This is a genomic window from Arthrobacter sp. LAPM80, assembly GCF_046736435.1.
Taxonomy (GTDB): Bacteria; Actinomycetota; Actinomycetes; order Actinomycetales; family Micrococcaceae; genus Specibacter.
This window is the reverse complement of sequence record NZ_JBCHVD010000001.1, coordinates 172,612-228,835: the sequence shown is the minus strand read 5'-3', so window position 1 is coordinate 228,835 and position 56,224 is coordinate 172,612. Positions and strand designations below refer to the sequence as shown.

Here is a 56,224-nt window from a genome sequence, read left to right as displayed (position 1 = left end):
GCCTGCGCCGAGAAGTATCCACTCCATTTACAGCACCTCCCCCATCAGCGCCCGTTGCGGAAACGCGCGGTTCGGGACAGTACGTTGGGGTGCCCTGCGCGAGTGCGGGTTGGCCGGCGGGGGGTGGTCGGCGCCGGGGCTGGCCTCTGAAGTGGTGGCGGAACTGTGGGCACGGGTGCGGGGTTTGCCGGCATTGTCAACGCGGTTGGAGGAGGTCGTTGATGAACTCCGCAAGCCGTTGCGCCGGCCCCTAGATTTACTTTCCATAGGATTTTCAGTCTACCTTAGGCCGTCCGCGGCACATCGGAACGCGCGGGCGCGGAGGCTGGAGCGAGCTATCCGGGCAGGATGCTGTGGTCCCCCAGCGCATGGAAGGCCCGGCGATGGTACACCATCGGGTCTTCCGCTGCTGCGGGAACAACAATCTCCTCCACCTCGGCGGCCAGCAGCAGTGAGCCGCCGGCGGGGGTGCGGCTGAGGATCCGGCAACGCAGGGCGTGGCCGCCGTGCAGGAGCAGGGGTTCGCCCGTTTCCATGCGTGTCCAGGCCATGGAAACGGTAAACCGGTCCGACGTCGAATCGGCAAAGGTCCGTGCCAGCTCAAGGTCCGCGGCGGTCAGAAGGTGGACCACAACGGTGTCGGCGACGGCGATGGCCGCCGCGGATCCGCGGCTGGCGGAAAGGGAGAAGGCCAGCAAGGGCGGTTCGGCCGAGACAGAGGCGACGGAGGAGGCGGTGATGCCCACCGGGCCCGTGGGTGATTGGGCCGTGATGATAGCAACGCCGGCCGGGTGGCCACCAAAGGCTGCCTTGAAATCGCCTGTCAGCTGGGAAGCCTGCGCCTGGATAGTCATAACCACAAAATCCTTTCACCACACCCGGCCCGAACGGCCCGTCTATTGGCGACTCTAGAACCTCAACAATAGTTGAGGTCAAATCCGGCGGCCATGACCGTGCTTACACGCCGACGTTTGCCGGTCCCTCCCTGCGGATCAACCCTCGGCGCCGAACGGGCCGAGGCTGTCAAAGGCCCGGGCTCCGGGCCCCTTCCCGGCAACCTGGTCATCCGGATTCACAAAGCCACATTCGGCCAGGGAAAGACAACCGCAGCCGATGCAGCCGCCCAGGCTCCCCCGTAGTTTTTCAAGTGCCGCAATGCGGGCGTCGAGCTCGACCTGCCACTGCTCCGACAACCGCTGCCAGTCGGTCTGCGTGGGCACGCCGTGGTCGGGAAGCTCCTCAAACACTCGTGCCACGAGCGACAGCGGAATGCCTGCCTGCTGGGCGGCACGGATCACCGCGACCCGGCGCAGCACCGAACGGGCGAAGCGCCGCTGGTTCCCTGAGGTCCGGGTGCTGAAAATCAGGCCCTGGCGTTCATAGAAGTGCAGCGCCGAGACACTCACTCCGCCGCGCTGGGCGACCTGGCCCACGCTTAGCTGTTCCTGCCCGCGCCGGCCGGGGTCGCCGTCGGGCATTGCCTGCCCATCCGAGGCTGCGGGTTCGCCGGATGCGCCGGCTGAGCCGAAGGGGGTGGACACGTCAGTCACCGGCGATGGCGCGGATCCCCGCCACTGCGCTGTCAAGAATGGCGGTCGTGCTTCGAGCAACATCGACTACGACAGCCGATTCGTCCGTCTCAAGGGGCTCAAGTGCCTCGAGCTGCGATGCGAGCAGCTTCGGCGGCATGAAGTGGCCCGAACGGCCCTCGAGCCTGGAGCTGAGCACGTCGAGGGAGCCGTCGAGGTGCAGGAAGATGGTGCCCGGCGCCTGGGCCCGGATGGCGTCGCGGTAGCTGCGCTTGAGCGCCGAACATGCCACGACGATGCCCTTCGCGCGGGTGGTTGCCAACTCGTGGCCCACCAGGGCCAGCCACGGCCAGCGGTCCTCGTCGGTCAGCGGCGTGCCGTCGGCCATTTTGCGGATGTTGTCCATGGGATGGAGGGAATCGGCGTCAACGAACGGAAAGTTCAGGGCGTCGGCCACCAGCGTGCCGATGGTGCTCTTGCCAGATCCCGAAACGCCCATGACCACAACACGGACGGCGCCGGACGGCCCGGTGGTTCCGGAGATTGACCCAGGGACAGGGGTGTGGGTTTCAGGGGTAGTCATAGCTTCTTGTATACCAAACGTTAAGGCGGAACACCCCACAGGGCGGTCCCCGCGGACAATCTTCCCGTCATGCGTTGACTTTTCAGGCACCATCCCCGACTGGCAATCTCTGGCGGTACAAAAGGAGGACGTCTGCCTTGTGCCTGAAAGCTACATGTTAGAGCCGGGTGTCGAAGGAATCGCAGAACACGTTCTCGTTGAATGTGCCGTGGAATTCGGACAGCCCCTGGATCTTGGCCACCGTGGCACGGATGGCCTCGCGCGTCCCTGCATGTGCGTGGATGGCTGTGCGCACCATGGGCACGTCGATCAGGTGGTTGGGCTGGTTCAGGGAAACGAACACTGTGGGGACCTCTGTGACATACCACGGTATCTCGGCGCCCATGGGGGTCGAGAACTTGATGCGGATGGCGGCTTCCTGGGCAAATCCCTTGACATTGGCGAACACAAAGGCGGCGTCGTACTTTTGCGCATACTCGTTGGTGGCTTCCTCGTTGAAGGTGACGCCCAGGCCGGTTTCGGCCGGCGCTCTGAAGCGCAAAGGGCTCCAACTATCGGGATATTGCCCCTGTCGATCCCCGCAGAACCAGCTCGGTGCGCAGTAGTGGAACCTTCTGGTGGCTTTCTCCGTTGTCCAGCAGCTCAAGAATTAAATTCAACGCCGCAGCACCGGATTCATACAGTGGGGATTTGATTGTGGATAGAGGGGGCGTGGTGAAGTCGGAGCCAAAAATATTGTCAAACCCAATGATGCTGATCTCGCCCGGGACTTTGACACCCGCCGCCAGCAATTCGCGCAACAGTCCTATGGCCATGAGGTCGTTGTAGCAGAATACGGCTGTGGCCGATCCGGCCTTAACGGCAGCGGCAGCTTTACGGCCGCCGTCGACCGTGGGTTCCCCCGAACCCAACAGGGTGGCCAAGATGCCCGACCACTCACAGCGGGCGCTGATGCTCTCCCAGCGGCTTTGTGACATCCAGGACCTTTGCGGGCCCGCAACGTAGGCGATCTCGGCATGGCCAAGCGTTGCCAAGTACTGGACGGCATCTGTCACGCCGACATTCATTTCAGCAACGACGGATGGCACTCCTTCCACTCTGCGGTTGATGACCGCCACGGGCTTCTTGGCAGCAAGCCGCTGGAGTTCCTCATCCGACAGTCGCGGACTCACCAGGACAAGCCCGTCGACGCTGGTAAGCATGCGGTGGGCCGCAGTCAGTTCAAGCTCGGCTGATTCTCGGGAGTCCGCAAGCATCAACGTGTGGTTTCTGGCGGCGGAAGTGGTTTCGGCCCCCCTGATGACGTCGAAATGGGCGGGGTTCGTGATACCGGAGACGATCAATCCAATGGTTTGGGTCCGTCCGGTGGGAAGGGCCCTTGCGAAAATATTGACCTGGTAATTGAGTTCAGCAGCTGCATCCTCAATGATCTTCTGCGTCTTGGCGCTCACCCTGCCGGGTTGACTGAGGGCACGCGACACGGTTGAGGGGTTAAAGCCCGCCAATTCGGCAATGTCGTAAATGGTTGGTGCATGTTTCCTCCCGGGGTCGCGTCGTTTGGAACGTGCCTGTGCGGGCCCGGGGGATGCTGTTCCCTGGGGGCCGGTGGTCTCGCTCATGGAATCCTTCGCCATAGTCTCAATAATTCCCACCGTAACCCAATCGTTCATGGGCCGCGCCACGTGCCTTGTCCGCTGCAAGACCCACCGGCTGCCCAGAATCCCAACGTGGGTCATGCAGGTCCTCGTCTTTCCGTTGCGAGAATTGTGCCAGAGTGTCCAAATCCGGATTGACACCCCGCGAAAATGGTTGGCAACACCGTTCATCGGCATCGACAACTTTGTTGAGGCGATCACGCAGATGGATCTGCTGCGCTCAATCTGGATCAGCGTTTCCTTCGACGTGATCGCCACCGTCGTCACCGTGCCGCTGGCCGTGCCATCGTCCTGCGATATTTCTGATCTCGCACATGCTGCCGTCATTGGTGGAAGCGACCGTTTGGCGCACGATGCTTCAGCCCGACGGAATCGTCAACAGCATCTTTGGCAGTGTGGGCCTGGATCCTGCACTGTGGCCAAGGGACCTGTCGCACTGGCTTTCCTGCTTGCAACCCCGAACCACATCAACAACTTCACCATGCCGTTCGTTCTCTTTGGCGCACCGGCACCCGCCGACGTAAATGTTCTGTCCATCCTTGTCTACGGGAGCAGTTTCAAGAGCTTCAGGTTTGGTCTCAGCGCCGCCATGGCGGTCGTGTCACTGATCCTGATCGCCATCCCGCTGTTCACTTACCTGGGGGCAGTAATGTTTGACGTCGCCGATGAAGGGGGCAAGAAATGAGCGCTTTGCCCCATTCCCGCACCACGATCAAGGCGCCCCGGAAGGGCAGGAACTCTGAGATCGCGCGGCTGATGCCCACATGGCTAATAGACGTTTTGACCACCGCCCTGTGCCTCATGGTCCTCGTACCCATCAGCTGCATCTTCGTGGCCTCGCTCAACTCCGACGCCGGTGGCGCCCAAGACGAAGTCTGGCCCAGCTAGGTCTCATTCAAAAGCTACTCCAAGATTTGGGAAAGCGTTGGTTTGGTCAAGGGCTTGGTGAACTCCCTCGTGGTCTCGGCCATTATCGCTATCGGCACGGCCTACGTGTTGGCCAGGTTCACGTTCATGGGCCCGCTGACCATGCTCCGTGGACTGCTGGGGCTGCAAAGCATCCCGAGCAACCTGATGCTGCTTCCCGTCTGCGTGCTTTTCGCCTCGATCGGTTCGTGGGTGGGCATCACCATCATCGGAACCCTCTGGGTTGTTCATCTCGCAGATGCCTTTTGCCCTGCCTTTCTCCACCTGGGTCATGGTCACCTACTCGCGGATACTGCCGCGTGAATTGGAGGAGGCTGCACGCATTGACGGCGCTTCAAACCTCGGCATCCTCTTTCGAATCATCGTGCCCCCGAGCTGGCGGGGCATTGTCGTCTCCGGAATCTTTGCGCTCCTGCTCGGCTGGAATGATGTTCTTTTTACCTCCATTATCACCAAGCCCAACACTGCGACGGCAGCCATCGTGTTGCAGACCTTCAGCGCCAGTCAGGAAGGCGGAGCCATTCCCGTGTACAGCCAGATGATGGCTGCCAACACGTATGTGCGCTGCCCGTCGTCCGGCTGTACTTCATCTTCTAGCGCTACCTTGTTGGCGGGCTGACAGCGGGTGGCGGGAAGTAGTGCACCCCTGCAATTCATCGTCCCCGCAAAGAAAAAGTGCTGCGTCAGCGCGGCCGTGTTTGTGGCGCATAGATAAATTTCTCAGCGAGCCACTTCTAACATGCGCCACGGTGGGTGCCACCGATGCGCAAGAAGCCGAGCTGCGCATCCTCGGCACCCGGCTTTGCCCAGGCTGAATGTGGACGGGGCCAAACCTTGCTCATGCGCACCGCCGGACTCCAGCCCGGCGTAGAAGTAACGTCCGTAAGCACTGTAAATAGCCTCAGTACGCGCCTGTCACACCGGCCCCACCACCTCACCAGCCCTGCGGCAGCGGGCGGCCCTCCTCGTACCCGGCGGCCGACTGCACACCGACAATGGCCCGCTCGCGGAACTCCGCCAGCGACGCCGCTCCCGCATAGCTGAAGGAGCTGCGCAGGCCGGCGGTAATCATGTCGAGCAGGTCCTCAACGCCGGGACGTGCCGGGTCAAGGTACATCTTTGACGTTGAGATTCCTTCCTCAAATAATCCCTTGCGGGCCCGCTCAAAGGCCTTGTCCCCGGAGGTCCTGTTCTGCACCGCCCGGGCCGAGGCCATGCCAAAGCTCTCCTTATAGTGGCGCCCCGTGGCGTCGACCTGCAGGTCCCCGGGGCTTTCATAGGTGCCGGCAAACCACGAGCCGATCATGACCTGGCTGGCACCCGCAGCCAGGGCCAGGGCGACGTCGCGCGGATACCGCACTCCCCCGTCAGCCCAAACGTGGGCACCCAACTCGGCGGCCGCCGTCGAACACTCCAGAACAGCGGAGAACTGGGGCCTGCCAACAGCCGTCATCATGCGTGTGGTGCACATGGCGCCGGGGCCCACGCCAACCTTGAGGATGTCGGCGCCTGCCTCGACCAGGTCCCGCACACCGTCGGCGCTGACGACGTTGCCGGCGGCCACCGGAATGGTCGGTGAGAGCGAGCGCACCGCACGCAGGGCCTCGAGCATCTTCTCCTGGTGGCCGTGCGCCGTGTCAACCACCAGGGCATCCACGCCGGACTCCAGCAGGGCCGCCGCCTTGGCCGCCACGTCGCCGTTAATGCCAACAGCCACGCCCAGACGCAGACGGCCGTTAGCGTCAAGGGCTGGCTGGTAGATCGTTGAACGCAGGGCACCTGTCCGGGTCAACACGCCGACCACCTCGCCGGCGCGCAGCACCGGTGCGTAGTCGGTGCCAGATCCGTCAATGACGGCAAAGGCGTTGCGCATGGCCTCATCAGTGAGCGCCTTGGCCTGCGCGGGGTCAATCACGCCGGAATCGGCCTGCGCCCTGATCTCATCAAACGGGAGGGCGTCAAGGGTCAGCACATTGGATCGCATCACGGACGCCAGGGAGGAGAACCTGTCCACGCCCTCGCAGTCCGCGCCGCGCACAACACCGAGGAACGTTCCGCCGTCGACAACCACCACGGCATTGTGCGACCGCTTGCCCATCAGGTGGACCGCGTCAATGACAATGTCCCCGGCCCCCATCAACAGCGGCGTCTCATACAGGGAATCACGGTGCTTGACCCACTCCGAGACCGATCGCAGCACGTCGAGGGGAATGTCCTGGGGCAGGATGGCCATGCCGCCGCGCCGGGCAACCGTCTCGGCCATCCGTTTTCCGGAGACGGCCGTCATGTTGGCAACGATCAGCGGGATCGTGGTGCCGGTGCCGTCACCGCTTGACAGGTCGACATCAAGGCGCGAGGTGACCTTGGATCGTGAGGGAACAAGGAAGACATCTGAATAGGTCAGGTCGGTGGCCGGTTGGTTAAGAAAACGCATTGCTCCCCCTTGGTTCACGGCGGCCGTCACCGGCCGGGGGTGCCTGCTGCATGGCACCCGGCTAAGAGTCTAGCCACCATGTGACGCCGTTCACCGCATAATCTGGCGCTTTTTCTCCAAACCCCGGGGCGCGCCGCGGACTAGATTGGCCTACAGGCCGTGATGCTTACTAGACTTACGGGCGGAAGGGGTTTGTTGGACCCCAACCAAATTTCGATTAGGCTACGCAAGTTTGCGCCGACAGCATCCGCTTCACATTCGGGTGCCGCCGTCCTTCGCAGACTTTGCAACAGCGGGCAACCAGAACTCATGGAAGAGGCGTAACACACGTGCCAGAGCAATCCATCCACCGTCTACCCGAAGAATTTGGCGGCAACGAGTGGCTCGTCGATGAACTGTATGAGCGCTATAAATGCGACAAGAATTCAGTGGACACGAAGTGGTGGTCCCTCTTTGAAGGCTTCGCTGCGGACGACGCAGCGGGCAACGGCCGCCACACCGCGAACAACACCGCCACCGTCACAGCCCAGATTCCTGTAGTCCCGGCCCCCGTAGCACCGGCCTCTGCGCCGAGTACGACGCCGGCACCCGCCGCCGCTGTTCCGGCAGCTCCCGCCGCAGCCCCCAAGGCACCGGCAGCACCGCGCCCGCCCGCACCGGCCAAGGATGCTGCCCGCACTGGCACAACGCCGATTCCGGCGCAGCTGCCCAAGACCGCCAAGGACAAGTCTGCCCCGGAAGAGGCAGTGAAGACTGTTCTGCGCGGACCGGCCAAGGCCATTGCAGCCAACATGGTCATGAGCCTGGAAGTGCCCACGGCCACCAGCGTGCGTGCCATTCCCGCCAAGCTCCTGATCGACAACCGCCTTGTCATCAACTCAAACCTCGCCCGTGCCCGCGGCGGCAAGGTTTCCTTCACACACCTGATCGGCTACGCCGTCATCCGCGCACTGGCCGCGTTCCCCTCCATGAACGTCGTCTACGACGAGATCGACGGCAAACCCTTTGCCGTCCAGCCTCCGCATGTGAACTTCGGCATTGCCATTGACATGCCCAAGCCCGACGGATCACGCCTGCTCATGGTGCCGAACATCAAGAAGGCCGAAACCATGAACTTTGCGGAGTTCTGGCACACGTATGAAGACCTGATCAAGCGCGCCCGCAACAACAAGCTCACTGCCGATGACCACTCAGGCACCACCGTGTCACTGACCAACCCCGGCGGCATCGGCACGGTTCACTCAGTGCCGCGCCTGTCCAAGGGCCAGGCGGCCATCATCGGCGTCGGTTCGCTGGATTACCCGGCCGAGTACCAGGGCGCCAGCCCGAAGATCATCGCCCAGAACGCCGTGTCGAAGATCCTGACCTTGACTTCCACCTATGACCACCGCGTCATCCAGGGTGCAGGTTCCGGCGAGTTCCTCAAGAAGATCCACCAGCTGCTGCTCGGTGCCGAGAACTTCTACGATGAGATCTTTGAATCCCTGCGCATCCCGTACGAGCCCGTGCGCTGGAGCCTTGACCTGCAGGTCGACCCGGCGGATCAGATCAACAAGGTTGCCCGCATCCAGCAGCTGATCCATTCCTACCGCGTGCGCGGCCACCTCATGGCAGACACCGATCCACTGGAATACGTCCAGCGCAAGCACCCCGACCTTGACGTCCTCACCTACGGGCTGACTCTGTGGGACCTTGACCGCGAATGGCCCACCGGCGGCTTCGGCGGCAAGGCAAAGCTGATGCTGCGCGACATCCTCGGCGTGCTGCGTGACGCCTACTGCCGCACCACCGGCGTGGAATACATGCACATCCAGGAACCCGAGCAGCGCGAGTGGTTCCAGAACGAGCTGGAGCATCCCTACTCCAAGCCAAGCCGCGAAGAGCAGCTGCGCATCGTGTCCAAGCTGAACTCCGCAGAGGCGTTTGAGACGTTCCTGCAGACCAAGTTCGTTGGCCAGAAGCGCTTCTCCCTCGAGGGTGGCGAGTCGCTGATTCCGTTGCTCGACTCCATCATCTCCGACGCTGCCGACGACGGCCTGGACGAGGTCGCTATTGGCATGGCCCACCGCGGCCGCCTGAACGTGCTCACCAACATTGCCGGCAAGACCTACGCTCAGGTCTTCCGCGAATTTGAGGGCACCCAGGACTCACGCTCCGTCCAGGGCTCCGGTGACGTCAAGTACCACCTGGGCACCGAAGGCACCTTCACCTCCGACGCCGGCAACGAAACCAAGGTCTACCTTGCCGCCAACCCCTCACACCTGGAAGCCGTCGACGGCGTCCTGGAGGGAATCGTCCGCGCCAAGCAGGACCGTCTGGACCAGGGCGAGAACTTCCCCGTTCTGCCCATCATGGTCCACGGTGACGCCGCATTTGCCGGCCAGGGCGTGGTTGCTGAAACCCTGAACCTGTCCCAGCTGCGTGGCTACCGCACGGGCGGAACCATCCACGTTGTTGTCAACAACCAGGTTGGCTTCACCACGGCGCCGTCGTCCTCACGCTCCTCGGTGTACTCCACCGATGTTGCCAAGATGATCCAGGCTCCCGTGTTCCACGTCAACGGCGATGACCCCGAGGCAGTGGTTCGCACGGCTCAGCTGGCCTACCAGTTCCAGCAGCGCTTCCGCAAGGACGTCGTCATCGACATGGTCTGCTACCGCCGCCGCGGCCACAACGAGGGTGATGATCCCTCGATGACCCAGCCGCTGATGTACAACCTGATCGAGGCCAAGCGCTCGGTGCGCCGCCTGTACACCGAGGCCCTGATCGGCCGCGGCGACATCACCGAAGAGGAAGCCACGCAGCTGCTGCGCGACTACCAGGAACGCCTCGAGCGCGTCTTCGCCGAAACGCATGCGGCCCAGACCTCACCGATCCCGATCATCACCAAGGACGCGGCAGCCGTTTCCGACCTGGAGCGCCCCATGGCGCAGCAGGCCGATTCCGGCGTGAACGATCCCCAGGTCACGGCCATCAGCGCCGCAACCCTGGCCCGGATCGGCGCAACCCACCTGGCCTCTCCCGACGATTTCGAGATCCACCAGAAGCTCCGGCCCCTGCTGGAAAAGCGCGAGGCCATGTCCCGTGAAGGCGGCATTGACTGGGGCTTTGGCGAGCTCGCGGCCTTCGGCTCGCTGCTCATGGAAGGTGTCCCCGTCCGTGTTGCGGGCCAGGACTCGCGCCGCGGCACCTTCGTGCAGCGCCACGCGGTGTTCCACGACCGGGCCAACGGCAACATCTGGACGCCGCTGCGTGACCTCAGCGAGGATCAGGCAAAGCTGTGGATCTATGATTCACCATTGAGCGAATATGCGGCCATGGGCTTTGAATACGGCTACTCCGTTGAGCGCCCGGATGCCCTGGTTGTATGGGAAGCGCAGTTCGGTGACTTCGTCAACGGCGCGCAGACAGTCATCGACGAGTTCATTTCCTCGGCCGAGCAGAAGTGGGGCCAGCGTTCCTCGCTGGTGCTGATGCTCCCGCACGGCTACGAAGGCCAGGGCCCTGACCACTCATCGGCCCGCATTGAGCGCTTCATGCAGATGTGTGCCGAGGAGAACATGATTGTTGCCAACCCAACCACGCCGGCGTCGCACTTCCACCTGTTGCGCCGCCAGGCCTACCTGCGCCCGCGCAAGCCGCTGATCATCTTCACTCCGAAGCAGCTGTTGCGCCTGAAGGCTGCAGCTTCCTCGGTTGAGGACTTCACCCAGGGCGGTTTCCGCACTGTCATTGGTGAGCACGCAACCCAGGACAACAATGCCGTCGACCGGGTCGTCCTGGTTTCGGGCCGCCTGTACTACGACCTTCTCGCAGCACGCGACAAGGCCGGGGACACCAAGGCAGCGATAGTCCGCGTGGAGCAGCTGTACCCGCTTCCGTTGGCGGAGATCAAGGCCGAGCTGGCCAAGTACCCCAACGCGGACGTCGTGTGGGCGCAGGACGAGCCCGCCAACCAGGGTCCGTGGCCGTTCATGGGCCTGAACCTGGCTCCCGAGCTGGAGAAGAAGCTGGTCCGCGTTTCACGCCCGGCCTCGGCAGCCACGTCAACGGGTTCCGCCAAGAACCACGCCGTCGAACAGACCCTGCTGGTCAAGCAGGCTTTCGAGCGTAACTAGAACAATACTGATGCCCGGTCTGCACCATCAGGCCGGGCATCTTTTATTTCTATTTCAATTTCGTGCACAAGGAAGAGGGGCACCGTGGAGAAGCGGGAACTGCGAATAGTCGCTGTGGGGGATGAATTGGTGGCCGGTGTGGGCGACCCCCGCGCTTTGGGCTGGTTGGGCCGGGTGCTGGCGAGGACTCCTTCGGATTCGGTTTCGGTGGAGACCTTTGTGCTGGCCTCCCCCAAGGAGGGCACCGAGGCGCTGGCGGGGCGCTGGCTCCATGAGGCCGGCCGCCGCTTTGACGACTTCCATGAGAACCGCCTCGTCATCGGCCTCTCGGGGCGCGACATCGAGTACGGGCTGTCCACGGCGCGGAGCCGGCTGAACCTTGCCAACATCCTCGACGGCGCGACCCAGCTGAACATCCCGGTGTTTGTGGTTGGCCCCCCGCCGTCGCTGGACCCGGCGCTGAACCGCAAGCTGGCGGAGCTCAATGCTGCCTTCGCCGACGTGACAACGCGCCGCAAGCACCACTACGTCGACACCTTTGCGCCACTGCAAAACCACGAGCAGTGGCGCAACGACGTCGCGGCCAACGCGGGCTCCCCCGGCCAGGCCGGTTACGGGCTCATGGCGTGGCTTGTGCTGCACCGCGGCTGGTACCAGTGGCTTGAGATCCCCGAAGCCGCTTAACCTCCGCCCTCTCCAATTGACCCGCAGCAAACGACGAAAAATCCCGGTTTTGGGCTGTTTTTTCCGTTTCCTGCGGGTCAGCTGTTTAAGCAGCACGACGGCGGAGCTCCGGCGGTTTCGCGATATAACGCGAACAAGGAGAGGTCATGAACGAGCAAACATGGTCCACCGGTGAACCGTAGGAACTGGAAATAACAGGAGTCTGTGAGATCGACGGGCAGCCATTGGCCCTCAGATGCAGCAGCGCCTGGTCAACTTGCAGGAGGCGGCGTTCGCGCTGCAGCATTTCAGCGACAATGTGCGCGTTGACCTGCGGATCCACCCCTCGCGCAACGGCCTGGATGACCTGGCGCTTGCGACCATCCAGGCAGTCCTGGACCCGGCCGCGGCACCGGCCCCGAGGCGTGCACAGTGCCCGGCAACCAGCGTTGGCACCCGTTCAGTTAGGTGCACGTGAGCCACTTATGCGAAACTAGATGCGGATCGGTTTTGAAGATCTTTAAGATGATTGGAGGCAGCTATGTCGAAGCGTTCACGTAAGCGTCGGGATCGTAAGCGTGGCGGCGCTAACCACGGTAAGCGTCCCAACACGTAAGTCTTGACTTATACAACAAAAGCCCGCATCACCACCCGGTGACGCGGGCTTTTGCTTTGCCCGGCGCAGGCCCGGAAAGAAACCGGACATGGTCCTGTGACGAAGCAGGCAACCCAGTGGCCCGCATCAGTGCCATCCACGGATAAGCTGGAATAGTTCCCGCCCGAGGAGGAAGCCAGGAAATGACCGCCGTTGTACTGCTCGCCATGCTGCCGTTCACCTGGTTTGGCATGATCGTGGCCATCTCCTTCATTGAAACACCCCTGAAGTTCCGTGCCCCCGGTATGACCCACGCGCTGGGTGTGGGCATTGGCCGGCTGGTTTTCAAGGTGCTGAATCTGGTGGAGGCGGCCATGGCGGTTGCCATTCTGGGCGCCTGGACCCAACGGCAGGACCTCGTTGGCGTCCCCGCAGGTATCTGCCTGGCCCTGGCCATCGTGGCGCTGGCGCTGCAGGCAGTGGTGCTGCGCCCGGTTATGGGGCGGCGCACCAGGGCGCTGTCGGAAACGGCGCTGACAGAGAGCGGGTCCACTGCCGTGAAGGCCAAGGTCGCCACCCTCACGCACATTGCCTACATCAGCGCCGAAGTGGTCAAGGCCGTTGCCCTGCCGGTGGCGGGCATTCTGGTAGTGATGGCAGTGGCGGCGTAGCACCATGACGGACGCGGCGCGGAAATTCGGACGAACGGCGTCGGACCTTGACGCCTATGAGGCACGGGCGGCGCTAACGCCGGACCCGGGGAAGCAGCGAAGGGACATCGCCGACAGGGCCGACCTCGTGCTCCTCGTGGAGAGGTTTTACACGAGCGCGTTTGCCGACGATTTGATCGGGCACATCTTCACAGATGTCGTGCATATGGACCTGGCCGGGCACATGCCCATTATGGCCGATTTTTGGCAAACGGTGCTTTTCAAGGCCGGGCTCTACAACCGGAATGCGCTCAAGGTCCACTTCGACATCAATGCCAAGGAACCGCTGACGCTGGAACACTTCAACCGGTGGCTGAAACTGTGGACAGCCACGGTGGATGACCTTTTTGCCGGCGAGAAGGCGGAACTGGCCAAGGCCCAGGCCCACGTGATTGCCGGCTCGATGCACCGCCGGGTGACAGGCAGGTCCTCAAGCCAGTTCAGCACCATATCCACGCGGCCTGACGCGGAAGAAGCCTCGTCCGAACAGCGCAGGGAAAGCTAGACTGCGGCGGGCTTGCCGGCATGCAGGCGCGCAAGAATGGCGGCCTTGAGTGTCTCGGGAGCTGCTTCCTTGCAGGAACGCTTCACGACCGTGCGGATGACGCACTCGAGATCATATTCCCCGGCACAGTCGGTGCAGCTGTCAAGGTGCGCCTTGATCTCGCCGAGATCCTCGTGGGACAGCGCGCCGTCAAGGTATTCATAAATTCGCGCGATGCGTTGGTCTTCGCAATCGCCCAGGCTTTGGCAGTCGCCCATGATTATTTCTCCGTTTCAGTCATTTGGTTGGTTTCCTTGACATAGCCGCGTTCCACGGCGTAGTCGGCCAACATGTCCCGCAAGAGCTTCCGCCCCCTGTGCAGCCGCGACATGACGGTTCCGATGGGGGTGTTCATGATTTCCGAGATTTCCTTGTAGGCAAATCCCTCGACATCGGCAAAGTAGACAGCAAGCCGGAATTCCTCCGGGATGGCCTGTAATGCGCTCTTGACGTCAGAGTCAGGGAGATGGTCAAGCGCGTCGGCCTCGGCCGAGCGCAGTCCGCGTGAGGTGTGCGATTCAGCCCTGGCAAGTTGCCAGTCCTCGATGGTGTCCGTGTTCGACTGCAAGGGTTCACGCTGTCGCTTGCGGTACAGGTTGATGTACGTATTGGTCAGGATCCGATACAGCCAGGCCTTCAGGTTTGTGCCGGGTTTGTACTGGTGAAACGCCGAAAACGCCTTGGTGTAGGCCTCCTGGACCAGGTCCTCGGCGTCGCTTGGATTGCGGGCCATGCGCATGGCCGCCGAATAGAGCTGATCCACGTAGACCATGGCATCGCGTTCGAAGCGCGCGCGCCTGGCCTCGGGGGTTTCATTGGCAACGTCGACGTCTCCTGTGTCGGTGACCCGTTTGGGCAGCTCGTCGGGAACGACGGCGTCCCCCGGCGCACCTGCGCCCGTTTCGGCAGGCTCGGCAACGGCAGGCTCGGCAACCGCGGGCACGTCAGTGGCCGGCGTTGCTCCCTTGGCGGCGTCGGCACCGGCAGCCGCCTGGTTATGGTTTTGCTCAGGCTCGGAAATGTTCATTACTGATGAGTCTATGCTCAGACTCAGCTTCAGGGGTGCCGCTTCGCTCAGTGTCTGCATTGCCGCCTTTCCGTAAGCTTTCGTTCGTCCCATTGCCGCTTCAACCGCAGAGACGGAAGTCGCCTGGCCGGCCCCGTCCGGAGCCTCCACTAACCTTCTCAACAGGGATGCGCCGTCGGATATTCCGCAGAAAGCGGCAAAACTCCGCCCGAGCGGGACAGTCGTGGGAGACTTGTAGACAGCATGAGCCTTCCGGGGTGCGGCCCAGCCCGCCTTGGCATGGCTGTCAGCAACTATAAGGAGGCTTCCTTGTCCATTGTTCGCGCACTCGCCCGCCCCATGTTGGCGTCCTCGTTCATCCTCGCCGGTATCGACCGGCTGCGCCACGCCGACGCCACCGCCGCGCAGTTGGCACCGGTCCTGCGCCCTCTAAGCGCTGCCCTGCCCATGGCGGCGAGCGAGAAAACCCTCGCCCGCCTGCTCGCCGGAACCCAAGTGGGTGCCGGCGTGCTGCTGGCGAGCGGGAAGTTCACCCGGCCCGCCGCCGTCGTGCTTGCCGTGACGGCAGGGCTGACAACGTTGGTGGAGTATCGCAGTGCCGACACGACGACCAAGGAAAACCGCTCCCACCGCCGCAAGCAGTTGAGCCGGAACATCGGCCTGATCGGCGGCGCCCTGCTGGCCAGCGTTGACACGGCGGGGCGGCCGGGCCTGGCCTGGCGCACCGAAAAGTTCATTGAGAGCGGCAAGAAGACCGCCAAGACCCAGCTGAAGAATGCGGACAAGACGGTCCGCGCGCTCGCCCACGACGTGACAGGACAGTAATTACAGATGACCGCCCCTTGGCCCGCGCCATTTTCTGCAACACCCCTGGACGCTACAGTCACCATTCCGGCCTCCAAATCGTTGACCAACAGGTATCTTGTGCTCGCGGCCATTGCCGACGGCGAATCCCGCCTGCGTGCCCCCCTCCAGTCCCGTGACTCCGACCTGATGATCGGTGCCCTGCGCGCACTGGGCGCCACCATCACCGAGGTTCCCGGCAGCGGCGAGGTCCCGGACCTCATCGTCGCCCCCATCCCGACTGGCTTCACCGCTTCCACCCCGATCGCGGTGGACTGCGGCCTGGCCGGCACCGTCATGCGCTTCGTCCCCCCTCTTGCCGCGCTCGTTTCCGGCGCCGTGAAGTTCGACGGCGACCCCGCGGCCCGGGTGCGCCCCATGGGTCCCGTCGTAGTTGCGTTGGAAGGCCTCGGCGTGGGGGTCGAGAACGGCGGCGACGGCTTCTTGCCGTTCACTGTCCACGGCACAGGCTCTGTTGCCGGCGGCCACGTAAAGATCGATGCCGGCGGCTCATCCCAGTTCATCTCGGCAATGCTGCTCGTTGCCGCCCGTTTCGCCAAGGGCCTGCACCTTGAACACATGGGCGATTCGGTGCCCAGCGTCGACCACATTTCCATGACAGTTGAAATCCTGCGCTCACGGGGCGTTGTGGTGGATGACTCCACCCCGGGCCACTGGATTGTGCAGCCCGGCCCCATTGCCGCGTTCGACGTCGTGCTTGAGCAGGACCTCTCCAACGCCGGCCCCTTCCTTGCCGCAGCATTGGCCACCCGTGGCACAGTGCGCATCCCGAACTGGCCGGCCAACACCACCCAGGTGGGCGACAAATGGCGTGAAATCCTGCCTCAGTTCGGTGCAACGGTGACCCTTGACGACGGCGTCTTGACAGTCACGGGTGGCGCGGAAATCCGCGGTGTTGACATCTCGGACACCTCTGAGCTCGCACCGTCGACGGCCGCCATTTGCGCCTTGGCCTCGACCCCGTCGCGCCTTCGCGGCATATCGCACCTGCGCGGCCACGAAACCGACCGACTGGCCGCACTCGTTGCCGAGATCAACGCCCTGGGCGGGGATGCCAAGGAGACCGAGGACGGGCTGATCATCAACCCCGCTCCCCTGCGGGCCGGAGTGTTCCACAGCTACCATGACCACCGCATGGCGACGGCCGGCGCGATCATCGGGCTGGCGGTGCCCGGCGTCGAGGTTGAAAACATTGCCACCACGGCAAAAACCATGCCCGGCTTCCCTGCACTGTGGGCGGCCATGGTCGCACAGACCGCGGCGGTTAAAGCCGGAGCGTAGGACATGGCAAAGGATTACAGCAACTGGGACGAGTCCGATGTCCGCGTGCGGGCCAACAAGAAGGGCAGCCGGCCGCGCACCAAGGACAGGCCCGCCCACGAGGACGCCGTCATCGGGCGGATTGTCACGGTTGACCGCGGGCGCTACACGGCCATCGTGGATGAAAACCAGCCCTCCGAACGCACCCTGATCGCAGCACGGGCCAGGGAACTGCGGCGCAATCCCGTGGTGGCCGGAGACTTCGTATCCCTCGTGGGCGACACCACCGGCAAGCCCGACACCCTGGCAAGGCTTGTGCGCATCGAGGAGCGCCGCACGCTGCTACGCCGCAGCGCCGACGACACCGATCCCATCGAGCGGGTGGTGGTGGCCAACGCGGACCAGCTTGTCATCGTCGTGGCCGCGGCCAACCCGGAGCCACGCACAGGCTTCATCGACCGCGCCCTGGTTGCCGCCTACGACGCAGGCATCGCCCCGCTGTTGCTGATCACCAAGACAGACATCAAGGACCCGTCCGAGCTGCTGGCCAACTACGAGCATCTGGACATGACTGTCATCATCAGCCGCACGGCAGCCGACGGCGCCTCGGGCATTGATGCGCGCAGCGACGACGGCGACTCCGCACTGCTCGCTGGCGGCGCGGTGGAGCAGCTGCACGGCTACCTCGACGGGAAGGTCAGTGTGCTTGTTGGCCATTCGGGTGTGGGCAAGTCAACCATGGTCAATGCCCTGACAGGTTCTCAGCGGGCCACCGGCGGAGTCAATGCCGTCACGGGCCGCGGCCGCCACACGTCCTCCTCCGCGCTCGCCCTGCAGTTGCAGGATGCGCTGCCGGGCTCGTGGATCATCGACACCCCCGGCATCCGCTCCTTTGGGCTGGCCCATGTGGATCCCGACAGGATCCTGCATGCCTTCCCCGACCTCCAACCAGGCACTGACGACTGCGAACGCGGCTGCAAGCACGACACCGCAGCGGTGAACTGCGGGCTTGACCCGTACGTTGCAGCAGGTCACGCCGGTCCGTCGGGACCTGCCCGCCTTGCCTCGCTGCGCCGTCTGCTGGGCACAAGCGATCGGACAGAGGGCCGGGCCGCTGAAAAGGAACTGGGCGTCACGGACTGACCCGTCCTCTTCTGCGCCGGACTCACACCCGGGTTCGGCGCATAACGGTTTATGCGCCGGGTCCAACCTCGAACTCAACGCATAACGGAGCGGGCCACCTGCATTGTGCAGGCGTTCGGGTGCCACGACCGGCGTCTAACCGGGTGTTTGGCGCAAACCACGATAGCGTGATCTACATGACGATCGAACACCAGACCTACAACGACGACCTCCGCCTGGCCCACGTGCTGGCCGACAGCGTGGATTCCCTCACCATGTCCCGTTTCAAGGCCCTTGACCTGGCCATCGAGACCAAGCCGGACCTGACCCCGGTGACGGATGCGGACAAGGCCGCAGAGGAGTCGATCCGCAGTCAGCTGGCCCGGGCACGTCCGCGCGATGCCGTCCTGGGCGAGGAGTTTGGCAGCACGGGCCAGGGTTCGCGCCGCTGGATCATCGATCCCATCGACGGCACAAAGAACTTCGTCCGTGGAGTCCCCGTCTGGGCCACGCTGATCGCACTCGTTGACGACGGCGTCCCCGTGGTCGGGCTGGTCAGCGCCCCCGCACTGGGCAAGCGCTGGTGGGCCGCGCAGGGCACCGGCGCCTACATGGGCAGGTCGCTCGCCGCCGCCACGCGCATCCGCGTCTCCAACGTCTCCGAGCTCAAGGACGCCTCCATGTCCTACTCGTCCCTGAAGGGCTGGGCCGAGCGCGGCAACCGCGACGAGTTCATCTCCCTCACCGACGACGTCTGGCGCACCCGCGCGTACGGCGATTTCTGGTCGTACTGCATGGTCGCCGAGGGCAGCGTCGACATCGCCTGCGAGCCCGAACTCAACCTCCACGACATGGCCGCGCTCGTTCCGATCATCACCGAGGCGGGGGGCCGTTTCACCTCGCTCGAGGGCGCCGACGGCCCCTTCGGCGGCAACGCCCTTGCCACCAATTCCATCCTCCACACCGAGGTGCTGCAGCGCCTTAACCCGGCTTGGGATGACCTTCTGGGCTAGCTCCACGCCCCAGCACAGGTGGGTTAAGAACGACGGCGGCCTCCCGCCGTCGTTCTTTTTTCCCACCGTTCGCCGGGCCCGCCGCGTTACGCAACGTAATAGATGCGCAGGCGCGGATCTTGGGCTAATCTTCTTTGCATAGGTCACGAGTGCCAGCGCTAAACCCCGGTTTGCTGGCCGGCAACCCTCCTTTCGCGGCGGGGTGCCCCGGGTGACGACCTGGCCAGGCCGGAGCGGTCTTGGCAAGCGCGGACTCCTTGGCAGCGCCAGGGGTCCTTCCGTTGAAGGAATTTTTTCATGAGCCATGCCCTGTTGGAAAAGACCACCCTCGCCGACTCACCCCTGCTGCCGGTCGTGGGCCAGGATCTGGCCGCCCCGCTGATCCAGGGCGGCCACGTGCGGTACGCCAACCTCGACTACGCGGCGTCGGCCCCGGCCGTCGAAGAGGTGGCCGCCCACCTGAACGAGGTGCTCCCCTACTACGCCAGTGTGCACCGCGGGGCCGGATTCGCCTCGCAGGTCAGCACATCCGTGTATGAAAATGCGCGCCGCATTGTGGCTGAATTTGTGCGCGCGCGTGAGGACGACACCGTCATCTTCACCCGCAACACGACGGACTCACTGAACCTCTTGGCCGGCTGCGTCGACAGCATCCTCAAGCAGCGCGGCTACGTCGAGGGCCGTTCCAACGCACATGGCGAGGTGCTGTACCTGGACCTGGAGCACCACGCGAACCTGCTGCCGTGGCAGGCGCTGCCGCACCGATCCGTCGTCGCCGGCTCATCGATCGCCGCGACCCTTGCCCGCGTTGAGACGCAGCTGCGCGCCGGAAACGTCCTTCTGCTGGCCGTCACGGGTGCCTCGAATGTCACGGGCGAGGTGCTCCCTGTGGCGGAACTGGCCGCCCTGGCCCACCAATACGGGGCACGCATCGTGGTCGACGCCGCCCAGCTGGCCCCGCACCGCCGCATTGACCTGACTGCCAGCGGCATCGATTACCTGGCATTCTCGGGCCACAAGCTCTATGCGCCGTTTGGTTCAGGCGTCTTGGTTGGCCGACCCGACTGGCTCGATGCCGGCACACCCCACCTCGCCGGCGGCGGCGCCGTGCGGGAGGTCCGGCTCGAATCGACCACCTGGACCGACGGCCCCGCCCGCCACGAGGCCGGCTCCCCCAACGTCCTCGGCGCCGCAACCCTGGCCAAGGCAGCCACCGTCCTTGCCGGCCTTGACGCGGACGACTGGCACAACCACGAACAGCTCCTGCGCGCCCACCTCGTGGCAGGCTTCGAGGCGCTCGACGGCGTCAACGTCCACTCCCTGTTCTCCGACTCCGCCACCCACCCTGGCTGCGGCAGCATCGGCGTCGTGAACTTCTCGGTCACCGGGTACGACGCCGGACTGGTCGCCGCATACCTTTCCGCCGAGCACGGCGTGGGCGTGCGCGACGGCAAGTTCTGCGCCCACCCGCTGCTGAACCGCCTCGGCCTTCCCTCCGGATCCCTGCGGGCAAGCTTTGGTGTCGGATCCCGCAGCGAGGATGCGCAGCGGCTCATTGACGGCATCACCACCTTGCTGCGTGACGGATTGGGCTGGGACTACGTCGTTGACGCCGGCCGCTGGGTACCCGCCAACGACAACAGGTCCTACCCCGAATGGGCGCCGAACACCCCGGGCACCGCGGGCGCAGCCCCCTGCGCCGCCGCCTAACCCAGACGCTCGGTTACTTTCGGTCTGCTTGCGCCAGACGCTCGGTTACTTTCTGCGGGTTTGCAGCAGACGCTCGGTTATCAACCAACCGAGCGTTGCCACAACAAGCACCGAATGTAACCGAGCGTTTGGGGGGCGGGTAAAGTTGAACGGCACATCCGGCACAACTTTTCAGGAGCACCATGGCAGGCACAGGCGGACCGGTTTTTGACGCGGAACGGCGCAGGGACATGGCCGCGGCTTTCCTTGAGGGCGGGCGCCACTACGACAAGATCCGTCCGGGCTACCCTGCCGAATCCCTTCAGTGGTTGCTGGAGGGTGCAAGAATTCCCGTCCGCGACGCCCTGGACGTCGGCGCAGGAACGGGCAAGTACACGCAGCTGCTCGCACAGCACGAATGGAACCTTGCCGCCGTCGACCCATCGGCTGACATGCTCGCACAGCTCGGGGCCAACCTGCCGCAGGTCCGCACCCTTGTGGGCACCGCCGAACACCTGGGGCTGGACGATGCAACAGTGGATCTGGCCGTTGTCGCACAGGCCTGGCATTGGTTCGACCCCCTGGCGGCAAGCACCGAAATTGCCCGGGTGCTGCGTCCCGGCGGAGTGCTCGGGCTGGTCTGGAACCAGCTCGACGTCGGACTTCCCTGGGTCCACCGGTTGGCCCGGATCATGCACGCAGGCGACGTCCACAAGCCTGACTTCCGTCCTGCGGTCGGCCCTGAATTCGCCCCGGCGGAGCCTCACGAAACACAGTGGGCGCAGACGCTGACACCCGAGGAGATCATGGAGCTGGCCCAGTCGCGCAGCTACTACCTCAAGGCATCGGAACCAGTGCGGGCCAAGGTCATGGGCAATTTGCAGTGGTACCTGTTGGAGCATCTGGGCCATGTTCCCGGCGAGGAACTCCAGCTGCCCTATGTGGCCCAGACCTGGCGGACACGCAGGCTCTAAGCCTACACCGCACCCGGGCCGCCGGGGCGCCTCGACAACGGCATCACACTAAGCCTATGATTTCGGTATGCCTAAATATTTGATTTAGGCAGATGGAAAGGTTGGCTAGTGCTCGACACACTCAAGGCAAAGCCGCTGCGCAGGCCGCGCGGAGGCCTGTTCCTGCTGCTGGGACCTGCCTTTGTGGCGGCCATCGCCTACGTTGACCCCGGCAATGTCGCAGCCAACCTGACATCGGGCGCAAGCTTCGGCTACCTGCTCGTATGGGTTCTTCTCGCTGCGAACCTGATGGCCATGCTTGTCCAATACCAATCAGCCAAACTGGGTGTCGTGACAGGCAAGTCCCTTCCCGAACATCTGGGTGCGCGCTTCACGACCCGCAGCCGGCGCCTGTACTGGGCCCAGGCCGAGCTGGTTGCCATGGCCACGGATCTCGCCGAAGTAGTGGGCGGGGCCATCGCGCTGTACTTGTTGTTTCAGGTACCACTGCCGGTGGGCGGCCTTATTGTGGGCATCGCATCGATGGCGCTGCTTAGCGTGCAGAACCGGCGTGGACAGCGGCAATTCGAGGGCATCATCATCGTCCTGCTCGTCATCATATCGATCGGCTTCCTTGCCGGCCTTGTGCTCAGTCCCCCGGATCCGGCCGGAGTGCTTGGCGGCCTTGTCCCACGGTTCCAGGGTGCCAACAGCGTGTTGCTTGCCGCGGGGATGCTCGGCGCAACGGTGATGCCGCACGCCATCTACCTTCACTCCCAGCTGGCCAAGGACCGCCACCCCGACGCACGCAGCACCCCTGAGCGGCTGCGGCAGATCATCAAGGCCACCCGTGTCGATGTGATCATCGCGCTCCTGCTTGCCGGGGCCGTAAACATCGGCATGCTGTTGCTGGCCGCCTCCACGCTGGGCGGAATTTCCGGCACCGACACCATCGAGGGTGCACACGCAGCTATCGTCGAACACCTCGGCCCGGTCATCGGCGTCGTCTTTGCCGTGGGGCTGCTGGCCTCCGGCCTGGCCTCAACATCGGTGGGCGCCCACGCCGGGGCCACCATCATGAATGGGCTGCTGCACATCCGCATCCCGCTGATGACCCGGCGGATGGTCAGCCTGATACCGGCAATCATCCTACTCTCTGTCGGGGTGGACCCGACGTGGGCGCTGATCGTGAGCCAGATCGTGCTGAGCTTCGGCATCCCCTTTGCCCTCATCCCGCTCCTGCGGCTGACATCGAGCCGGGAGGTCATGGGCGAACACCGCGACGGCCTGGCCCTGCGCCTGTCGTCCCTTGTCAGCGTTGGGCTCATCATTGCCCTGAACGCGCTCCTGCTGTGGCTGACGTTCACCGGCCATGCCTGACAGAGCGGGTAGGCTTGGAGGGTGAAACCACCAGCCACCTCCTCCAGCATTGAAGACTACGTCAAGGTCATCTATGCCTACACGGAATGGCAGGACAAGCCCATCACCTCTACGGCCCTGGCAACCCGGCTCGGCGTGGCAAATTCCTCGGTTTCCGAAATGGTGCGCAAGCTCAAGGACCAGGGACTCGTCGACCACCAGCCCTACAGCCCCATCCACCTGACGCCGGAGGGCCTGGCGCTGGCCCTGTCAATGGTGCGCCGGCACAGGCTCCTGGAAACGTATTTGGTCCGCGAGCTCGGCTACACCTGGGATGAGGTCCACGACGAGGCCGAACACCTCGAGCACGCCGTATCGGAACATTTCATTGAACGCATGAGCGCCAAGCTCGGCCACCCCGTCCGTGACCCCCACGGCGATCCCATTCCCGACGCCGCGGGCCGCATCACCATGGCCCCGTCGCACCGCCTCGACGAGCTCGACGCCGGCCACACGGGCCGCATCAGCCGCATCAGCGACCACGACCCCGAACTCCTGCGCCACCTGGAATCCATCGGCATCGGCCTGGACACCCCCCTCACGGTGCTGGGCCGGCCCCGTTTTGGCGCGGGCCTGCAGGTCAGCCTCCTTGCTTCCGATGGTTCCACGCACGACGCCGGACCCCTGACCTTGGGTGCGGAGGTTGCCGCCTCCCTGTGGCTGGCATCGGTGGGAGTGCATCCGGAGTGCATCGTTTCGGATCTGACGGGCGGCTCCCTCATGAATCCCCACACGGCGGCCCACTAGCCCGTCTTAGCGCCGGCCATCCACGAAACGGGATGCGGCGAACTGGGCCACGGAGACAAGGGCCATGAGGACGCCCAGCATCGTCGAGCCGACGCTGAGCAGGGCAACGGCGGCTGCAAGGAAAAGTCCAAGTGACACCCCGCCGACAGCTTTTTCGGGCAGGCGCCGTTCACTGCGCGGGGCCATGAAGGCGCCCCAAAAGACTGCAACGACGGCCGGTACCCCGATCCCCAGCACAAGGTTCCACGGACCTGCCTGCTTGAAACCCCAAAACAGGAATGCGGCAATCATGGCCACTTCAAGGACAAAGGCCAGGACCATGGTGGCCACGCCGACGGCGGAGGTGGCCGTGCCGGCGCCAATGCCCATGGTACTGGCGTCTGTTGCTCTGCGATTTCCCACTGTTCTCCCGCGCCCCTAGCCAAGGTCCGTCATGGCAGCACGATTTTGGCGCAGCATGTAGCGCTGGACCTTGCCACTTGGCGTCTTGGGCAGTTCGTCAATAAAGTGAATGCGCCGCGGGTACGCATGGGCCGCGAACCGGGTCTTGACCAGTTGCTGCAGTTCCACAACGAGCTCCTCGGATGCCAGTGCCGGATCATCCAGCACCACAAATGCTTCAAGGACCTCACCGCGGATGTCGTCGGGGGTGCCGATGACGGCCGCTTCGGCCACCCCAGGATGGGCCACGAGCACCGATTCAACATCGAAGGGCCCGATGCGGTATCCGGCCATGATGACGACGTCGTCGTCGCGGGAGGAAAAGTAGATGAAGCCGTCGCCGTCCCGGCGCCCGGCTTCGCCGGTGAAGTACCATTTTCCGTCGGAACTGAAACGTTCCGCAGTTTTCAGGGGTCCGTCCACGTAGGCGGTGAACCACATGAAGGGGCTTTCGGGAACATTGAGGGCAATCCGGCCGGATTCGCCGTCGGCAGTGCGTTCCTCACTGTCATCGGCCAGCACGTCCATGCTCCACCCTGGCAGCGGAACTCCCATGGAGCCGGGCCGCAGGGGCGCTTGAAGATTCTCGGCCCAGGCGTTGCCCGCCACCATGCCAAGTTCGGTTTGGCCGTAGTGGTCCCGCACTTCAAGCCCGAAGGCGTCGCGGCTCCAGGTGATGACGTCAGGGGTCAGCGGTTCCCCCGCACTTGAGGCACGGCGCAGCGTGTGCCCGTGGGCGCCGCTTGAGCCGGCACGCAGGGACCTGTAGACGGTCGGCGCCGCGGCAAAGTTGCTCACACCGAACTTCTCCATGACGGCCCACACCAGCTCGGGGCTGAATCCGGCGGACAGCAGCAGCGAGCGGTTGCCCGCGGCCATGGGTGCCAGGAGGGCAAAGTAGAGTCCATACGCCCAGCCAGGGTCGGCGGCATTCCAGAACACGTCGTCGGCACGGACGTCCAGACCCCACTGGTGGTAGCCGACAAAGGACGCCACGGCACGCAGCGGAATGGGGACTCCCTTGGGCATCCCTGTTGTGCCTGAGGTAAACAGCTGGACGAGTGCGCCCGCACCACCCACGGCAACCGATCCGCCGTCGAGCGTTTCAGACAGCGGCGGGAGGGAGGCAAAGGCCCCCGTGCCCGCCACCATCTCGGCCAGCGAATGGTCATAGCCGAAGGCGTCGCCGCGGGCCACCACCACGGGCCGGGATGCATCGGTGGGGACTTCACCGGGCGGCACCAGCTTGCGGCGCTGGTCGGCGTCGCAAATTACCAGGCGTGCGGCGCTGGCGCGCAGCCGGAAGTCAATGGCGTCGTGGGCAAAGGCCGTAAAGAGGGGAACGTCGACGGCGCCGAGACGCCAGATTCCGAGGAGGGCGATGACAAGCTCGGCCGACTTGCCCATCAACGTGGCCACATGGTCGCCCTGCTTGACACCCAGTGATGCAAGGGAAGCGGCGAACTGCGTGGATTTCTCCCGCAGCTCGCCGTAGCTGATGTCGACGGCGGACAGGTCCGCGGATATGACCGTAAAGGCCGTGTCCCCGGCTGGATGCCTGTCGCACAGGAGCCCGGCCGCATTGGCGCCGGGCACCCCGAAGGTGTCAAGCAGTTCCTGCACACTTACCGTCATGTCCCGCTCCCTTGCGCCATACCGGCGTCAACCCTGCCTTGATGCAGCCAAGCCCGCGCAGTTCAGTGACTGCTCTTTAGCCTTCGCAGTCCTTGCAGTAGAACATCCCGTTCTTTTCGCGGGCCACCTGGCTGCGGTGGCGGACCAGGAAGCAGGAGGCACAAGTGAACTCGTCGTCCTGGGCCGGGATGACCTGGATGATGAGTTCCTCGTTGGAGAGGTCGGCGCCGGGCAGGTCTGTGCCTTCGGCCGTATCTGAATCTTCGACGTCAATGTGCGCCGTCTGTGCACCGCCACGCTGAACCTGGAGCGCCTGAAGCGACTCTGTCTCGTGGTCTTCGTCCTTGTTGCGGGGTGCGTCGTAATCCGTTGCCATGCGGTTTTCAAACTCCTGAGGTGTTCGTGGTATCAGCTGGGTGTTTCAGCGCCTCATCATAGCCCTTCAAAGCTCGATTTGCGCCCTTAAAACCCCGATGTTTTCCCACAGCATAGGGTAAGGTTTGGAAAAATGCTGACTTCTGGCGGTTTTTTTTCACATTTTCTTCGAACGCATGCCACAACGTGGCCATTCTCACCCTCGTGGCGGTGCGAAAATTGTGCTCTCCGCCCCTGTGCGAGCACCCGAGAATCGCCACCAGGCCCGCTGCGGCTTATCCTTGAGAGAACATGGCAAACTACTCTTCTCCCCACTCTTCACTCAACCGCCGGCAGGTGGCCCAGGCCCTGAACATTCCCCCGGAAATGGCGGCCCGCAACGGCATTCCTTCGCGCATGAGCGCTGCCGATGTTGCTGCCATGGACGCCACTCCCCCGGCGTGGCTGGCACAGTCAAGGGAGAATTCCACCGGCAAGCGCCCTGTATGGGTCGATCTGCGTTGCTACCTCTGCGATTTCATCGAGGTTGCCCGGCCGAAGAAGTGGTGGCCGGAGTTCACCTTCGTCATTTGCGACTTCCATGAAACCGACGAGCTTCCCGCTCCCCCTGCCGGCTGGCGCCGCAGCGAGTACGACGGCGTGGGCAGCCGTTTCCGGGGCATCGTCGATTCCCAGGACTCTTAAGCAGGCACCGATGCACCTAGTTCAGCGCCCGGACCGGGCAGGGTTGGTTGGCGCCCTCCCGGATGGACCGTGCCGCGAGGCAGGCACGCCATGACAGTCCCGGCGAAACTCTTCCAGCAATGGCTGACAGGCGTTGCCGGCACCACCAGCCACGCCGCCGTGTGCCGTGCCGCGGGCATTAAGCGGTCAACGCTTGCTCAGCAGTTGGTGCGCGGGCGGGTGTCGGTGGCGACGGTTGCGGCCGTCAGCCGTTCACTGGACATTCCTGTCGTTGCCACCCTGGCGGTTTTCCCAACGTTCAACGATCTGGCAACGGGAATCAAGCCGCCGACCCAGGCGGAACTGCTGAGCCAAATTTCCGATTCGGACCTCCTGCAGGAAATTCTGAATCGCCATGCCGCCGCAGAAAACAAGGTTGAGCCCGTGCAGGTTCAGTTGGGCGCCGTCCCCCACCAGTCCTCCGTCCGCGCGTGGTTCGACGCTGTGGACACCGCCGACCTGCGGCAAAGGGTGGCCCGCCAGGCCGCCATCGCCCCGCAGAATTTGTCTGCCCAAATCAGCGCCAACAGGCTATCGGCGGAACTCGCGCTCCAGACCGCCCGGATTGCCGGAGTGGGATTGACCAACGGCCTGGTGGCTACCGGATTCCTGTCCCCCGCCGAAGCCGGCTGGGTGGAAGATGCTAGGGAAGAAAGCCTGAGTACCGCGACCAACAGCGTGCTTGTCATGCTGGCGGCCCAGAGACTTGAAAATCTTGGCCGCATACTGCGACGAACTGAAGACGACACTGCCGCTGTACAAAGCGTTTGGGAGCACTTGGGATGACAATGGTACTTCAATGGGTGGCATTGGCTGCTTGTGCCGTCTGTACGGCCTGGCGCCTACCCGCCATGCTAAAGGGTCGCAATCGAGGCTTGTTCTGGGCCTTCGCCATGGCCTCCGTCAGCGTGGCGCTGAGCATCCCCGCCATTTACCTGCCAGTCGATGGGTTCCTTGGCGGCGCCAACCTGGCAAATGTCATGCTGCGGCTGAGCTTGTTTGCGGTGTTTTTCCTGCTGGCCGGGAAGGTGGCCGCAGCGTACAAATCCCCCCTCGCCTACCACTTCGTCCGCGGCCCTGTGGGCCTTCTCGTGCTCGTTGCGAGTTCGCTGGGCATCTGGATCACCTACTTCCTTTCCGAGTTGCAGGGTTCAAGCACGGGGTTGGCTGAATTTGGCGACCAGCCGAGCGTTGCTGTCTATATGTGGATCGGCAGGAGCTACACGGCCTATGCAGCTGCCGTCCTTGTCCTGCCAACGGCCAGGGCTGCAGTGTTGTCTAACAGGTCCTTCATGGACAGGGCTGCGGCCGCCTGCTTGTCCGCGGGATTTTTCCTTGTCTGCCTCACAGTGCCCCTACAGGCCCTGTCGCTTCCGACCGGGACCGCTACCCATGCGGCTTCATTCGGCTCGATCCTGTTCGTCGCTGCAGGACTTTCGCTCGTGTGGCTTTCCTTTATTCGCCACCCGATTCAGGGGACGACTAGGGTGTAGCCGGACTTATTCCCCGCCATCGGGGCAAGAAGTACACTTTTTCATTAGCCTCTGACATACTAATGAATGTGTGAACAAAGTTTGTCTGATGCAATGCACAAAACTTTGGGGGTGAGTGGTGGGCCGGTTGCGAAACCGACCTACCACTCAATTTTTTCCCCTGTAGCTCGGCTCGATCCGAAAAAGCCGGACGCGCCGGAGGATTCAGTACCCGTCTCAGCCACTCACTGCAGGCCGCCGCGGTTTGTATCAACCCGGATGTAGTCCCCCACTGAGACCTTCAGCAGAACGAAACCGAAGTCCAGGGTTCGATCGTGCTGATCATGATCAAGCAGACCCATCGATGTAGCACAGTCCGTGCAGGAGTCACCATCCTTGAGGGCCGGAAGGTTCGCCAAGTGATACGCCCTATTTTCATCCTTGGCGACAGGACTCAACCCAACGCCGCCAATCTCCGCTTTCTGCCGGAAATTCACCCCGGGATTCACTCCCAACAAGGCGCATTGTGGTAAGCGTCTCCATAAGCACAGGCTGTGCCGCCCCGAGGCAAAGTACCTGACGATAGAATTGCCGGGCAGGCACTTCACACAATGAGTGCGTCCTACATCAAGAAAGCCCCAGCCATGAGCGTCGGAGTCTTTGACTTGTTTTCAGTGGGCATCGGGCCCTCCAGTTCCCATACGGTGGGCCCCATGCGTGCCGCTGCTGCGTTCGTGCGCGAAATCGGCGTGGCCAATGAGCTGGACAGGGTCGCCTCGATCCGGGTGGACCTTTATGGTTCTCTCGCGGCCACAGGCCGGGGGCATGGGACCATGACCGCCGTGCTGTTGGGGCTTGAGGGACGGGAGCCGGAACTTATCCTCCCCGCCGAGGTCGAGTCACGGCTTGATGCCTTTGCCGCGGGAGATCCCCTCTTGCTCGCCGGGCAGGTGAAACTTCCCTACGGCGCGGACGACATCATCTTGCATCCACTGACCATTCTTGACCGGCACACCAACGGCATGAAGTTCACTGTCGCCGATGCCGCAGGAATCGAATTCCATGTGGCAACGTACTTCTCTGTGGGTGGCGGATTCATCGTGCGGGAGGGTGAAATTGACAGCGCCGCCGCGCAGCTTGAAAGCTCCAAGGCGCTTCTCCCCTACCCCTTCAGGACGGCGGCCGAACTTCTGGCCCACTGTTCCGCGTCGGGGCAGAACTTCAGCGGCGTCATGCTGGCCAACGAGTTGGTCTCACGCAGTGCCGAGGATATCCGCAGCGGGCTGCTGCATCTGTCCGATGTCATGGAGGAGTGCAAGAATTCCAGCCTGAACAGGACGGGCCTGCTGCCCGGCGGGCTGAAGGTCCGGCGCCGGGCGCCGGACTGGCACGCCCGGCTGCGGGCGGAAGATCCCAACCGCGATCCCAAGTTCTGGCAGGAGTGGGTCAACCTTGTAGCCCTGGCCGTCAATGAGGAAAATGCATCCGGCGGGCGAGTCGTCACGGCACCCACCAACGGAGCGGCGGGAATCATCCCCGCTGTCATGTTCTACGCCACCCACTACACCGACGGAATGGCGACAGCCACGCAGGAGGAAAAGGACGACGTCGTCGCCAAGTTCCTGCTGGCGTCGGCAGCCGTGGGCGTGCTGTACAAGGAACAGGCGTCCATTTCCGGCGCGGAGGTGGGGTGCCAGGGCGAGGTGGGTTCGGCGTCGTCCATGGCGGCCGCCGGATTGGCCGAGGTCATGGGCGGCACCCCCGAACAGGTGGAGAACGCCGCCGAGATCGCCATGGAACACAACCTGGGTCTGACATGCGACCCCATTGGCGGGCTGGTGCAGATTCCGTGCATTGAACGCAACGCCATTGCTGCCGCGAAGGCCATCAATGCCGCCAAAATGGCATTGTGGGGCGACGGCCAGCACCGGGTATCCCTGGACGAGGTCATCATCACGATGCGCGAAACCGGCCGGGACATGAACTCAAAGTACAAGGAAACAGCCATGGGCGGGCTTGCCGTGAACGTTGTGGAGTGCTGATCCCCGCCTGCTCCCTTCCTTCGCAAGCCCAGGTGGATCCTTCGCGGGCGTAGGCCCCTCCACTGCACAAAAAAGGACCGGCCCCCGCCGCGATGGCGGGGGCCGGTCCCAATAGGGATGTGGAGATGGGGAGAATTGAACTCCCGTCCGATGTTGTGTTGTCAGGGCTTCTCCGGGTGCAGTTTGCAGCGGTTTTTCTCGGCCCCAGCTATCTCGCAAACAAGTAGCTGCCAGGCCCAGTTGTATAAGAGTCCCCTAAGCGCCTACAACAAGAACTTAGAGCAGTGGCCCTCTAGATGACGCCAGGATCCGGGACGAGAGCATTCCCGGGCTGACGGACTGTCTTACTGCTTAGGCAGCAAGAGCGAAGTCAGTGCGATTTGATTCAGCACTTATTGTTTTACAGAGATCGTTAACGAGATAACCCTGTATCCTCGACCCGCTTCACCTGTCTCGACAAACACCGTCGAAACCGATCATCCCCTATTGTTTTTTCAAGGCCACGCCCGGCTCCCCAAAGGAACCAGATGTGGTGTATCCATGCTAGCGCATCTTGGCGGCAAAATATTCCAGGCATTCCGCAGGCAGGCCAGCCTAGTCGATCAGTCCGTTTTCGGCCTTGGCCTGCAGCACGTGCAGTGCGGCGGCGTCCACCTGCCTGGCAAAGGCGGGATCGGACCTGGCGGCGGCCACCATGCCGTCGTACATCTGCGGCAGAAGCGCCTGCTCGGTACACAGCGCCATGGTGCCGCCGGCCTGGAGGAAGTCCACACCACGTTGGGCGACCGGCACTGCGGAGACCTGCACGGCGTCGCAAATGTCGTCGCTGACGATGATGCCCTTGAAACCGAGGTCCCCGCGCACCATGTCGTGCACGATCACCGACGAGAACGGTGCAAGGTTGATGGCATCAATCTTGGGATAGTACGCGTTGGAGATCATCAGCCACGGCACGCCCGCATTCACGGCGTCACGAAACGGCTGGATGAAGGGGTCGTTGCGGACGGTGATGTCATCGGTGACCCCGGCAGTCACATCCGTATTGCCGCTCACCCGCCCCAGGCCGGGAAAATGCTTCACCGTCGGTTCCACTCCTGCAGCCATCATGCCCTTGGCAAAGGCGAGGCCGTGGCTTGAGACATCGGCCGGAGTGTATCCGTACTCCCGGCCAAAGGCGCCGATGGGCGGGTTCTGGGGCGCGAAAGCCGCACTGGGAACGGTGTCCATGACGGGCGCAAGGGTGACGTTCACGCCCACCGACGCCAGCTGCCGGCCCCAGGTGGTGGCGTCGGATTGAAGGTCAGGCGCGGCCAACTGGCCCTGTTCAATGGCTTGAGGCATCGCTGAAAAGCCCGGCCCCTGCATGATCTGCACAAAGCCGCCCTCCTGGTCGGTCGAGACAAACGGCCTGACCCCCTGCGTGCGCGAGCCCGACACGTGGGAGACAATTCCGCCCACCACGGCGCCGATTCCCGCTGTGCCGGCCGTACTGCGGCCCTTCATGAAGATATTTCCCACGTACAGGATGTCAAGGGCGTAAAGGGAGTTGGCGTCGGCCCCCGTCACAGGCGAGGACACCATGAGCACTTGGCCAACCCTTTGCTCCAGCGTCATGGCCGCCAATTTTTGTGCCGCCACTCCCCCTCCCGCAGCGGACGACGTCGGTGCCGGGGTTGCGCTGGGAAGCGGTCCCGCCGTCGTGCTTGGGGAAGGGGACGTGCTTCGGGAAGGGGACGTGCTTCGGGAAGGCGTCGCGCTTGGGGACGGGGACGTGCTTGGGGACGGGGACGTGGCGGCGCTCGTTGCCGCAGGCGGGGAGGAAGGCGATGCAACCGGTTCGTTAGTGGCGGGTGAGAAGGCAAGGAAGGCCACCACCAGCGCTACGGCAAGGATGGCGGCCGCGGCCCCAAGGGCCCACCAGCGTTTCGCCGTCCATGCCATGGTTGTCACTTCCTCATGTTCAGGTGCGCCGCGTTCAGCTCATCCATTTGCTCGTCGGTAAGTTCGTCAAGGATCTTGCGTTCGCCCTTGTCCGACTTGGCAAAGCGCATGAAGAGCAGGATCAGCACCGGCAGGTCCATGATCTCGGCAATGAACCACAGAAAGTCCCCGCCGAGCTGCTGGTCAGACAATGCTGTGGGGAACCATGCAGGTGTTGCCCCGGACATGGCTGCCGCACCGTCAAGGATGCCCGGGCTCAGCCGCATGACCAGGCCCGGCATGGCATCTGCCAGCAGTTCGATGAAGGCAAACACGAACTGCACCATGATCAGGGCCGTGCTGACCCGGGTCTTTTCCTCCACGAGGGGAATGACCATCAGCAGGCCCAGGAGGGGGATGGCGATGCCGAGCAGGCCCGACGCGACAGGGTGCAGGCGGGTGATCCCGGCCAGCGGTGTGAGCATCATTGAGAGCACCAGCAGCCCGACGACGGGAGCGATGGCACTGTTTGAAAATATCTGCATGGGGCGCCTTGCAACGGCGGCCAGGCTGCTGCGCAGGCGTCCGGGCCTGATCGCCACGCGGGCCAGGCCGACGGGCAGGCCAAGGGCCAGCCCCGCAGGAACCACAAAAAGCAGGACGGCGATACGTATGGAAAACGCCCAGCGAAGCTCCGCGGACCAGGTGCCAAGGAAACCAAAACTGACGACCGCATACAGCCCCAGTCCCAACCCGAAGAATGCCGCCGCGCGCCACACCGGCCATTTGATGCCGGCCTTTGCGGCACGGACAAGGCCCCATGAATACAGGACCGCGGCGCACAGGAGCAACGCCAGGGCCCAGGGGTCAAGACTCCACGTGCTCCAAAATACACCGATCGGTGGCATCTACTCGCCGCGATTCTTCTCGCGCATGACGCGGAGTGCCTCGCGGTTGTCCTGCTTTTCACGCAGTGACTGGCGCTTGTCGTAGTCCTTCTTGCCGCGGGCGATGGCAATCTCAACCTTGGCGCGGCTGTCCTTGAAATACAGCTGCAGTGGGACGATCGTGAAACCCGATTCGCGGGTCTTGCGCTCGATCTTCTCCAACTCCTCGCGGTGCAGCAGGAGCTTGCGCCGGCGCCGTGCAGTGTGGTTGGTCCAGCTGCCGTTGAGGTATTCCGGGATGTAAACGGATTCCAGCCACAGCTCGTCGTTGTAGAACGTGGCAAAGCCGTCAACAAGGGAGGCCCGCCCTTCGCGCAGCGACTTCACCTCGGTGCCCATCAAGACCAATCCGGCCTCGAAGGTGTCCATGATGTGGTAATCATGCCGGGCCTTGCGATTGGTGGCCACTACCTTCAGGCCACTTTCCTTAGGCACAGCTGACTCCTTACGTATGTTGATGCCGCAGCCACCAAGTGGCCAAGGTCCGTGCACTTCATCCGTTGCCGGCCGGCGGACTGGCCGGCCAGCTACGTCAGAGCCCAGTTTAGCAACAGCTGCCGACACCGGCGGGCGACTCCCGCACTGGGCGTGCTGCGTGGTACTGCCTAGAGCAGCAGCATGGGGTCAACGGGGGTGCCGTTGAGCCAGGTTTCAAAGTGGGCGTGGCACCCTGTTGAGTTTCCTGTGTTGCCCGAGTACGCCACCAGCTGGCCGCGCTTGACGCTCTGTCCCGCAGAGACGAGCACGGATGAGTTGTGGTAGAAAACAGTCATCAGGGCGTTGCCCTGGATGACACCATGGCTGATCCACAGAACGTTTCCGCCGCCCCACACAACGGTCGTCTGGCCTGCAAGTGTCACAGTGCCGTCGGCCGGCGCGTAGATGGGGGTCCCGCAGGGGGCCCCAAAGTCAATGCCTGTGTGGTCGTAGAAGCCTGTGCCGTTGAAGTCGGCCGTTCCCGGGGGGACCGGACGGTTGCGTACAAACGGTGAGGTGATCGGGATGTTGGCAGCAAAGGGATGCTGCAGGCCGAAGGCGGAGATGTTGCCGGTTGCCGGGGGAACGTAGGGAGGGGGCACGTAGCCGCCGCCCCCACCGCCTCCGCCACCGTTGTTGTTCGCGGCGGCCTGTTCGCGGGCCAGGCGTTCGGCCTCGGCCTTCGCTGCTGCGGCGGCGGCCTCGCGTTCCTTGCGCTGCATCTCGGCGATCTGGGCGGCAACAGAGTCCTGCTGCGCCTTGACCTGCTTTATCTGCGCCTGGATCCGGGGTTTTTCAGCCTCCAGCTTGGCATTCAGTGCTGCCGAATCGCTGATGAGCTTGTCGACGGTTGCCTTCTGCGCGGCGGCCTGGTCGCGGGCAACCTGCTCCGCGGCAAGCGCAGCCTCTGCCTGCTTCTTCAGATCCTTGATTTCGGCCTCAACGGCAACCAGGCGCGCGGCGGCGTTCTGGTTGGTGGCCTTTTGCACCGTCAATGCCTCAAGTGCCGCTGTCTGGCTGCGCAGGGCCTGCTCCGCCAGGTCAATGGAATTGGCAAGGTCGCCGGTGGATCCCGCCCCCAAAATGAGGGTGAGGTTCACTGGCAGCCCGCCTGCCTTGTAGGACTGGGCGGCAATCTGACCAATCATGGCCTTCGTTTCGCCGGCCTTTTTGGCGTCGGTGGCAATCTGGGCGGTGAGCTTGTCCTTGCTCTGCTGCGCCAGGTCGATCCGCGCAGCGAGCGAGTCAACTTTACCGGTGGCGGCACTGACGCGGTTCTGCGCATCCATGAGCGCGGCTTGCGCGCCCGGCAGCTGGCCCTGATAGGTGACGAGGTCGGCGGCCGACTTCGCAATGCCGGCATCAACGAATTCCAGAGACGTTTCAACATCGTTGGCCTTCTGCTGAAGGGCTGCTGCCTTGTCGTTGAGATCGTCTGCCTGTGCAGGGGGCACCAGGCCAAGCAGACCGAGCGCAAGTAGTGCGGTCACGGCGGCCGTGAGACGCCGCGCCCTGGGGCGCGGTGATCCGGGGACGGGCATGCTGCGGCCAAGTAGGGCGGATTCCACTGATCCAATTCCCCCGCTTGATTTCGAATTCATGCCGTGTAGCTCCTTCAGTATTGCCGTTCGATGCAGGCCCAAATCACGTTCGATGCGCACTTAAATCACGTTATTTACACCAGTCACATCAGACGCATGTGTAACAGTGCCCCCACTTATCTTACACTTTCAGGTTTTTGCGCAGGGAGACCGCCGATGAAACCCCGGCCAATACGATGCCAAGCAGGATCAGCACAGGGTAGATCTTGAACGCGTCAGTTGTGGAGATGAACGGCGTGCCGGAATTTGCATCCGCCAGGTACCCGCCCATGAAGAACTGCACGATCGAGAACACCGCAGCCGATGCCAACAGCGCGCCGATGGTTGCCGCAATGACACCTTCGAGCACAAAGGGCAGCTGGATCACCGTCCTGGAGGCGCCCACCAGGCGCATGATTTCAATTTCCCTGGTGCGCGACTGCGCGGAGAGCCTGATGGTGGTGGCGATCAGCAAGGCCGCGCAGACAATCATCAGCCCCGCGACACCGATGGCCACGTAGGTGGCGATGTTCATCCAGGAGAACAGCTTTTCAAGCACCTTGCGCTGGTCAACCACGGAATCGACGCCGGGGGTGGCCGAGAACGTCTCATTGATGATCTGGTACTTTTCCGGGTCCGTCAGCTTGATGCGGAACGAGGACGGGAGGTTTGCTGCCTCAACGGAATCAACCATCGGGGAGTTCGCGAACTGTTCCTGGAAGTGGGACAGCGCCTCTTTCTGGGATTCGAAGGACCACGTCTCGATGTACGGCTTGACGGCTGGCGATTCAAGCATGCCCTCGATGACCTTCTTCTGGTCGGCAGTCACCGGACCCGCCACACAGTTGGAGTTGGCAGGAACGTCGTTGCACAGGTATACGGTGACCTGAACCTTGTCATACCAAAAGCCCTTGAGCTGGCCGATCTGCATCTGCAGCAGCCCGGCCGCGCCTACAAAGGTCAGTGACACGAACGTCACCAGGATTACCGAAATGACCATCGTCAGGTTGCGGCGCAGGCCGCTGCCCAACTCGCTCATGATGAAAGCAAGTCTCACTTTTGGTCCTCATTCATGTTCTTCGAGCCGTCAGTGCCCTGGTTGACGGGCATCCCGTCGTTGTCCGCGGGCCCCCTCCTGCGCTCCAGCCGTGGCGGCATGGCCTCCTCCGTGGCGGCTGCGTCGCTTGCCGCAGCCGCACTGACCGCACGCTGGCGGCGGGTCTGTGGTTCGGCGTCGTGCTGCTCTGAAGAAACGACGGCGGATCCCCCGCCTGCCGCCGCCACGATGGGAATCATGGAGGTGTACTGGGCCATGGGCTCATCGCGCATGACTTTTCCGTGGCGCAGCTCGATGACGCGCTTGCGCATGGTGTTGACGATTTCCTCGTCGTGGGTGGCCATGACAACCGTGGTGCCGTTTTGGTTGATCTTGTCCAGAATGGCCATGATGCCGGCGCTGGTGACCGGGTCAAGGTTTCCTGTGGGCTCATCGGCGAGGAGGATGCCCGGCTGGTTCACGATGGCGCGGGCAATGGCCACGCGCTGCTGCTCACCGCCGGAAAGTTCGGTGGGCTTGCGATGGCCCTTGTCCTCGAGCCCGACGAGTTCGAGCACACGCGGCACTTCGGTGCGGATGGCGGCGCGGGACTTGCCCAGCACCTGCATGGCGTAGGCGACGTTGGCGAAAACCGTCTTGGTCTGAATGAGCCTGAAGTCCTGGAAGACAACACCGATGCCGCGGCGGAACTTGGGCACGCGCCAGCTGGGCACGTTGGCCACGTTCTGGCCTGCGACATAGATCTGCCCGTGCGGGGTCTTGTATTCGCGCAGCACCAGGCGCAACAGTGTTGACTTGCCGGAACCCGAGGATCCCACAAGGAACACGAACTCGCCGCGCTGCACATCCAGGGATACGTCATCGAGCGCAGGCTTGGACTTGCGATCGTAAGCAATGCTCACATTTTCAAAACGAATCATGACTTTTTCATTGCCCGTCCAGCGAAAGGTGCTGGCATGCTGACGGCCGGGCAGAGGCTTGGGGGAAGAAACCGCCAGCTTAACGACTATAGAGGTCGAGTGCGGCGAATGCAGGTTCCGCCCCGGTGTGTCGAGGGTTCATGATCCTGTGAATCCGGGGTTTTGCGGCCGGATTGCTGGTGCGGCCGGATTGCTGGTGCGGCCGCCCCGTCTGCCCGGACACTGCTCGCCTCCCACGCCGAAGACTGGCACAACCCGCCAAAACGACGAATCGTCTCGGGTGTTTGGCGGGTTGGACCCGTTAGCGTGAAACTGACGCCGCAACCCGGGCCCCGTCGCGCGCCAAGAGACGGCAGGCATGGCGTCCGGGCGGTGCAGTCGCCGCTGCAGACGGTTGCTGCTTCAGCTCAGCTACGTGGTTTATGCGCGTGGAGTGGTCCGTTATCCACAGATATCCACGATTGGCAGAAATCGCCTTGAGCTGGCCCGGGCCCACAGGCAGACTCGAGCCATGGAATCCAGAGTCTTGGAACAACGATTGGCTAGGGCATGGCCTGCCTGGACGGCCGTTGCGATCTCGTCCCAACTGGCAGATGCCGGCTTTGGCGAACGCGCACTCGCGACAGCCGTGCAGTGTGGTCTTGTGGTGCGGCTGCGCAGGGGCGCCTACGTGCGGACAGCGACATGGCAGCAGCTCAAGCCATGGGACCGGGAAAAGATTCGGCTGCAGGCACATTTGGCAACGGCACCGGGGGACCCCGTCTACTCCTATTTCAGCGCGGCACGGCTGCACAGCTTGTTCGTCTGGAACTGTGGCCCCCTGGTCCATGTGACGGTTCCGTCGGCCAGTTCAGGAAATGGCGGGCCCAAGGATGTGGCGGCCCACCACGAACAACTCGCTGGCAACGAGACCACGTCGCTTACCCTGCACGACGGACATGTCGTCACAGTTACCACATTGGAGCGTACGGTGTTCGACTGCGCCCGGACGGGCGGATACGCGCAGGCTGTCATAGTTGGCGATCATGCCCTCCGGTGTGGTGCCCGCTTGGAGGTCATCTGGGCGATGGTCAATGCCGCCCCCGGCCGCCGTGGTGTACGCAGGGCCAGGCGGGTACTGCGATCCTTAGATGGGCGGTCTGAATCACCCGGGGAAAGTCGAACCCGCCTGATCATTGCCGAGATGGACATCGACCAACCTGTCCCGCAATGGGAACTTCATGCGGGCAACAGACTCTACCGGCCAGACTTTGTGTGGGAGAAGCAGAAGATGATCGTTGAATTTGATGGCGACATCAAGTACTTCAATTACCAACGAACGGCCGACGTCATCCTGGAGGAGCGAAAACGTGAAAGGCGGCTCCAGGAACTGGGTTGGCGGTTCGTGCGCCTTGAATGGGCGGATCTCGCCAACCCGCGAGAAGTGAAACGGCGAATTCTGGCCGCCTACCGCGCCCCGTCCTGGCCCGCAGCAGCCTAGAACCCCGCAGCAGCCTCCCTCGCTGCCGAGAACTGGCCCAAGCCGCGTGAAATCCCGGCCGCCTCCGCCAAGACGCACCCAACCCGCCAAAACGACGAATCCTAAAGGGTTTTTGGCGGTTTGGGACCGTTTTCGGCGAAACAGGCGGCTACTGCTTCTCGGCGTTGCGGTTGTCGGCACGCCAACGGATGCCGGCGTCAATGAAGTCATCGATCTCACCGTCGAGCACCGCGGCGGCATTGCCCACTTCGTGTTCGGTGCGCAGATCCTTGACCATTTGGTACGGGTTCAGCACGTAGGAACGCATCTGGTCGCCCCACGAGGCCTTGACGTCGCCCGCCATGGCCTTCTTCGTGGCGTCTTCCTCAGCCTTCTTCAGAAGCAGCAGGCGGGACTGGAGCACGCGCATGGCGGCTGCACGGTTTTGGATCTGCGACTTCTCGTTCTGCATGGACACCACGGTGCCCGTGGGGAGGTGGGTCAGGCGTACGGCGGAGTCGGTCGTGTTCACCGACTGGCCTCCGGGCCCCGATGAACGGAACACGTCGACGCGGATGTCGTTGTCGGGGATTTCGATGCTGTCGGTCGACTCGATGAGCGGGATGACCTCGACGGCGGCAAAGGAGGTCTGGCGGCGGCCCTGGTTGTCGAAGGGGCTGATGCGGACCAGTCGGTGTGTGCCGGCTTCAACGCTCAGGGTGCCGAAGGCGTAGGGGGCCTTGACCTCGAAGGTGGCCGACTTCAGCCCGGCCTCTTCGGCATAGCTAGTGTCAAGAACTGCCGTGGGGTAGCCGTGGCGCTCGGCCCAGCGCAAGTACATGCGCAGCAACATCTGGGCGAAGTCAGCGGCATCCACGCCGCCGGCGCCGGAGCGGATGGTGATGACGGCCTCGCGCTCGTCGTATTCACCGGCCAGCAGCGTCACGATTTCCAGGTCCTCGAGCGACTTCTGCAACCCCGCGAGGTCCTTGGCCGCCTCGGCGAGGGAATCGGCGTCGCCCTCGTCCTGGGCCAGCTCCACGAGGACCTCAAGGTCATCGATGCGGGCTTCAAGGCTGCGCAGCTTCTCAAGTTTCGACTGTGCGTGGCTGAGCTTTGAGGTGACCTTCTGCGCGGCGGCGGGGTCGTCCCACAGATTGGGAGAGCCCGCCTGGTCGGACAAATCCTCAATGTCCTCAATGAGTTTCTCCACCTCCGAGACTTGCTCAATGGAGGTGTAGGTTGCGCGCAGCGCGCGGATCTCTGCGGGAAAGTCGATCTCAGCCATGATCATCAAGCCTACGGCATGCGCGGGCGTTGGTGGGGCATCCGATTCACAACACCAGGTGGGCCCGGGCCGTTGCGGTCACGGTGATGGTGATGCCCGCCGGCACCAGAAAGTTGATGAACATCGGATGCACGACGGCGGTCAGCCCCACCTGCGCAGTCCTCCCGTCCTGGGCCCCCGTGTCCGCGTCAAGGACAATGCTGTCCAGCCCCTCAGACGACTCCATGCCCGCAAGGAAGTTTTGGGTTGCGGCAAGGACACCGTGGTTCGTGAGCAGGGTTCCCGGATCACCGTCGGCGCTGCCTCCGCTAAGTTCGAAGGTGTCAGCGGCTGCGAGCGCAGCACTGTCGGCGATAGAGAGCAGCTTTTTGTGGCCGAGATACAGGCTTCCGGCTGCCGCAACGACGGTGACGAGCAACAGTGCCAGCAGGACATAGCCGATCAGCAGCACCATGACGTGGCCACCCTCCTTGGTTCCGGGCCCGCCGCTGGTTCCGGGCCCGCCGCTGCCCTGCCCCGGTTTCGGAGCGCCCCGCCGCATCCGCGTGGTTTCTGTCATTTGAACCGTCCGACCTTTTGGGTGGCGGTGGATTCGACTGTCGCCGCCGTGGCGTGAATGCCGGGCACGGCGCCAACCATCGGCAATTCCACCCGCAGCCGCACGTGGGCCCTGACAGTGCTGCCGGCAGTGAGGCAGCCGCCGTCGCAGCTGATGGTCAGTTCGGCGTTCGATGCGTCAAAGCCCATGTCCTCGATGGCCAGCTGCACGGCCTGCTCGGCCGCAAGCTGGGAAGCGGGCAGGTCGTTGTGCAGGACGAACACCTTGGCGGCCTGGTCGGCGGCACCTACCACCGCATAGGCACCGCCCTGGACCTGTCCAACGGTCAGGATCAGATACGCGACCGGAATCATCAGCAGCACGGCAAGGAAGATGAACTCCACGATGGCACTGCCGGCCTCGCCGCCCGGCACTGGCCCGCAGTTGCGGTCAGGGCTGTCCTGCAGTTGCTCCCCCGGTTTCTGTGGCACCTCATTTGGCGATGACAGCATGGCCCGTCATCTCCAGGGACCGGGCCGGACCGAACAAGCCCAGCACTGGCAGGGGTGCCGTGATCGAAACACGAAGCACGTTCAGCCCATTCCGTGTCTCCACGGTGACCGAGACGTCCTGGACGTAGTTTGGACCGAGCGCCGTGCCCACGAGCATGGTTGCCCGCTCCCGGGCGTCGGCAGCGGTCCTGTCCCCCAGCGCCCCGTACCTGGCGGCGGATGATGCGGCATCCGCCACAGTGTTGCGGACGTGCAGGGCGAGGGCCAACTGGATCAGGGCCACAAAGATCACTGTGACAAGCGCTCCGACCAGGACGAAGTCCACGACTGCGGCACCCGCCTCCCTGAGGCGGCGGCTGCCCCGATCCCTTCCAACCGGGGTTCCCGCTATGGCTGGACTTGTTCCATGGCCTGGTTGAACAGCTTTTCCAGGGCGGGCCCTGCGATGGCGAGCAGGCCGGCGACCAGCACGGCACTCATCAAGGTGATCAGAACCCAGCCCGGTACGTCCCCACGGTTCCTGTCTGTTGCCGGACGCAGCATCAGTGCCGGAAACCGTCTGCCGGTTGCTGTCCCCAGGCTCCTGAGCCACTGGCTGCCGGCAATCTGCAGTGCCACTGCCATCCCCGCTAGTTTGTGCATGACGTGCATGGTGATTTCCCTCCGTGTGGTGATGCGCGAACTCCTGTGGTGGTTCATTTCGTTTGTTCCCGGCTGTGTCCACTTAGAACCCCAGCTGCAGCAGGGCAAGGCCTGGGAACACGGCGAAGACGACTGTGAGTGGAAGGACGCCGAAAATCAGCGGGACCATCATCGCTATTTCCTTGCGTCCGGCGGATTCCATGAGCTCGCGCTTGGCGACGTCCCGTACATCCTGGGCCTGGGCGCGGAGCACCTCGGCAAGCGGCGTTCCCCTGTTCACGGCAACACTGATGCCGTCGACAAAGCGTGAGAGCGCGGCGACGTTCACGCGCGCCGAAAATTCATTCAGGGCCTCAATCAGGGGCATTCCCGTGCGGGTCTGAGCCAGGACAGCACCAAACTCCGCTGAGAGCACCCCGTTTGATGACCGGGCGACCCGCTCGAGTGCGCTTGAAGCGCTCTCCCCCGCGCCGACAGCCAATGCCATGAGTTCTGCCAGTGCAGGGAACTCGGCCAGCATGCGCGCCTGGCGTTTCTTGATGCGGGCCCCGAGCAAGGAGTCGTACATGAGGTAGCCGCACAGCATGGGGCCGAGGGTCAGTGCCATGGCGCCCATGATGTTGATGCTGCCGCGCCACAGGAGCAGGAGGGAGAACAACGCCCCGACCATGAGCCCCGCACCGGCACACAGAAACTGGATGGCCTTGAACTCAAGGGCGGTTTCCGTTCGCCCTGCCTGTTCCAGCCGGGCACCGAGTCCGTGGACGCTGATGTTGAAGCGGTCCAGGCGGTGGACGGCGTCGGAGAGGACAAGCCGGAAGATCCGTTCCAACGGACCGAACAAGGGGGAAGTTTCCTCGGCGGCCAGAAGCCTTGATCTGCTGGCCACCGATCGAAGTTGGGGTTCCACGCGCTGGGCAAAGCTGGGCTTGCGCATGACCGGGAGCCTGACGAAGGTCAGCCACAGGCCCGCGCCAAGGAGCACCCCGACACAGACGACGGCGGCCAGCCCGGCATTCATTGCAGTACCCGTTGTTCGTCCGGCAGTGCACCGATGCGCAGCATGACCCGGTAACACGCAACCGATATCAGCAGTCCGCCACCCAGAACAGCCCCGCCTGCAGGCGAGTTGTAGGCCCCGATGGCCTCGGGCCTTGTGGACATGAGCATCAGGACGATCCACGGGGCCGCCACTGCCAGCCGTGCGGCGTTCACCGTCCAGGACTGCCGTGCCTCAAGTTCGCTGCGGGTGCGGGCGTGGTCGCGCAGGAATTCCGAGAGCGTGCCCAGCAGCTTGCCCAGATCGGATCCACCAACGTCACGTGTCAGGCGCAGGGCCTCAATGATCCTGTCGGCCACGGGGTCCGCCAACGTGGCCTTGAGCGTCTGAAGAGCCCCTTCAAAGTGGCCTGTTGCCCTATAGTCGGCGCCGAACGCCTTAAAGTCCTCCCGCAGCTGGACGGGCCCTTTGCTGCCAAGCTGGACCAACGCCTCGGGCAGAGACAGGCCCGCCCTGATTGCCGAGCGCAAGTGGTCCACGACGTCGGGCCAGAGTTCGCGCATCACGGCCCTCCGGCGTCGTGCCCGCATGTTCAAAAGCGCAAAGGGGACATACCCGCTGAACAGGCCAAAGCAGAGGGCTATGGCCGGGGCCCGGGTGAGGGCCAGGGCGAACAGTGCGACGAACAGGGCCAGCCCCACGGCGCTGAGGACAAGGGATGCGGGGGTTATCTGGGGGACGCCCGCCTGCTGGAGGAGCTTCTCCAGCCTGCTGCGCCGAACGTCAGGGGGCCTTCGGGCGGGAGTGCTCCAGCACGCATTCCAGATCAGGAACAGTCCCATGCCAGCCAGAAGCCCCACCACCGCGGACATCAGGGGTCCCCCATGAGAGCTGCGACGTTGTAGCCGGCGGCGGCAAACTTTTCGGGGGCCGGCATGGCGGTTTCGGAGGCTTCCAGCCGTCCCTCGACTGTGCTGAAGACAAGTCCGGACTCGATGATGCCGTTTTCGACCCGGCGCCCCAGGGCAAGGATTTCACCCACGCTGCGCCGCCCGTTCGGTGCCCTGACGCAGTGCACCACCAGGTCGATGCAGGCCGCCACCGTCGGCACGACGAAGGCAGCGGTGATGTTCTCCCCGGCCAGAAGCGGGAGTGTACAAATCTTGACGACGGCATCATGGGCCGAATTTGCGTGGACTGACGCCATCCCGGGAAGCCCGCTGTTGAGAGCTATCAACATGTCAAGGCTTTCGGCTTCGCGGACCTCTCCGACGATGAGCCGGTCAGGACGCATGCGCAGTGCTTCCTTGACGAGGCGCCGCAACGGAATTTCCCCGGCACCCTCGAGGTTGGGTTGGCGGCATTGCAGCCCAACCACATCACGCAGGGGAAGCTTCAGCTCGAAAATCTCTTCAACGGTGACGACACGCTCGCGTGAGCCGATGCCGGCGGCCAGGCAGTTGAGCATGGTGGTCTTGCCCGCCTGGGTGGCCCCCGAAACCAGAATGTTCAGGCCGCTGCTGACGGCAGCCCCGAGGAACCTGGCGGCCTGCGGGGTCAGCGAGCCCAGCTCCACCAGGTGGTCGAGGCGGCTGGCACGGGCGGTGAATTTGCGGATGTTCACGGCCCAGTGGTTCCGGGTGATGTCAGGGATGACAACGTGCAGGCGGCTGCCGTCGGGCAAGGCGGCATCGACAAAGGGCGACGAGAGATCCAGGCGGCGCCCGGAGCTTTTCAGCATGCGCTCCACCAGGTCCCGCACCTGTTCCTCGGTGAAGACAACCCCCGTCAGCTCCGACTCGCCGGTCCGGGCCACAAACACCTGGTCCGGGGCATTGAGCCAGATTTCCTCAATGTCGGGGTCATCAAGGAAGGGCTGCAGTGCACCGAAACCGGCGACGGCGTTGAACACCTGCGCCTTGACGTCATCACCGTGGGCCAGCGACGGCACCGCCCCGATGAGGGAGCGCTCGCCATAGTCGTTGACGGCGGCGGCAACCAGCTCGCGCACTTCCGGACCCTGCCGCAGTGGATCAAGACCCTTGCGGCGGATGAGTTCGCGTACCTCATCCTCAACTATTGCCAGCGCATCCACTCAAACCACGTCCGCCCCTTTGCGGTGTGTCCAAACCCTGTGTTCAGGAGCCTAGACCTGGTGCGTGGTGGCGCGCCAGTACGAGTCTAGGTTCTGTGGATAACTCCTTGAATACAGATTGCTCCCGCTGGCGCAGTGGAAGGCCCAGCCACGAGGCCGGGCCTTCCACTTTCAGATCGGCCAGTCACAGTAGCCGGGCCGCCGCACCGAGGCCGTCAAGTGTCGACTAGCTTCCCAGTCGGAGCGTCTGCCAGCCTCCCGAACCAATTTGCTTCCGTGCGCCGATGCCACCATTGACTACGGGGTAGTGGAACAAGTTCCCTGCCTTGTCGCGGGCCAGGATGCCTCCAGCATTATTGCCAAGATGGTTCTCGATACCAGATATATGACTCATGCTGTCCCAGCTGGTGCCGATCCTAGTGCGGGGCCCGAGCGAGACCGCACCATTGCCAATACCGGGGTAGAGATAAAAATCCCCTGCAGCGTCGCGAGCCGCAATGTCGATCAGCCCGTCGCCGTTTACATCTACGGATACAAAGGTCATGGGGCCCCAGGAAGTACCAATTCTCGTTCTGGCACCCAATCCACTGCCCGTGACAGCAGGATAGTAGAACAGCTCCCCGGTGAGGCTATCTTTGGCCACTACACCAGGGAATTTAGTGCTGCTGCTCCACTTCGTGACGGCGATTTCGTAGGGTCCCCACGATGTACCAATAGTCACCGGTGCGCTCAAGGTCCCGTCTGATTGTCCGTAGCTAACGGTGAGACGTCCGTCAGCCCATACTGCAACAATGTCCTGGTTGCCGTCGGCGTTGAAGTCCACCACATCAAACTGTTGTGCGCCTGCCCATCCTCCGGAGATGTACCTCCGCTGCCAGAGGTCACCGCCACGAGCAGAATCATAGACAAACAGACTTCCGGCGGGGTCCACGGCGGCCACATCGCCGTTTTTAGCTACAGGCACCGGCGCCGGTTGCGGCTGGCCGGGGCGCGCTCCTGGGTATCCGGCCAAGTTGGCGACAACAACCTTCATCCCATACCAACCGGCCTTGGTCGTTGTGACCTGCCCCATCCCTACGGTTGTTGCCCGCTTGTCAAGCAAGGCCGCACGGTGGGCGGGGGAATTCATCCACCAATCAATGATCTGCGCGGGCGTGGTGTTGATGCCAATGATCTCCGAGTACATATCTGCGCCCGAAGGGAGGATTGAAAGTCCAGCATCGGTCCTGTGGAGCTTGTTCATGTCCACTGTGTCATTGTTGATCCGAGTGTTAAGGATGGCCGCCCACTGCTGGGATCCCGTGGCAATCGTTGCGCTCAATGCCAGGGGACCGGCGCCGTTAGAGGCTCGAACTTTATTTGCCAAGTCCAGGACCTGGGCCAAGTAGGGATCGCTCACGGCAACCGCAAACGGGACAGCGAGCTGCCCATTAGAGGCAGCGGGATCCGGAATGGCTTCACCGGTAGCTGGGGGGCCCAGCACGGGCGGCACTGGAGCTACCTCCGCCGTCTCCGACGCGAGGGGATCCGCTGGATTTGAGGTTGCCGGAGGAACAGGAAAGTCGGCAATTGGCGCAGTTTCTGTCGGAATTGCCTTGGCTGGCGGCGTCGCAGGAGCGGCGGTAGCCGGGGTCGGCGTCGCAGGAGCGGCGGTAGCCGGGGTCGGCGTCGCAGGAGCGGCGGTAGCCGGGGTCGGCGTCGCAGGAGCGGCGGTAGCCGCAACTGGAGTCAGCAGTATCCCGCTGAGAGAGAGTGCCACAAGGCACCCTAGAAGCTTTCGCATGGAGAGTGCCTCACTTTAATGAAAAACTTGGACAGAGCCAAGAGAGCTACCTCATAATAGCCGCATCCGGCAGAGACAGACGGATCGAGAGTGCGGCCCAACTACCAACCACGGACGGTACGGTTGCCGCGCAGGGTGGTAGTTGGCTATCCCGTCGCGGCTTGGGAGTAGATTTCCTCGTACTGAGACACGAACGCCTCTTGACCGCAGTGATTCACACAAATGGCCCTGATCGCTACGGGGTCGTAGGAGTGAAAGTTCTCCATGATCGCTAGCATGGCCGCGCCGAGTTCCTCGCGGTCATCAATACTGACAAGTAATCCGTTGGCCTCGAAAATGGCGTTCTTTCCCGCCCAGGTCTTCGTTGACACAAGAGGAAGTCCACAGGCCATTGCCTCCCACAGCACGGTACCAAAGGCTTCTGCATGGCTGGGGAGGACGAATACATGAGCCGAACTGAATTCGGATACTATCTCGCTCCTGGCAACCGCGCCCATGAAATCGACTTTCGACGCGATGCCAAGTTCGACTGCCAGTGCTTGCAGTACTGCCCTTTGGACGGATTCCCCTGCGATCCTCAGCCTGACGCCATCAAGATCCCGGAATTTATCCGCGAACGCTTGAATCAGCAGGTCAACCCTTTTGCCAGGGTCAAGGTGAGAAACATGACCAAAAATGAAAGGACCAGAAGGTGCCTGCCGGGTGCCAATATTTTCGAACTGGGGGCTCAACAACCCGGGAACGTACTGCCATTTGTCCTGACCAAGGTCGTAGCTGGCGTTTAGTTCGGGGACAAACCCTCGGGCAACTGCGACCAATGACGACGCCGCGAGTGCAGCCCTGCGCCCGTGCACGCCGTTCCATTTTTCCCGCATGCGCCCCAACGATGTGGGGCGGTGCTCGGTGACGATAAAGGGAATACTGAATTCGGCCGAGAGCGCGTGTGCCACTAGCCCGGCCGGGAACATGGCGTGGGCGTGCAGGACGTCGGGCTTGCCATTGTCTTTGATGTAGCGGGTCAGCAACTGCCGCGATGCACGCAACAGGACCCCGGTATTCGCGCCGGGAACTTTTGGATAGGGCAGAACACGATCAAGTCTGTACGTCTGGATCCCTGACTCGACGGAGAGCCGAACACCAGGAACACGAGTCCGGACTTGTCCCACCTCGTAAATCGGAATGCCTTTGACTGCAATGACACCTACCGTGTGACCAGAGGAAACCAACGCTGCAGCCTGTTCAATGAAGAAACTACCTGAAAAGTCAGTCGGCGTTGCCGGATACCAGGAAGGTACAAAAAGTACGTGCATCAAGACACCATATCCCGCTTGTACGCTCTGAATCATCCTCCTGGTGAAACCACCTCGTTTTTGCCGCACCGGCCGGCCGGATTCGGGGTGAGAGAATAGGAGCATGTCTTTTGCTGCCCCCATCCTGTCCCGTAGCCAGTGGAGAACATACACAGTCTCCGAATCAACCACCCTATGGATACTGGGCGGCTCATCCTGTGACGCGCAGTTGCTAGCCCTGATGAACGACGGCGGTTCGCTCACCGACGGGCTGCGCTTGGTTTCAGGACATTTCGCGGCAGTGGTTATGAGCCCCGATCAGATGATTCTTATCGAGGATGCAATTCGTAGCTTCCCCCTGTTTTACTCTGTAGCGGAGGGCCAGGCAATGGTTTCGGACGACATTGTCAGCTTGGCATCGACAGGACAGCATTATGTGGCTGACTATGATTCCCGAATCGAGTTTCGCCATGGCGCTTACGTGGCGGGCTCACATACCCTCTATGCAGGGGTGCATCAGGTTCAGGCGGGCGAGGTGGTTACCATCGGTGCCACAGGCAACGTGGACCAGAAGTTCTTCCGCCAATTCCAATACTCGACTCTGATGATTGAGTCGACGGAGGCAGTGGATGAACACTTCAGCACTGCGCTTGAGGCAACTATGTCCAGGTTTCTGGCCCAGGCGAATGGGCGCCAACTTGTTGTCCCTCTCAGCGGCGGTCTGGATTCAAGACTTCTGAGTACTTACCTCAAAGATGTCGGGTACGAGAACGTTGTCAACTTCACCTACGGCGTTGGCAGGACCCGTGAAGTCCTGATCAGCGAGAGCGTCGCTGCGGCTTTGGGCCAGAAGTGGATTTTCTGCCCTCACGAAGAATCGACGATTCGAGCGACCTGGGCGACCGAAGAAGCTGCGGAGTTCATGAAGTTCGCACATGCAGGCGCTTCACTCCCCCACGTTCAAGACTGGTATGCGATTCGCTGGTTGAAGGCCGAGGGACTGATAGACGACGACGCCATTTTCCTGCCAGGACACACGATCGTGGGCAACATGCACGACGAAGACATTCTCGACGCCGAGACAACCTCACGCGCCGAAATCACCGACCTTATTTTCAAGCATCACTACATGCTTCAGCCGGAGAATAGTCCCGTTGTCGAAAACAGCCGGTTGCAAGGGACAATTGAGAAATTCCTGGACCAAATCTCTTACGATGGCTCGGTTGTGTCCCGGCTGACGGCGCTGGAGTACTGGAATATTAGGGAACGCCAGACGAAGTACATCAACAATTCTGTGCGAAATTACGAGTTCTTCGGCCACGACTGGGCGTTGCCAATGTTGGATCGTGAAGTCTACCTCGCTTGGGGCGACCTCCACCCGAATATCACGAGGAACCGGGATTGGTATGAAGGCTACGTAAATCGCCGCTACGCCGCTGCCACAGGTCAAGAGTTAAAGACGTTTGCTCCCACGGACATCTCCAAAGGCAAGAGGGACGCGGTCAAGACAGTTTTGCGCACCGTGGGGCTTTTGGGCTTTGTGGAGCGGATCATCACTGCCAAAGCTGTTCAGAACCATCCAATGGGGTTCAACTGGTTCGTCTCCGGAATGAACCAGGCCGAACTCTTCAAGTTCACCCGCAACGGCGGAAACCTCTTGGGCGCCTATGCTGACGAATTCTTGACAGATACCTGGAATGAGCACTGCAAGATTTTCACACCCCCCGAGTCGTAAGATCTGGCTAGCTTGGAGAAGCATCACTTTTCGCCGTTCCTTGGCCTCAAGTGATGCTTCTCCGCCGTGTTGCTAACGCAAGATGCCTTGATTGATGCCAGGCAGGAATGCGTCCGCCTTCATCCCTGTCCCTGAGTAAAACCAGAGACTGCCGTTGTTGTTGATCCCCACCAGGTCTGCCTTTGCATTCCTGTCAACATCACCAACTCCGAGCAGAGTACCGTAAGCGTCCCAACCGGAACCACCGATCTTCATTGGCTTCTTAAGGTCGGATAGGGAGTTGAGGGTGCCTGTTCCTGCTCGGAACCACAATGCACCCTGTGGGTCAACGGACAAGAGATCGTTCTTGCCATCGCCGTCGAGGTCTCCAGCACCCACAATTTTTGAGGCGGCTATCCAGTCACTTGTACCCAAGTTCTTCCCTGCCGCAAAACCGCTATTTGTGCTTGAAACACGGCCTAGGCCGGCATAGAACCACAACGATCCGTCGCTTCTCTTGGCCAAGAGATCAGCCTTGCCATCGGAATTCATATCTCCTACGGCCATTACTTCGGTAAATGAGTTCCAGTAGGTACCGATTTTAATGCCTGGTGCATAGCCGCTGTTGTTGGCGGATACGTTTCCGCTCCCTGCATAGAACCAGAGCGTGCCATCGGGGCGAATTGCCAGAAGGTCCGCGAACGAATCTCCGTTGACATCTCCTGCACCAATGACTGTGTCATAGGCATCCCAGCTATTGCCGACACGGATTCTGGCCTTGTACCCTCCGGAACCGTTCCCCGGGTATTGCCATAGTGTGCCGTTGTGCTCGATGGCAAGAAGGTCGGGCACGCCGTCGGAATCCGTATCACCGGCTGCAAGAACTTGTTTGAATTGTTCCCACCCCGAACCTCCAATGTTTCGGGCGGGACTGTACCCGTTGTCCCGCATGCCCGTTCCTGGGTAGAAATATTGAGTTCCATCTCCTCGGATTCCGAGGATATCCGGTTTGTCGTCACCGTTCAGGTCCCCTGTGCCAAGTACATCTTGAAACTGTTCCCATCCCGAGGAACCAATCTTTCGCGCAGGAGAATATGTGTTGCCCGAAGGAGTACTGTTCCCTGTTCCAGCGTAAAACCACAGCGAACCATCAGGCCGTGTTGCCAGAATGTCCGGGATATCGTCTGAGTTAAGATCGCCTGTCCCAAGGATGGTGCTAAAGGTGTCCCAGCTTGATGTGCCAATCCTGATGGGTGCGGCAAATCCGTTGCTTGCAGAAGACACTGCCCCCAGTCCGGAGAACTGCCAAAGCGTGCCGTCAGGCTTCGTTGCAATGAGATCGTTCTTGCCATCGGAGTTGTTGTCCTTGGCTGCAATGATCTTGGAGTACTGATTCCAGGTTGCTGGTCCAACGGATTTCCCAGCAGCGAAGCCGCTACTTCCTTCCCCAATTACTCCTGTCCCTGCATAGAACCACATTGATCCATCGGGCCTGACGGCAAGTAAATCGCTTTTGCCATCACCGTTGATGTCTCCTGGACCTATGAGCTGTGAATATACGTTCCAGCCACTGCCAATCTTGATCCCTGCCGCGAAAGTCCCTGTTCCCATTCCTGCCTGGAACCACAGCCCGCCATCGCCGCGAAGGGAAACAAGGTCGTTTCTCCCATCTCCATTCAGGTCCCCTACCGAAGTAGTCTTAACGCTGTCGCCCATCGTTGCGTAGGCCCTCAGCTGGTCCAATGAGCCCTTCCAAACATTGGAATCCCCAGCGAGCGGACCGTCGTCGGTAAATTGCCACATGCGGTAATCAGACCATCCTGCAGGCAACGGTTCTGGGCCCCACGTGTTGTAGGCGGCAACATGCAGACCATTCTCAGAGAATGAGGAGTTGTAGCCTGTGCACCGATTCCACCAGTCAACTGTGCTGTAGATCATCGGCAGTCTGCCAGTTCTCGCCAAAATGCGGTCCGAGAAGTCCCGGATCCAGGCCACCATTTGAGCGGGATCCATGTTGTAGCAACTGTTGCCGAGAGACGAGTAGGGGTTGTATTCCACGTCCAACAAAGGCGGGAGTGTCCAGCCATCGGCTGACCAACCGCCTCCGTTATTGACAAAGAAGTCAGCCTGGGCGGCGCCCGGGGAAACGCTCGGCAGTGCGAAATGGTACGCGCCTCGAATTAGTCCGACATTTCTAGCGCCTGTGTACTGGCTACTGAAGTAGCTACTTGTCATGGTGATGCCTTCGCTAGCTTTCACATACGCGAACTTGGCACCCTTTCCCGCCTCTGAAGCCCAATTTATGTTGGGTTGGTGCCCACTAACGTCCATGCCGAGCACGCCAAAATTGGGTACCCAGGAACTCGCTGCATAGGGCGAGAGGACCCCGCCCCTGGCTTTGCTCTTGGCCTGTTTCGCTTCCATCCCCATGAAGGCGCCGTTCGCGCCCTGCTGCTGAGCCAAGGTTTCTTTCGGCGCGGTGAGCGCCTCGGCCGAAGCGCTCGGCTCTGCAGGCCTGCTCTCGGGCCGGGAATTGCTGGCAGTTGGAACGGGCTCCGCTTCCACTGGGCTCGGCGAATCAGTGGGCTCGGCGGGTGGCTCAGGGACAATCGTCGGTGTTGCGAACGGCTCCTGCGGCAAGGCATCAGCGGAGGGCGATGCACTTGCCGCTGGCTCCTGGTCAGCCGTTGCGGAGGCCAAACCAACACCCAGGAGACCTGTTGCCAAAAGCGCGGCAACAGTGAATGCCGAAAGTAGGCGTACTGGAATCCGTTGTTGGCTTGTATTGCTGCTGCGGCGTTGGGCGTTATTTTCCAAGGGTTTCTCCAAGATACATGTCAAACCTTTCTCGGCTCCCCCGAATTTTTTGAACTCGGCGCGGCTGAGAGTCAAGATGGAGTTCAACCTTACTATTCTTAGGCCCGGCCTTGAGCTGCGGCCCTGTCGCTGCCGCAGCAGCTTGGAAATTCCGCCGTGATCGTGCACTGAAAGATGCCTGAATCTCGGCGCCACGCACCGAGCAGCCGATTCCACCGCGAGATTGCCAACCGACTAAGCTTAGTTCATGCGAATTCTTAGCGTTGTTGGTGCGCGTCCTCAGTTTGTAAAGCTTGCTCCCATTGCCAAGGCCATGGAGGGCTCTGCAGAACATTTGATTGTGCACACCGGGCAGCACTATGACGAAATCATGAGCGACGTTTTCTTCAGGGATCTGGGCATCCCGGCCCCTGATTTCAACCTAGGCGTTGGTTCGGGCAAGCATGGCGCCCAGACGGGCGCCATGCTTGCGGGGCTGGAAGAGATCATGGAATCTACCGCACCTGATTGCGTCTTGGTCTATGGGGACACGAACTCAACCTTGGCAGCTGCCATTGCCGCCACCAAGTTGCATCTTCCTGTGGCACATCTGGAGGCTGGTTTACGCTCGTTCAACCGCCGCATGCCTGAGGAGCACAATCGCGTGCTGACCGATCACAGCGCTGACCTGTTGCTCGCTCCGACTGAGGTGGCAATGCAGCATCTCGCCTCAGAAGGACTTGGCGCGCGTTCTGTCCTCGTGGGCGATGTGATGACAGATGTTCTCTTCAAGGTTCGCGATTCACTGATGCAAGTCCCGCAGCTCATGCCCGCTGGCATGACAAAGGGTGAGTACTATGTCTGCACAATCCATCGACCTGACAACACGGACTCCGCAGAACGGTTGCGGGCAATCGTTGCTGAACTTGCCGGGCTCAACAAGCCAGTGTTGTTGCTCGCCCATCCGCGTTTGCGTAGCCTTGCCGAAACTCACGGCATAGACCTGAGCCAAGGGGCCATCACCCTCAGTGACCCCCTGGCTTATCCTGACCTCATCAACACTGTAATGAACTCGGCCGGGGTCGTCACCGATTCCGGCGGACTGCAGAAGGAAGCATTCCTCCTTCGCGTGCCATGCACCACGATTCGTCCAGAAACCGAATGGGTTGAAACCGTAGAGCTTGGTTGGAATGCCCTTGTGAGCGAGGATCTTTCAGTGCTTTCCAAGACTGTGCAGCGAGACGCTCCGCAATCAACCGACGCTTCCCCCTACGGAGACGGCAAAGCAGCCAACCGTACTGTTGCGGCCCTGCTGAGTAACTTTGGTGCATGATAATGATCTCCAGCCAGGCCGCTGCGTGCTTTGGCGCCCTCTAAACATGGGACACTGAAAGAGTGAGTCGAACTTGGGTTGTCATTCCGATGTACAACGAAGCAACAGTTGTAGGCGACGTGATCAAAAGGCTCCTGCCGAACTTCCCTCACGTGGTTTGCATTGACGACGGCAGCAGCGACGGTTCCCAGAGAGTCGCAAGAGCAGCCGGCGCTGTCGTAGTTCAGCACCCCGTAAATCTCGGCCAGGGCGCTGCGCTGCAGACTGGCATTGAGTACGCATTGCTCGATCCCTCGACAACCGAAATCGTAACCTTCGACGCCGACGGTCAGCATCGGGTCGAAGATGCCGTGGCCATGGTGGCCCGCATCCGATCAGGCGAAACCCAGGTCGTCTTGGGGTCACGCTTCTTGGACGGGCGAACTCAAGTCTCCAAGACGAAGCGCTTGGTTCTTAGAGTCGCAGCAGTACAGTCCCGCTGGGCAACCGGAATGGCGCTCACTGACGCACATAACGGGCTCCGAGCATTCGATGCAGCGACGGCAGCCAAAATTGATCTCAAACAAAACCGCATGGCACATGCCTCTGAGCTGATTCACCAACTGGCTGAGATCAAGCCGCGCTGGGCTGAGCATCCGGTCGAAATTATCTATACCGACTACTCAAAATCAAAGGGACAGTCGCTGCTCAATTCCGTCAACATCGTTGCAGATCTTTTCTTTAGGTAGAGCCATGCAGATCATAGTTCAGATCGTCCTCGTCCTCGCCGTTTCCACGGTCTCGCTCGCGCTCATGCGAGGCGGATCGAATGCACGCTACCTCGCAATTCGGCGCATCATGTTGGTCCTGTTTGCCATGGCTGCGGCGCTGTCAGTGTTCTTTCCAACGATTCTCACCCAACTGGCCCAACTACTCGGTATTGGGCGCGGAACCGACCTTGTGCTCTACGCCCTCGTAGTTTCAGTCCTGGTGTTCATGGCGACCACCTACCAGCGCTTCCGCCACTTGGAAACGACGCTGACAAAATTGTCCAGGCGAATTGCCATTGACGAGGCCGAATACCCGTGGAGCGGCAAGGAAAAAGACTAGGCCCCAACGGCCACGTCATCCATCGAGCACAGCTGGCTGCGCTGCATTCAATCGCCTCGTGACGCCGGAGCCGAGTTGCGGATCAAGCCCGCTCTACCGCCGTACCCAGACCTGAAAATTGCCTTGGGTTGCTTCCAAAACGAAGTTTTTAGTTAGTTCGTCAATGGCGGCTGGAGACATTCCATAGTATTCCTGCGGGTTCCCCACAACTGCGGCGTCGGAAACTCTGAGCTGCTCAATCTGCAGCTCCCCTGAAGAAATTGGCGAGAACGCTGCGGATTCAAGTCCTTCCACCATCCGTGTGCCGTAGACATCGACCACCGATCCGCAGCCATGGTCTACGGAACGAGACAGTGAATCACTGATGATCCCTAGATAGGCGTACGGCGTAAACACGCAGGAGAAGGGTGCCGTCTCAGCTGCAAGCTCTGCTTCGTTGACGTTGGGCAGGGGCTTCGGTTCTAATATAAATCCCCTGATCCCTACAGGCACCAGGCAAACCGCCACCAATGCAAGGACCACCCCCCTAACAATCGGTACCCGCCCTAATGCCAGTTTTTGGACAAAGAAGCCAAGGGTTGCACCCAAACAAAGTGCCAGATATGCCGCCGAAAAATTGGGGTAGTGGTCAAAGAAGCTCATGGCGATAAGGAGCGTTGCCACCGTTGCGCTGGCCAGAACTGCCCACCAAAATTCGTCTGCCCATTTGACAGGCCTAAAACTATATCGCAATCCGATAGCTGCAGCCGCCAGGACGACCACAACACCCCCTATGGCGACCGCAAACAACATTGTTTGCGGCAGCGGGACGCCCACGAAATCGTTGAGCCGGTAGACAAGATCCTTCACTGCCCCGTCGGTGCGAACCAACTGGGCAACAATGACGTTGTTGAACATTGCCACTGGCGCTGCGATGAAGAACGGTCCCATGACCACACAGCACACAAGCGTGCCCACAAGAAGGAACCGTGCAAGTATTCTTGGGCCGTAACGCAAACCGACCATAGCCACCACTACGGCAATTGGCACAATAGCCCACAGCTTGAAGCACATGGCTAGAGCCAGGAACACCGCGGCGAGGCCAATCTTTCCCTTAGATGGTTCCGTACCGTTCCTGCTGGACGACAGCATCGCCGCAAGCGTGCACACCGTTAGCAGCGGTGAGAGCATAATGGATCGCTCAGCGATGGTTGCCACAGGAGAGACGCTGTAGAGGAATGCCCCAGCGAGAACTGCGACATAGCC

57 protein-coding genes, 1 other RNA gene and 1 riboswitch (2 of these 59 running past the window's edge) are annotated in these 56,224 nt (G+C 62.2%); of the genes, 27 read left to right on the top strand and 31 right to left on the bottom strand.

Annotated elements, in window-relative coordinates; all coding sequences use genetic code 11:
* From AAGW05_RS01015 to AAGW05_RS00990, 6 genes are all read right to left on the bottom strand, one after another.
* Positions 1-27, bottom strand: partial view of a hemolysin family protein gene (locus AAGW05_RS01015; protein WP_411802602.1) — the beginning only. 1,320 nt of this gene lie to the left of the window's left edge; only the first 27 of its 1,347 coding nucleotides appear in the window; it begins with the start codon at positions 25-27; its stop codon lies off the left edge, out of view.
* Between the two features lie 308 nt (positions 28-335).
* Complete coding sequence (locus AAGW05_RS01010) at positions 336-854, bottom strand: flavin reductase family protein (RefSeq protein ID WP_411802601.1); 519 nt, start codon at positions 852-854, stop codon at positions 336-338.
* Positions 855-992: 138 nt separating this feature from the next.
* The gene (gene soxR / locus AAGW05_RS01005; protein ID WP_411802600.1) at positions 993-1,541 is read right to left on the bottom strand and encodes a redox-sensitive transcriptional activator SoxR; all 549 of its coding nucleotides are present in this window, start codon (positions 1,539-1,541) and stop codon (positions 993-995) included.
* A 1-nt stretch (position 1,542) separates the two neighbouring features.
* Positions 1,543-2,112 carry a gluconokinase gene (locus AAGW05_RS01000; protein ID WP_411802599.1) on the bottom strand — a complete coding sequence of 190 codons (570 nt, stop codon included), beginning with the start codon at positions 2,110-2,112 and terminating at the stop codon, positions 1,543-1,545.
* A gap of 157 nt (positions 2,113-2,269) precedes the next feature.
* Positions 2,270-2,653: a hypothetical protein gene (locus AAGW05_RS00995; protein ID WP_411802598.1), complete on the bottom strand. Its 384-nt coding sequence runs from the start codon at positions 2,651-2,653 to the stop codon at positions 2,270-2,272.
* Between the two features lie 10 nt (positions 2,654-2,663).
* On the bottom strand, positions 2,664-3,731 hold the full coding sequence (locus AAGW05_RS00990) for a LacI family DNA-binding transcriptional regulator (RefSeq protein ID WP_411802597.1): 1,068 nt from the start codon (positions 3,729-3,731) through the stop codon (positions 2,664-2,666).
* On the opposite strand from AAGW05_RS00990, the gene AAGW05_RS00985 reads away from it, so the two are divergent.
* The 4 genes from AAGW05_RS00985 to AAGW05_RS00970 are packed head-to-tail and all read left to right on the top strand — an operon-like array spanning position 3,730 to position 5,313.
* Entirely contained in the window at positions 3,730-4,452 is a 723-nt protein-coding gene (locus tag AAGW05_RS00985; protein WP_411802596.1) for a hypothetical protein, read from the top strand. The genes AAGW05_RS00990 and AAGW05_RS00985 overlap by 2 nt on opposite strands.
* Positions 4,449-4,655: a hypothetical protein gene (locus AAGW05_RS00980; protein ID WP_411802595.1), complete on the top strand. Its 207-nt coding sequence runs from the start codon at positions 4,449-4,451 to the stop codon at positions 4,653-4,655. Before AAGW05_RS00985 ends, AAGW05_RS00980 begins: the two co-directional genes overlap by 4 nt.
* Positions 4,656-4,697: 42 nt before the next feature.
* Positions 4,698-4,997, top strand: coding sequence for a hypothetical protein (locus AAGW05_RS00975; protein WP_411802594.1), 300 nt, complete (start codon positions 4,698-4,700; stop codon positions 4,995-4,997).
* On the top strand, positions 4,966-5,313 hold the full coding sequence (locus AAGW05_RS00970) for an ABC transporter permease subunit (protein ID WP_411802593.1): 348 nt from the start codon (positions 4,966-4,968) through the stop codon (positions 5,311-5,313). Before AAGW05_RS00975 ends, AAGW05_RS00970 begins: the two co-directional genes overlap by 32 nt.
* Positions 5,314-5,628: 315 nt before the next feature.
* Here AAGW05_RS00970 and AAGW05_RS00965 read toward each other — a convergent pair whose 3' ends face one another.
* Positions 5,629-7,128, bottom strand: coding sequence for a GuaB1 family IMP dehydrogenase-related protein (locus AAGW05_RS00965; RefSeq protein WP_411802592.1), 1,500 nt, complete (start codon positions 7,126-7,128; stop codon positions 5,629-5,631).
* Positions 7,129-7,457: 329 nt separating this feature from the next.
* Here AAGW05_RS00965 and AAGW05_RS00960 point away from each other — a divergent pair, with 329 nt between their 5' ends.
* The 6 genes from AAGW05_RS00960 to AAGW05_RS00935 all read left to right on the top strand — a co-directional run bounded on the left by AAGW05_RS00960 (position 7,458) and on the right by AAGW05_RS00935 (position 13,719).
* The gene (locus AAGW05_RS00960) at positions 7,458-11,246 is read left to right on the top strand and encodes a multifunctional oxoglutarate decarboxylase/oxoglutarate dehydrogenase thiamine pyrophosphate-binding subunit/dihydrolipoyllysine-residue succinyltransferase subunit (RefSeq protein ID WP_411802591.1); all 3,789 of its coding nucleotides are present in this window, start codon (positions 7,458-7,460) and stop codon (positions 11,244-11,246) included.
* An 84-nt stretch (positions 11,247-11,330) separates the two neighbouring features.
* On the top strand, positions 11,331-11,930 hold the full coding sequence (locus AAGW05_RS00955; RefSeq protein WP_411802590.1) for a GDSL-type esterase/lipase family protein: 600 nt from the start codon (positions 11,331-11,333) through the stop codon (positions 11,928-11,930).
* A 235-nt stretch (positions 11,931-12,165) separates the two neighbouring features.
* Positions 12,166-12,387 carry a hypothetical protein gene (locus AAGW05_RS00950; protein ID WP_411802589.1) on the top strand — a complete coding sequence of 74 codons (222 nt, stop codon included), beginning with the start codon at positions 12,166-12,168 and terminating at the stop codon, positions 12,385-12,387.
* Between the two features lie 63 nt (positions 12,388-12,450).
* The gene (locus AAGW05_RS00945) at positions 12,451-12,525 is read left to right on the top strand and encodes a 50S ribosomal protein bL37 (protein ID WP_411802843.1); all 75 of its coding nucleotides are present in this window, start codon (positions 12,451-12,453) and stop codon (positions 12,523-12,525) included.
* A 182-nt stretch (positions 12,526-12,707) separates the two neighbouring features.
* Positions 12,708-13,175 (top strand): hypothetical protein, encoded by a 468-nt coding sequence (locus AAGW05_RS00940; protein WP_411802588.1) that lies wholly within the window; start codon positions 12,708-12,710, stop codon positions 13,173-13,175.
* A 4-nt stretch (positions 13,176-13,179) separates the two neighbouring features.
* Positions 13,180-13,719 carry a group III truncated hemoglobin gene (locus tag AAGW05_RS00935; RefSeq protein ID WP_411802587.1) on the top strand — a complete coding sequence of 180 codons (540 nt, stop codon included), beginning with the start codon at positions 13,180-13,182 and terminating at the stop codon, positions 13,717-13,719.
* Here AAGW05_RS00935 and rsrA read toward each other — a convergent pair.
* A complete protein-coding gene (rsrA, locus tag AAGW05_RS00930) occupies positions 13,716-13,976 on the bottom strand; it encodes a mycothiol system anti-sigma-R factor (protein ID WP_411802586.1) in 261 nt (86 codons plus the stop codon). The genes AAGW05_RS00935 and rsrA overlap by 4 nt on opposite strands.
* Before the next feature lie 2 nt (positions 13,977-13,978).
* Positions 13,979-14,785 (bottom strand): sigma-70 family RNA polymerase sigma factor, encoded by an 807-nt coding sequence (locus AAGW05_RS00925; RefSeq protein WP_411802585.1) that lies wholly within the window; start codon positions 14,783-14,785, stop codon positions 13,979-13,981.
* 309 nt (positions 14,786-15,094) lie between these two features.
* On the opposite strand from AAGW05_RS00925, the gene AAGW05_RS00920 reads away from it, so the two are divergent.
* From AAGW05_RS00920 to AAGW05_RS00885, 8 genes are all read left to right on the top strand, one after another.
* Positions 15,095-15,610 (top strand): DoxX family protein, encoded by a 516-nt coding sequence (locus tag AAGW05_RS00920; protein ID WP_411802584.1) that lies wholly within the window; start codon positions 15,095-15,097, stop codon positions 15,608-15,610.
* A gap of 6 nt (positions 15,611-15,616) precedes the next feature.
* Positions 15,617-16,930 (top strand): 3-phosphoshikimate 1-carboxyvinyltransferase, encoded by a 1,314-nt coding sequence (gene aroA / locus AAGW05_RS00915; protein ID WP_411802583.1) that lies wholly within the window; start codon positions 15,617-15,619, stop codon positions 16,928-16,930.
* Positions 16,931-16,933: 3 nt separating this feature from the next.
* Positions 16,934-18,052, top strand: coding sequence for a ribosome small subunit-dependent GTPase A (rsgA, locus tag AAGW05_RS00910; RefSeq protein WP_411802582.1), 1,119 nt, complete (start codon positions 16,934-16,936; stop codon positions 18,050-18,052).
* A gap of 176 nt (positions 18,053-18,228) precedes the next feature.
* Complete coding sequence (hisN, locus tag AAGW05_RS00905) at positions 18,229-19,044, top strand: histidinol-phosphatase (protein ID WP_411802581.1); 816 nt, start codon at positions 18,229-18,231, stop codon at positions 19,042-19,044.
* Between the two features lie 141 nt (positions 19,045-19,185).
* A riboswitch (SAM riboswitch) is annotated at positions 19,186-19,299 on the top strand.
* A 42-nt stretch (positions 19,300-19,341) separates the two neighbouring features.
* Positions 19,342-20,754: an aminotransferase class V-fold PLP-dependent enzyme gene (locus AAGW05_RS00900; protein ID WP_411802580.1), complete on the top strand. Its 1,413-nt coding sequence runs from the start codon at positions 19,342-19,344 to the stop codon at positions 20,752-20,754.
* Between the two features lie 182 nt (positions 20,755-20,936).
* Positions 20,937-21,707: a class I SAM-dependent methyltransferase gene (locus tag AAGW05_RS00895; protein WP_411802579.1), complete on the top strand. Its 771-nt coding sequence runs from the start codon at positions 20,937-20,939 to the stop codon at positions 21,705-21,707.
* Positions 21,708-21,815: 108 nt separating this feature from the next.
* Positions 21,816-23,066, top strand: a complete 1,251-nt coding sequence (locus tag AAGW05_RS00890) for an Nramp family divalent metal transporter (protein ID WP_411802578.1) — start codon at positions 21,816-21,818, stop codon at positions 23,064-23,066.
* A 21-nt stretch (positions 23,067-23,087) separates the two neighbouring features.
* On the top strand, positions 23,088-23,852 hold the full coding sequence (locus AAGW05_RS00885) for a metal-dependent transcriptional regulator (RefSeq protein ID WP_411802577.1): 765 nt from the start codon (positions 23,088-23,090) through the stop codon (positions 23,850-23,852).
* Positions 23,853-23,858: 6 nt separating this feature from the next.
* On the opposite strand, the gene AAGW05_RS00880 is transcribed toward AAGW05_RS00885, so the two are convergent.
* The 3 genes from AAGW05_RS00880 to AAGW05_RS00870 form a co-directional block, all read right to left on the bottom strand.
* Complete coding sequence (locus AAGW05_RS00880; protein ID WP_411802576.1) at positions 23,859-24,254, bottom strand: YrdB family protein; 396 nt, start codon at positions 24,252-24,254, stop codon at positions 23,859-23,861.
* 15 nt (positions 24,255-24,269) lie between these two features.
* On the bottom strand, positions 24,270-25,928 hold the full coding sequence (locus AAGW05_RS00875) for an AMP-binding protein (protein ID WP_411802575.1): 1,659 nt from the start codon (positions 25,926-25,928) through the stop codon (positions 24,270-24,272).
* Between the two features lie 76 nt (positions 25,929-26,004).
* Entirely contained in the window at positions 26,005-26,304 is a 300-nt protein-coding gene (locus AAGW05_RS00870) for a DUF4193 domain-containing protein (protein ID WP_411802574.1), read from the bottom strand.
* A gap of 290 nt (positions 26,305-26,594) precedes the next feature.
* On the opposite strand from AAGW05_RS00870, the gene AAGW05_RS00865 reads away from it, so the two are divergent.
* The 4 genes from AAGW05_RS00865 (at position 26,595) to AAGW05_RS00850 (ending at position 30,540) form a co-directional block, all read left to right on the top strand.
* Positions 26,595-26,987 (top strand): hypothetical protein, encoded by a 393-nt coding sequence (locus AAGW05_RS00865; RefSeq protein WP_411802573.1) that lies wholly within the window; start codon positions 26,595-26,597, stop codon positions 26,985-26,987.
* 90 nt (positions 26,988-27,077) lie between these two features.
* Positions 27,078-27,812 (top strand): hypothetical protein, encoded by a 735-nt coding sequence (locus tag AAGW05_RS00860; RefSeq protein ID WP_411802572.1) that lies wholly within the window; start codon positions 27,078-27,080, stop codon positions 27,810-27,812.
* Positions 27,809-28,519, top strand: coding sequence for a hypothetical protein (locus AAGW05_RS00855; protein ID WP_411802571.1), 711 nt, complete (start codon positions 27,809-27,811; stop codon positions 28,517-28,519). Before AAGW05_RS00860 ends, AAGW05_RS00855 begins: the two co-directional genes overlap by 4 nt.
* Positions 28,520-29,142: 623 nt before the next feature.
* Entirely contained in the window at positions 29,143-30,540 is a 1,398-nt protein-coding gene (locus AAGW05_RS00850; RefSeq protein WP_411802570.1) for an L-serine ammonia-lyase, read from the top strand.
* A gap of 117 nt (positions 30,541-30,657) precedes the next feature.
* Here AAGW05_RS00850 and ssrA read toward each other — a convergent pair.
* The 7 genes from ssrA to ftsE form a co-directional block, all read right to left on the bottom strand.
* Positions 30,658-31,024: a transfer-messenger RNA gene (gene ssrA, locus AAGW05_RS00845) on the bottom strand.
* Between the two features lie 110 nt (positions 31,025-31,134).
* A complete protein-coding gene (locus tag AAGW05_RS00840; RefSeq protein ID WP_411802842.1) occupies positions 31,135-32,481 on the bottom strand; it encodes a glycoside hydrolase family 3 N-terminal domain-containing protein in 1,347 nt (448 codons plus the stop codon).
* Positions 32,482-32,486: 5 nt separating this feature from the next.
* Complete coding sequence (locus tag AAGW05_RS00835) at positions 32,487-33,368, bottom strand: cytochrome c oxidase assembly protein (RefSeq protein ID WP_411802569.1); 882 nt, start codon at positions 33,366-33,368, stop codon at positions 32,487-32,489.
* Positions 33,369-33,842, bottom strand: a complete 474-nt coding sequence (gene smpB / locus AAGW05_RS00830) for an SsrA-binding protein SmpB (RefSeq protein ID WP_411802568.1) — start codon at positions 33,840-33,842, stop codon at positions 33,369-33,371.
* A 170-nt stretch (positions 33,843-34,012) separates the two neighbouring features.
* Positions 34,013-35,485, bottom strand: a complete 1,473-nt coding sequence (locus tag AAGW05_RS00825) for a peptidoglycan DD-metalloendopeptidase family protein (RefSeq protein WP_411802566.1) — start codon at positions 35,483-35,485, stop codon at positions 34,013-34,015.
* 121 nt (positions 35,486-35,606) lie between these two features.
* Positions 35,607-36,521, bottom strand: coding sequence for a permease-like cell division protein FtsX (ftsX, locus tag AAGW05_RS00820; protein ID WP_411802565.1), 915 nt, complete (start codon positions 36,519-36,521; stop codon positions 35,607-35,609).
* Positions 36,518-37,441 carry a cell division ATP-binding protein FtsE gene (gene ftsE / locus AAGW05_RS00815; protein ID WP_411802564.1) on the bottom strand — a complete coding sequence of 308 codons (924 nt, stop codon included), beginning with the start codon at positions 37,439-37,441 and terminating at the stop codon, positions 36,518-36,520. Before ftsE ends, ftsX begins: the two co-directional genes overlap by 4 nt.
* A 511-nt stretch (positions 37,442-37,952) precedes the next feature.
* Here ftsE and AAGW05_RS00810 point away from each other — a divergent pair.
* The gene (locus tag AAGW05_RS00810; protein WP_411802563.1) at positions 37,953-38,921 is read left to right on the top strand and encodes a hypothetical protein; all 969 of its coding nucleotides are present in this window, start codon (positions 37,953-37,955) and stop codon (positions 38,919-38,921) included.
* Positions 38,922-39,069: 148 nt separating this feature from the next.
* Here AAGW05_RS00810 and prfB read toward each other — a convergent pair whose 3' ends face one another.
* The 10 genes from prfB to AAGW05_RS00760 all read right to left on the bottom strand — a co-directional run bounded on the left by prfB (position 39,070) and on the right by AAGW05_RS00760 (position 48,068).
* Positions 39,070-40,188, bottom strand: coding sequence for a peptide chain release factor 2 (gene prfB / locus AAGW05_RS00805; protein WP_411802562.1), 1,119 nt, complete (start codon positions 40,186-40,188; stop codon positions 39,070-39,072).
* A gap of 46 nt (positions 40,189-40,234) precedes the next feature.
* Complete coding sequence (locus AAGW05_RS00800; RefSeq protein ID WP_411802561.1) at positions 40,235-40,747, bottom strand: pilus assembly protein TadG-related protein; 513 nt, start codon at positions 40,745-40,747, stop codon at positions 40,235-40,237.
* Positions 40,744-41,238: a hypothetical protein gene (locus AAGW05_RS00795; protein ID WP_411802560.1), complete on the bottom strand. Its 495-nt coding sequence runs from the start codon at positions 41,236-41,238 to the stop codon at positions 40,744-40,746. The genes AAGW05_RS00800 and AAGW05_RS00795 overlap by 4 nt, the downstream gene beginning before the upstream one ends.
* Positions 41,219-41,563 (bottom strand): TadE family protein, encoded by a 345-nt coding sequence (locus AAGW05_RS00790; protein WP_411802559.1) that lies wholly within the window; start codon positions 41,561-41,563, stop codon positions 41,219-41,221. Before AAGW05_RS00790 ends, AAGW05_RS00795 begins: the two co-directional genes overlap by 20 nt.
* Positions 41,564-41,625: 62 nt before the next feature.
* Positions 41,626-41,862, bottom strand: coding sequence for a hypothetical protein (locus tag AAGW05_RS00785; protein WP_411802841.1), 237 nt, complete (start codon positions 41,860-41,862; stop codon positions 41,626-41,628).
* A 100-nt stretch (positions 41,863-41,962) separates the two neighbouring features.
* The gene (locus AAGW05_RS00780) at positions 41,963-42,901 is read right to left on the bottom strand and encodes a type II secretion system F family protein (protein WP_411802558.1); all 939 of its coding nucleotides are present in this window, start codon (positions 42,899-42,901) and stop codon (positions 41,963-41,965) included.
* Positions 42,898-43,752, bottom strand: a complete 855-nt coding sequence (locus AAGW05_RS00775) for a type II secretion system F family protein (RefSeq protein WP_411802557.1) — start codon at positions 43,750-43,752, stop codon at positions 42,898-42,900. The genes AAGW05_RS00780 and AAGW05_RS00775 overlap by 4 nt, the downstream gene beginning before the upstream one ends.
* Positions 43,752-44,975 (bottom strand): CpaF family protein, encoded by a 1,224-nt coding sequence (locus AAGW05_RS00770; protein ID WP_411802556.1) that lies wholly within the window; start codon positions 44,973-44,975, stop codon positions 43,752-43,754. Before AAGW05_RS00770 ends, AAGW05_RS00775 begins: the two co-directional genes overlap by 1 nt.
* Before the next feature lie 226 nt (positions 44,976-45,201).
* The gene (locus AAGW05_RS00765) at positions 45,202-46,458 is read right to left on the bottom strand and encodes a CAP domain-containing protein (protein ID WP_411802555.1); all 1,257 of its coding nucleotides are present in this window, start codon (positions 46,456-46,458) and stop codon (positions 45,202-45,204) included.
* Positions 46,459-46,904: 446 nt separating this feature from the next.
* Positions 46,905-48,068 (bottom strand): glycosyltransferase, encoded by a 1,164-nt coding sequence (locus AAGW05_RS00760; RefSeq protein WP_411802554.1) that lies wholly within the window; start codon positions 48,066-48,068, stop codon positions 46,905-46,907.
* 103 nt (positions 48,069-48,171) lie between these two features.
* On the opposite strand from AAGW05_RS00760, the gene AAGW05_RS00755 reads away from it, so the two are divergent.
* Complete coding sequence (locus AAGW05_RS00755) at positions 48,172-49,782, top strand: hypothetical protein (protein WP_411802553.1); 1,611 nt, start codon at positions 48,172-48,174, stop codon at positions 49,780-49,782.
* 72 nt (positions 49,783-49,854) lie between these two features.
* On the opposite strand, the gene AAGW05_RS00750 is transcribed toward AAGW05_RS00755, so the two are convergent.
* Positions 49,855-52,665 carry a GH25 family lysozyme gene (locus tag AAGW05_RS00750; RefSeq protein WP_411802552.1) on the bottom strand — a complete coding sequence of 937 codons (2,811 nt, stop codon included), beginning with the start codon at positions 52,663-52,665 and terminating at the stop codon, positions 49,855-49,857.
* Between the two features lie 160 nt (positions 52,666-52,825).
* Between AAGW05_RS00750 and wecB the strand changes: the two genes are divergently transcribed.
* The 3 genes from wecB (at position 52,826) to AAGW05_RS00735 (ending at position 54,979) form a co-directional block, all read left to right on the top strand.
* Positions 52,826-53,890 carry a non-hydrolyzing UDP-N-acetylglucosamine 2-epimerase gene (gene wecB, locus AAGW05_RS00745; RefSeq protein WP_411802551.1) on the top strand — a complete coding sequence of 355 codons (1,065 nt, stop codon included), beginning with the start codon at positions 52,826-52,828 and terminating at the stop codon, positions 53,888-53,890.
* Positions 53,891-53,979: 89 nt separating this feature from the next.
* Complete coding sequence (locus AAGW05_RS00740; RefSeq protein WP_411802550.1) at positions 53,980-54,618, top strand: glycosyltransferase family 2 protein; 639 nt, start codon at positions 53,980-53,982, stop codon at positions 54,616-54,618.
* Positions 54,619-54,622: 4 nt separating this feature from the next.
* A complete protein-coding gene (locus AAGW05_RS00735) occupies positions 54,623-54,979 on the top strand; it encodes a DUF2304 domain-containing protein (RefSeq protein ID WP_411802549.1) in 357 nt (118 codons plus the stop codon).
* A 93-nt stretch (positions 54,980-55,072) separates the two neighbouring features.
* Here AAGW05_RS00735 and AAGW05_RS00730 read toward each other — a convergent pair whose 3' ends face one another.
* On the bottom strand, positions 55,073-56,224 hold the 3' portion of the coding sequence (locus tag AAGW05_RS00730) for an ArnT family glycosyltransferase (protein ID WP_411802548.1). The gene runs 399 nt beyond the window's last position; 1,152 of the gene's 1,551 nt are visible here — the last part of the coding sequence; the start codon falls outside the window, past its right edge; it ends in the stop codon at positions 55,073-55,075.

What these genes read in the sequence shown, in the direction of transcription:
- AAGW05_RS01010 (WP_411802601.1), bottom strand. Translation starts at nt 854, where the DNA reads ATGACTATCCAGGCGCAGGCTTCCCAGCTGACAGGCGATTTCAAGGCA.
- AAGW05_RS01000 (WP_411802599.1), bottom strand. Translation starts at nt 2,112, where the DNA reads ATGACTACCCCTGAAACCCACACCCCTGTCCCTGGGTCAATCTCCGGA.
- AAGW05_RS00985 (WP_411802596.1), top strand. Translation starts at nt 3,730, where the DNA reads ATGGAATCCTTCGCCATAGTCTCAATAATTCCCACCGTAACCCAATCG.
- AAGW05_RS00990 (WP_411802597.1), bottom strand. Translation starts at nt 3,731, where the DNA reads ATGAGCGAGACCACCGGCCCCCAGGGAACAGCATCCCCCGGGCCCGCA.
- AAGW05_RS00980 (WP_411802595.1), top strand. Translation starts at nt 4,449, where the DNA reads ATGAGCGCTTTGCCCCATTCCCGCACCACGATCAAGGCGCCCCGGAAG.
- AAGW05_RS00970 (WP_411802593.1), top strand. Translation starts at nt 4,966, where the DNA reads ATGGTCACCTACTCGCGGATACTGCCGCGTGAATTGGAGGAGGCTGCA.
- AAGW05_RS00965 (WP_411802592.1), bottom strand. Translation starts at nt 7,128, where the DNA reads ATGCGTTTTCTTAACCAACCGGCCACCGACCTGACCTATTCAGATGTC.
- AAGW05_RS00950 (WP_411802589.1), top strand. Translation starts at nt 12,166, where the DNA reads ATGCAGCAGCGCCTGGTCAACTTGCAGGAGGCGGCGTTCGCGCTGCAG.
- AAGW05_RS00940 (WP_411802588.1), top strand. Translation starts at nt 12,708, where the DNA reads ATGACCGCCGTTGTACTGCTCGCCATGCTGCCGTTCACCTGGTTTGGC.
- AAGW05_RS00935 (WP_411802587.1), top strand. Translation starts at nt 13,180, where the DNA reads ATGACGGACGCGGCGCGGAAATTCGGACGAACGGCGTCGGACCTTGAC.
- rsrA (WP_411802586.1), bottom strand. Translation starts at nt 13,976, where the DNA reads ATGGGCGACTGCCAAAGCCTGGGCGATTGCGAAGACCAACGCATCGCG.
- AAGW05_RS00925 (WP_411802585.1), bottom strand. Translation starts at nt 14,785, where the DNA reads ATGAACATTTCCGAGCCTGAGCAAAACCATAACCAGGCGGCTGCCGGT.
- aroA (WP_411802583.1), top strand. Translation starts at nt 15,617, where the DNA reads ATGACCGCCCCTTGGCCCGCGCCATTTTCTGCAACACCCCTGGACGCT.
- rsgA (WP_411802582.1), top strand. Translation starts at nt 16,934, where the DNA reads ATGGCAAAGGATTACAGCAACTGGGACGAGTCCGATGTCCGCGTGCGG.
- hisN (WP_411802581.1), top strand. Translation starts at nt 18,229, where the DNA reads ATGACGATCGAACACCAGACCTACAACGACGACCTCCGCCTGGCCCAC.
- AAGW05_RS00900 (WP_411802580.1), top strand. Translation starts at nt 19,342, where the DNA reads ATGAGCCATGCCCTGTTGGAAAAGACCACCCTCGCCGACTCACCCCTG.
- AAGW05_RS00895 (WP_411802579.1), top strand. Translation starts at nt 20,937, where the DNA reads ATGGCAGGCACAGGCGGACCGGTTTTTGACGCGGAACGGCGCAGGGAC.
- AAGW05_RS00875 (WP_411802575.1), bottom strand. Translation starts at nt 25,928, where the DNA reads ATGACGGTAAGTGTGCAGGAACTGCTTGACACCTTCGGGGTGCCCGGC.
- AAGW05_RS00870 (WP_411802574.1), bottom strand. Translation starts at nt 26,304, where the DNA reads ATGGCAACGGATTACGACGCACCCCGCAACAAGGACGAAGACCACGAG.
- AAGW05_RS00865 (WP_411802573.1), top strand. Translation starts at nt 26,595, where the DNA reads ATGGCAAACTACTCTTCTCCCCACTCTTCACTCAACCGCCGGCAGGTG.
- AAGW05_RS00860 (WP_411802572.1), top strand. Translation starts at nt 27,078, where the DNA reads ATGACAGTCCCGGCGAAACTCTTCCAGCAATGGCTGACAGGCGTTGCC.
- AAGW05_RS00855 (WP_411802571.1), top strand. Translation starts at nt 27,809, where the DNA reads ATGACAATGGTACTTCAATGGGTGGCATTGGCTGCTTGTGCCGTCTGT.
- AAGW05_RS00850 (WP_411802570.1), top strand. Translation starts at nt 29,143, where the DNA reads ATGAGCGTCGGAGTCTTTGACTTGTTTTCAGTGGGCATCGGGCCCTCC.
- AAGW05_RS00840 (WP_411802842.1), bottom strand. Translation starts at nt 32,481, where the DNA reads ATGGCATGGACGGCGAAACGCTGGTGGGCCCTTGGGGCCGCGGCCGCC.
- AAGW05_RS00835 (WP_411802569.1), bottom strand. Translation starts at nt 33,368, where the DNA reads ATGCCACCGATCGGTGTATTTTGGAGCACGTGGAGTCTTGACCCCTGG.
- AAGW05_RS00825 (WP_411802566.1), bottom strand. Translation starts at nt 35,485, where the DNA reads ATGAATTCGAAATCAAGCGGGGGAATTGGATCAGTGGAATCCGCCCTA.
- ftsE (WP_411802564.1), bottom strand. Translation starts at nt 37,441, where the DNA reads ATGATTCGTTTTGAAAATGTGAGCATTGCTTACGATCGCAAGTCCAAG.
- AAGW05_RS00810 (WP_411802563.1), top strand. Translation starts at nt 37,953, where the DNA reads ATGGAATCCAGAGTCTTGGAACAACGATTGGCTAGGGCATGGCCTGCC.
- prfB (WP_411802562.1), bottom strand. Translation starts at nt 40,188, where the DNA reads ATGGCTGAGATCGACTTTCCCGCAGAGATCCGCGCGCTGCGCGCAACC.
- AAGW05_RS00800 (WP_411802561.1), bottom strand. Translation starts at nt 40,747, where the DNA reads ATGACAGAAACCACGCGGATGCGGCGGGGCGCTCCGAAACCGGGGCAG.
- AAGW05_RS00795 (WP_411802560.1), bottom strand. Translation starts at nt 41,238, where the DNA reads ATGCTGTCATCGCCAAATGAGGTGCCACAGAAACCGGGGGAGCAACTG.
- AAGW05_RS00785 (WP_411802841.1), bottom strand. Translation starts at nt 41,862, where the DNA reads ATGGCAGTGGCACTGCAGATTGCCGGCAGCCAGTGGCTCAGGAGCCTG.
- AAGW05_RS00780 (WP_411802558.1), bottom strand. Translation starts at nt 42,901, where the DNA reads ATGAATGCCGGGCTGGCCGCCGTCGTCTGTGTCGGGGTGCTCCTTGGC.
- AAGW05_RS00775 (WP_411802557.1), bottom strand. Translation starts at nt 43,752, where the DNA reads ATGTCCGCGGTGGTGGGGCTTCTGGCTGGCATGGGACTGTTCCTGATC.
- AAGW05_RS00760 (WP_411802554.1), bottom strand. Translation starts at nt 48,068, where the DNA reads ATGCACGTACTTTTTGTACCTTCCTGGTATCCGGCAACGCCGACTGAC.
- AAGW05_RS00755 (WP_411802553.1), top strand. Translation starts at nt 48,172, where the DNA reads ATGTCTTTTGCTGCCCCCATCCTGTCCCGTAGCCAGTGGAGAACATAC.
- wecB (WP_411802551.1), top strand. Translation starts at nt 52,826, where the DNA reads ATGCGAATTCTTAGCGTTGTTGGTGCGCGTCCTCAGTTTGTAAAGCTT.
- AAGW05_RS00740 (WP_411802550.1), top strand. Translation starts at nt 53,980, where the DNA reads ATGTACAACGAAGCAACAGTTGTAGGCGACGTGATCAAAAGGCTCCTG.
- AAGW05_RS00735 (WP_411802549.1), top strand. Translation starts at nt 54,623, where the DNA reads ATGCAGATCATAGTTCAGATCGTCCTCGTCCTCGCCGTTTCCACGGTC.